Raw genomic sequence first — 55,798 nt, forward strand, 5'->3', positions numbered from 1 at the left:
GACAAGGTTGCCAAGTTCGAGCTGGTCGCAGAAGACGACGCAGGCGATCCGAAGCAAGGCACGGCCGTGGCGCAGAAGCTCGTGGACGAAAAGGTCAACGGCGTGGTCGGTCACCTGAACTCGGGCACCACCATCCCCGCCTCGAAGCTGTACAGCGACGCCGGCATTCCGCAGATCTCGCCTTCGGCTACCAACCCGAAGTACACGCGCCAGGGCTTCAAGACCACCTTCCGCGTGGTGGCTGACGACACGCAACTCGGCGGCACGCTGGGCAAGTACGCAGTCGAAACGCTCAAGGGCAAGAACATCGCCGTGATCGACGACCGTACCGCCTACGGCCAGGGCGTTGCCGAAGAGTTCGAGAAGTCGGCCAAGGCCGCTGGCGCCACCATCGTGGGCCACGAGTTCACCACCGACAAGTCGACCGACTTCAACGCCATCCTGACCAAGCTCAAGGCTGCCAAGCCTGACGTGCTGTTCTTCGGCGGCATGGACGCCGTCGGCGGCCCGATGCTCAAGCAGGTCAAGCAACTCGGCCTGAACGTCAAGTTCATGGGCGGCGACGGCCTGTGCACCGGCGAACTGCCGAAGCTGGCTGGCGATGCCATCGGCGAAGACATGGTGGTGTGCGCTGAAGCCGGCGGCGTGGACGGTGACTTCAAGCAGCCGCTGGAAGACTTCAAGGCCAAGTTCAAGACCAAGAACGGCGTCGAAGTGCAGATCTATGCACCGTACGTGTACGACGCGGTCAACGTGCTGGCCGAAGCCATGGTGAAGGCCGGCTCGTCCGACCCCGCCAAGTACCTGCCCGAAGTCGGCAAGGTGCAGTACAAGGGCGTGACCGGCCCGATCGCCTTCGACGAAAAGGGCGACATCAAGAACGGCGCCCTGACGCTCTACACCTACAAGGGTGGCGCGCGTACGCAGATCGCCGTGGTGCGCTGATTCGCTTCGGCAAGCCGGCGGATTCTGTCCGCAAGGGAGAAAAGGGCCTTCGGGCCCTTTTTTCATGTCTGCTTCAGAGGCGGAAGCGGCAGATCGTCAGAGCGGCGCAAGGCCCGAGGGGCGGTTTGCGTTGCAGTACTCGATGAAGGCATCGAGGTCGCGCGACTTGTCGAACACCGCATCGGCGCCGAGCGCGGTGCAGCGTGTCCGGATGTCCGCCGTCACGTAGTTGCTGAGCACCACCACGCGCTGGCCGGGCTTGCGGTTCCTGCAGCCGCCCAGTACACCAAGGCCGGAGCCTTCCTTCAGGAACAGGTCGACGATCAGGAGTTGCCAGCCGTCGGGATGCTCCGCGAGCCATGCAAGAGCATCGGTCTCGGTTTCGGCGTAGCCGACCACGCGGCCGTTGACCAGATCCTCGAGTGCCGGGACCAGGTTGTCCCTGATGGTCTTGTTGTCCTCGACGAGGAACGTGATGAGGGCCATGCGTGGTTTCGCTTTGAGAACGAATAGCGTAGCGTGCCTGACGCTGGCCTGGCGTAGGAGAAGGGATACGGACGGAGTACGGGCCCTGGTCAATCCGAGCCTTCGGCGCGGATCTTTGCCTTGAGCTTCTCGGCCAGGGCCTGACTTTCGTCGCGCTCCGCCGTCACCTCGAGGCGCTTCTCGATTTCCTCGCTCAGCGCGGCGTTGACCTCGGCCAGCTTCTCGGCGGACTTGGCCAGCTTTTCCTCGAGCTGGCTGGTGTGCTCGATGGCCTGTGCCACCTCGCCGACCTGAACCTCTTCGGGCAGCTCCTGTTCGAGCACCGTGTTCACCACGGCGAGGTTGTCCGATGCCCGCTGCACGTCGGCCGCGACCTGCTCGCTCTTTTCCAGGGTGCGATCCAGCGGCGTCGTGCCGCGCGACGGGTTTTGCGGTTTTCCGGCCATCGGGGTTCCTTTGCAGGCTTGAAAGTAAGACCTTTGGATCGTAGCGCCAGACGGAAGAGCCCGGTTGCCCATGTCCCGGTTGTTGCAAAGCAACGCATTGCCTTTCAAGCGGGGCGGATCAAACGACAAAAAAGCCCAGGCGCTTGTGGCGACTGGGCTTCCTGTGTCATTCGAATGTTCGTGAACGGTTCCGAACAATCAATCTCTGGCGGAGCAGGCGGGATTCGAACCCGCGGAGGGCTATTAACCCTCACACGCTTTCCAGGCGTGCGACTTAAACCGCTCATCCACCGCTCCTGAGCCCACGATTGTAGCAGTCAGTTCAGCCCTGATTTCCCTGACCTTGTGCCGAAGACTTGCCGGCCTGCACCATCCGCATCGCCGATGCGATGAGGGTGGCGGTTTCGGTCATGTTGCTCGGCACGATCAGCGTCGTCTTGGAGTCTGCCGCGACCTTGCCGTAGGCGTCGACGGCGCGCTCGGCAACCTTGAGCTGCACAGCCTGCTCGCCGCCAGGCTGGCGGATGGCCGCCGCCACCCGCTCGATGGCGTCCGCCGTTGCCGTTGCAACCGCCGTGATGGCGGCGGCTTCACCCTGGGCATTGTTGATCTGCGCCTGCTTCTCGCCCTCTGAGCGGGCGATGAAGGCCTCGCGCTCGCCGGTGGCGATGTTGATCTGTTCCTGGCGGCGGCCTTCGGAAGCGGCGATCAGGGCGCGCTTCTCGCGCTCGGCGGTGATCTGGCGCTGCATCGCCTGCAGGATTTCCTTCGGCGGCGTCAGGTCCTTGATTTCGTAGCGCAGCACCTTCACGCCCCAGTTGAGCGCCGCCTCGTCGATCGCCGCCACCACCTGGGCATTGATGACGTCGCGCTCCTCGAAGGTCTTGTCAAGTTCCAGCTTGCCGATCACGCTGCGCAGCGAGGTTTGCGCGAGTTGCGTCACGGCCACGATGTAGTTCGACGAGCCGTAGCTCGCGCGCATCGGGTCGGTCACCTGGAAGTACAGGATGCCGTCGACCTGCAGCTGCGTGTTGTCGCGCGTGATGCAGATCTGGCTGGGCACGTCGAGCGGGATTTCCTTCAGGCTGTGCTTGTAGGCCACCCGGTCGATGAACGGGATCAGGAAATTGGGGCCGGGCGTCATCGTGCCGTGGTACTTGCCCAAACGCTCGCGGATCCAGGCGTTCTGTTGCGGCACGAACTTGACCGACTGGCTGATGAAGATGATCGCGATGACCAGGATGATGAGAGGTACCGAGAATTCCATGGTGCGCTTCCTTTTTGCGATTTCTAAGTTGTGACTGACTAGACCTTGTCGACCACCAGCCGGCTGCCGACCACCTCGACCACGCGGTGCTCGCCGGTCGAGGGCGTGCGGCCCGCGCGCTGGATCACCGTCCATTGCGCTCCCCGGTAGCGCACGGTTGCCGTGCCGTCAGCGTTCCAGGCATCGACCTGCACGCTTTCGCCGATGTCGAGGTTCACGTCGCGATTGGCTTCGGTGGGGGGAGCAGGAGGGCGCTTGCGCTGGATCGAATACCACACCAGTACGGCGCCCACGCCGATGACGGAGGCCACGATCAGCTGGGTGACGGTGCCGAAGCCCAGGTGCGCCGCGATCGCCGCGGCCGCGAAACCGGCTGCCAGCAGCAGAAGGTAGACGGTGCCCGAGAGCAGCTCGACCACGATGGCCGCCCCCGCAATCAGCCACCAGACAGTGGAATTCGCCATGTCGACTCCTCTTTTGTGCTTGTTCGATGCGCGCCATTCTGATGCATCCGCTCCAAGCGCTTGCCGTGCGTAGGGGTACTGCGCGAGGCAGAAAAAGGGAGGCATGCCGGACTGCCGCGGACGGCTTGCGCCAAGCTGACCGGACCCGTCATCCGAATTCCGTACACTTCGCGCCTCGCCACATTGCTGTCTGTCTGCCTGTCCGGAGCCCCGCTCATGAAATTCCGCTTTCCCATCGTCATCATCGACGAGGACTTCCGCTCCGAAAACACTTCGGGTCTCGGCATCCGCGCGCTCGCGCAGGCCATCGAGACGGAGGGGTTCGAGGTGCTGGGCGTCACCAGCTACGGCGACCTGAGCCAGTTCGCCCAGCAGCAAAGCCGCGCCAGTGCCTTCATCCTGTCGATCGACGACGAGGAGTTCACCATCGGCCCCGACCTCGATCCGGCCGTGCTGAACCTGCGCAACTTCATCGGTGAAGTGCGACGCAAGAACGCCGATGTGCCGATCTACATCTACGGCGAGACCAAGACCTCGCGCCATCTGCCCAACGACATCCTGCGCGAGCTGCACGGCTTCATCCACATGTTCGAGGACACGCCCGAATTCGTGGCGCGCCACATCATCCGCGAGGCCAAGAGCTATCTCGAGAGCGTGCAGCCGCCGTTCTTCAAGGCGCTGATCGACTATGCGGAAGACGGCTCCTACTCGTGGCACTGCCCGGGCCACTCGGGCGGCGTGGCGTTCCTGAAGAGCCCCGTGGGCCAGATGTTCCACCAGTTCTTCGGCGAGAACATGCTGCGCGCCGACGTCTGCAACGCGGTGGAAGAACTGGGGCAGCTGCTCGACCACACCGGCCCGGTGGCGGCCAGCGAGCGCAATGCGGCGCGCATCTTCAACGCCGACCACTGCTTCTTCGTGACCAACGGCACCAGCACCAGCAACAAGATGGTGTGGCACCACACGGTGGCGCCGGGCGACGTGGTGGTGGTCGACCGCAACTGCCACAAGTCGATCCTGCACGCGATCATCATGACCGGCGCCATTCCTGTGTTCATGAAGCCCACGCGCAACCACTTCGGCATCATCGGCCCCATTCCGAAGAGCGAATTCGAGCAGAGCGCCATCAAGGCCAAGATCAAGGCCAACCCGCTGCTGGCCGACGTGGACGCCGACAAGGTCAAGCCGCGCGTGATGACGCTCACGCAGTCGACCTACGACGGCGTGATCTACAACACCGAGACCATCAAGAACATGCTCGACGGCTACGTCGACACGCTGCACTTCGACGAGGCATGGCTGCCGCACGCGGCCTTCCACCCGTTCTACGGCGCCTACCACGCGATGGGCAAACGCCGCGTGCGGCCGAAGGAGTCGCTGGTGTTCGCCACGCAATCCACCCACAAGCTGCTGGCCGGCATCAGTCAGGCCAGCCACGTGCTGGTGCAGGATTCGCAGAACCGCCAGCTCGACCGCGACCTCTTCAACGAGGCCTACCTGATGCACTCGTCGACCAGCCCGCAATACGCGATCATCGCGAGCTGCGACGTGGCCGCCGCCATGATGGAGCCGCCCGGCGGCACCGCGCTGGTGGAGGAGAGCATCCTCGAGGCGCTGGACTTCCGCCGCGCCATGCGCAAGGTAGAGGAAGAGTTCGGCAAGGACGAGTGGTGGTTCAAGGTCTGGGGCCCCGAGAAGCTCGTCGACGAAGGCATCGGCCGTGCCGACGACTGGATCATGCACGGCGAGAAGAACGGCCAGCCCAAAGGCAAGAGCAAGGGCAAGAATTCGCCGCGCAACTGGCACGGCTTCGGCGAGCTGGCCGATGGCTTCAACATGCTCGACCCGATCAAGTCGACCATCGTCACACCGGGCCTCGACCTCGAAGGCAACTTCGCCGAGACCGGCATTCCGGCCAGCGTGGTGACCAAGTTCCTCGCGGAGCACGGCGTGATCGTGGAGAAGACGGGCCTGTACAGCTTCTTCATCATGTTCACCATCGGCATCACCAAGGGCCGCTGGAACACGCTGCTCACGGCGCTGCAGCAGTTCAAGGACGACTACGCGCGCAACCAGCCGATGTGGCGCATCCTGCCGGAGTTCTGCCAGCAGCACCCCGGCTACGAGCGCCTGGGCTTGCGCGACCTGTGCCAGCACATCCACCAGCTGTACGCGCGCTACGACGTGGCCCGCCTCACGACCGAGATGTACCTGAGCGACCTGACGCCGGCCATGAAGCCCAGCGACGCCTTCGCCCACATCGCGCACCGCAAGACCGAGCGCGTGGAAATCGACGACCTCGAGGGCCGCATCACCACCAGCCTGATCACGCCGTACCCGCCGGGCATTCCGCTGCTGATTCCGGGCGAGGTGTTCAACAAGAAGATCGTCGACTACCTCAAGTTTTCGCGCGAGTTCAACACGCAGTGCCCCGGCTTCGAGACCGACATCCACGGTCTGGTTGCGCGCGTCGACGAGACGGGCAAGAAGCGCTACTACGCGGACTGTGTCAGGGAAGCGAAGTAAGCCAGGTTGGCCTGCCGAGAGGGCCGGCTAGCCTTCGCGCATCCGCATGAAGCGCGCGAAGCGCGGCAGGCCCTTGGCGGTGAGGCCGTTGTAGCGGTAGGTCACCCAGCTGCCGATGGCGGGTGGGTTCTCGCGCTCGGTGTCGGTGAAGCCGGTGCCGAGCCTGAAGCGCTTGCCGTCGGGCGTTTCGACAATCAGCGCTCCCAGCCGGGAGCCGTGCCTGCCCTTGCCGGTCACGTGCTCGATCACCCGCGCCTCGGCATCTTCGTAGGGCTTGACCTTCAGCAGGTCGTTGTTGCGCTCGCCGCGGTATAGCGAGGCGCCGCGGTGGAGCATCAAGCCTTCGCCGCCCATCTTCACCGTCTTGTCCAACAGCGCCTGCAGTGCCTCGTGCGTGGTCGCGCGCTCCTGCGGCACCGGTACCACCCACGGCGCGTCGGTGATGGGAAGCAGCTTGCGCAAGGTGGTCAGCCGCGTGGTGAAGTCGCCTGGCTGGGTGGGCAGGTCGAACACCATGAAGCGCATCTCGTGCCACGCGATGTCGTTGGGCGTCTGGCTGCGCGCTGTCGATACCGCGTGCGAGAACCGGCCCCGGCCTGCCCAGAGTTCGCCATCGAGCGGTTGCTTCGGCAGCGGGGCGGTGAACCACACCGGGGCAATGATCCGCTCGCCGCCGCGCGTCCAGAACTGCTGGCCATCCCAGTAGGCGCGCGCGCCGTCGTACTTCTCGCTGACCCAGTAGCCCGCCAGCGACATGCCTGGGCGGTACGTCTCGGCCAGCATCAGCGATGGCGCGGATTCGCGCGCGAGCGCCGCTGGCGCGATGGCTAGGCCGAAGGCGGCGAGCAGCAGGGAGCGGCGATTCAGCACGATGCTATGAAATAAGTAGCGGAAAAAGGCCGCTTTGCGGCCGTATCGAAGCGGGTGTCGGCGGGGTTACTCGGCCATCCCGCCGACGACATTGCTGAAGCCGCCGTCCACATAGGTGATCTCGGCGGTCACGCCGCTGGCCAGGTCGCTCAGAAGGAAGGCGGCGACGTTGCCGACTTCCTCGATGGTCACGTTGCGGCGGATCGGCGATGCGTCGGCCACGGCGGCCAGCATCTTGCCGAAGCCCTTGATGCCGCTGGCCGCCAGCGTCTTGATCGGGCCGGCGCTGATGCCGTTCACGCGCATGCCCTTCGGGCCGAGCGAGGCGGCCGTGTAGCGCACAGAGGCTTCGAGCGAGGCCTTGGCCAGGCCCATGGTGTTGTAGTTGGGCAGCGCGCGCTCGGCGCCCAGGTAGGTCAGCGTGAGCAGGGCCGACTTGTCGTTGAGGTAGGGCAGGGCCGACTTGGCCATTGCCGGGAAGCTGTAGGCACTGATGTCGTGCGCGACCTTGAAGCCCTCGCGCGAGAGTCCGTCGAGGAAGTCGCCCGCGATGGCCTCGCGCGGCGCGAAGCCGATGCTGTGCACGAAGCCGTCGAACCTGGGCCAGGCCTGCGAGAGATCGGCGAAGAGCTTGTCGATCTGCGCATCGTCGCTCACGTCGCAATCGAAAATGAGCTTCGAGCCGAAGTCTGCGGCATATTCGGTGATACGGTCCTTGAATCGCTCGCCGACGTAGCTGAAGGCGAGTTCCGCGCCCTGGTCGTGACAGGCCTTGGCAATGCCATAAGCAATGGAGCGATTGCTCAGTACACCGGTGATCAGCAGTTTCTTGCCCGAAAGAAAGCCCATGAGGTTGCCTTGTGAAAATCTTGGGCAGAATTCTCGCATGCGTCTTCTCGGAGTCTGGTGGTTGATGGTGTGCGCGGTTCCTGCCTGGGCCGCGCATGGATATGCACTCTGGGACGACCTGAAATACGCCCCCGGCTTCAAGGCCTTCGACTATGTGAACGCCGATGCGCCCAAGGGCGGCGAGCTGCGGCTGGTGAGCAACCTGCGCGTTTCCACCTTCGACAAATACAACCCCTTCACCATCAAGGGCACGGCGCCGGCCTACCTCGACAGCCTGATGTTCGACACGCTGTTGACCGGCGCGATGGACGAGACCGGCTCCGGCTACGGCCTGCTCGCAGAGGACGTCACCGTGGCCCCCGACCGCCGCAGCGTCACTTTCCGTCTTAGGCCCGAGGCGAAATTCCACAACGGCATGCCGGTCGAGGCGGCCGACGTGAAGCACAGCTACGACACGCTCATCGGCCCCTTCACCTCGCCGGGCTACAAGACGCTGCTGCAGGAGGTCGACGGGGCCGACGTGATCAATGCGCGCACCATTCGCTTCCGCTTCAAGACGGTGAATCGCGAGCTGCCGCTGATCGTGGGGAGCCTGCCGGTTTTCAGTCGTGCATGGGGCGTGGAGAACGGCAAGGCCAAGCCCTTCGACCAGGTGGTGATGGACATCCCCATCGGCAGCGGTGCGTACAAGATCGGCCCGGTGCGCTTCGGCAAGGACATCACCTATGTGCGCGACCCCAGCTATTGGGGACGTGACTTGCCGGTGAACCGCGGTTCGCACAACTTCGACCGCATCACCGTCAAGATCTACAAGGACAACACGGCCCGGCTCGAGGCGCTCAAGGCCGGCGAGTTCGACATGATGAGCTTCTACTCGGCCGGCGACTGGGCGCGGCGGGTGAACGGCAAACGCTTCACCACGGGTGAGCTCGTCAAGCACGAGTTCCCGCACAAGAAGCCTGCGGGCTTCCAGAGCTTCGTGCTCAATTCCCGGCGCGACAGGCTCAGCGACCCACGTGTTCGCGAGGCCCTGGGCCTGGCGCTCGACTACGAGTGGATGAACCGGCAGATGTTCTACAACGGCTATCCGCGCGTGAAGGACCTGTTCGGGAACACCGACTGTGAGGCGCAGGGCCTGCCTTCGGCCGAGGAAAAGGCATTGCTCGAACCCTGGCGCGGCAAGATCCCCGATGCGAGCTTCGGCCCGATGTACACCCCGCCCACCACCGAGGGCGAAGGCCATTCGTTGCGCAACAACCTGCGCCGCGCTCGCGACCTGCTCAAGCAGGCCGGCTGGGAATACCGCGATGGCGCGCTTCGCAACGCCAAGGGCGAGGTGATGAGGCTGGAGTATCTCGACAGCAAGGAGGGCGGCGTGCGCACCGTGTCGCCCTGGATCCGAAACCTCGAGAAGCTCGGCATCACGCTGAACTTTGCAACCGTCGACTTCGCGCTTTACCAGGAGCGACTCGATCGCTTCGATTTCGACATCACGACCATCAACTTCCAGGGCACCAACAACCCCGGGCAGCAGTTGCTCGAGATATTCGGCAGCAAGGCGGCCAAGACGGAAAGCTCCGGCAACTACATGGGCGTGTCGACGCCGGCGGTCGATGCACTTCTCAAGGACATCGTCAACGCCGACACCAAGGCCGAGCTGATGCCCGCCTGCCGTGCGCTCGACCGGGTGATCATGTTCAGCCACTACCTCATCCCCCAGTGGACGTTGAACTCGCACCGTATCGTCTATGACGACTGGCGGCTCGTGTTCAAGGCGCCGATGCCGCCGTACGCCAATGGCGAAGACTGGGTCATGGGTACCTGGTGGGCCAAGCCGTCTCGCAAGTCGGCGGAGTCGGCTCCCTAGCGCAGACAGAAAAAGAAGGTAACCGGTCGTGCTCTCCTATGTCCTCAAGCGCCTGCTGCTGTTCATCCCGACGCTGCTCGGCGTGCTGCTGGTGACTTTCCTGGTGATCCAGTTCGTACCCGGCGGGCCGGTGGAGCAGTACCTCGCCGAAGCCAAGACGGCGGGGCGGGGCGGTGGCGGCTTCGAGTCTGGTGGCGGCAGCTATCGCGGCAACCAGGGCGTCGACCCAAAGCGGCTCGAACAGATCAAGGCGCTCTACGGCTTCGACAAGCCGCCGCATGAGCGGCTGTTCCAGATGCTCGGTCAGTTTGCGCGCTTCGACCTGGGCAAGAGCTTCTTCCAGAACAAGGACGTCTGGACGCTGATCCTGGAAAAGCTGCCGGTGTCGATCAGCCTTGGTCTCTGGACCTTCTTCATCAGCTACGGCGTGGCGGTGCCGCTGGGCGTTGCAAAGGCAGTGAGGGCGGGGACGCGCTTCGACCTGATCAGTACGCTGATCGTGCTGATCGGCTATGCAATTCCGGGGTTCGTGCTCGGTGTCGCGTTGCTGGTGGTCTTCGGTGGCCAGTTGCAGTGGTTCCCGTTGCGGGGGCTGACCTCCGCCAATTGGGATGACCTGAGCTGGGGGGCGCGCATCGTCGATTACCTGTGGCACATCACCTTGCCGGTCACCGCCATGGTGCTTGGCAGTTTCGCGATGACGGCCATGCTGACCAAGAACGCTTTTCTCGAGGAGATCCGAAAGCAATACGTGCTGACGGCGCGCGCCAAGGGTTTGGGCGAAGGGCAGGTGCTCTGGAAGCATGTGTTCCGCAATGCACTGATCCCGATCATCACGGGACTGCCCTCGGCCTTCATCGGCGCATTCTTCGCGGGCTCGCTGCTGATCGAGACGCTGTTCTCGCTCGACGGCCTGGGCCTGCTGGGCTACGAAAGCGTCATTCGCCGCGACTACCCGGTGGTGCTGGGCACCCTGTACCTCTTCACGCTGATCGGCCTGGTGACCAAGCTGATTTCCGATCTCTGCTACGTATGGGTGGACCCGCGTGTCAAATTCGATTGAACCCGGGGTAGCCGTTTCCGGTGTGGACGATGCAGTGCAGGGGCGCAATGGCGCCGACAGAGAGAGTGCATCCAGGGTGAGTGCTCGTGTCCACAATTCGCCTGGTCGCCGCGCGTGGCAGCGCTTCAAGCGCAACCGGCTTGGTTTCTGGAGCCTGGTGCTCTTCTCGTGCATGGTGCTGCTGAGCCTTTTCGCAGAGGTGCTTTCTACCGACAAGCCGCTGGTGCTCCGCTACGAGGGAAAGACCTATTTCCCGGTGCTGCGCGACTACTCAGAGAAGACCTTCGGTGGCGACTTCGAGACGCCAGCGGACTATCTCGACCCGTTCATTCGCGAGCGCATCACGCAGGGCGACAACTGGGCGATCTACGCGCTCAATCCCTACGGGCCCAAGACGCTGAACTACTTCGCCAAATCGCCGAGCCCTGCCGCGCCGACGAGCGACAACCTGCTCGGGACCGACGACCGGGGGCGCGACCTGCTTGCACAGCTGATCTACGGCTTTCGCGTGAGCGTGCTGTTCGGGCTTGCGCTCACCGCCATCGGCACGGTGCTGGGCGTGGCCGCAGGGGCGGTGCAGGGCTATTTCGCGGGCAAGGTCGACCTTGCGTTCCAGCGCTTCATCGAGATCTGGAGCTCGATGCCCGAGCTCTACCTGCTCATCATCTTCAGCGCGATCTTCGCGCCCAGCGTGGCGCTGCTGCTCATCCTGCTGAGCCTGTTCGGCTGGATGGGGTTGGCCGACTACGTGCGCGCCGAGTTCCTGCGCAATCGCCAGATGGACTACGTGCGCGCGGCGCGTGCGCTCGGCGTGGGCAATCTGCAGATCATGTGGCGCCACATCCTGCCCAACAGCATGGTGCCGGTCGTCACCTTCCTTCCGTTCCGGATGAGTGCGGCCATCCTCGCGCTGACCTCGCTCGACTTTCTCGGGCTGGGCGTGCCGCCGGGCACGCCGTCGCTCGGCGAACTGCTGAGCCAGGGCAAGGCGAACATCGACGCGTGGTGGATCTCGATCTCCACCTTCGGCGTGCTGGTCGTCACGCTGATGCTGCTGACCTTCATGGGCGACGCGCTACGCGATGCGCTCGATCCGCGGAAGGCCGACAAGTGACGAGCAACGCACAACCCAATCAACCCTTGCTCGACGTCAAGGGCCTGCGCATCGCCTTCGGCGGCAAGGAGGTCGTGCACGGCATCGACTTCCAGATGGCCGCCGGCGAAAAGCTCGCGCTCGTCGGCGAATCGGGCTCGGGCAAGACTGTCACCGCACTGTCGCTGCTGCGGCTGGTGCAGAACGCCGACCTGGTCGGTACGGCACGGCTGTTCGGCGGCGAGCGTGCGCAGGGCTCGCGCGACCTGCTGTCGATTCCCGAGCGCGAGTTGCGCGGCATCAGGGGCAAGGAGATCGCGATGATCTTCCAGGAGCCGATGACCGCCCTGAACGCGCTCTACACCGTGGGCGACCAGATCGCCGAGGTGCTCGAACTGCACGAGGGGCTGTCGGCCCGCGCTGCGCAGGCGGCTGCTATTCAGTTGCTGGCCGACACCGGCATTCCGGAGCCGGTGCGGCGGGCGAGGGCGTTTCCGCACCAGCTCTCCGGCGGCCAGCGCCAGCGCGCGATGATCGCCATGGCGCTCGCCTGCAAGCCGCGCCTGCTGCTTGCCGACGAGCCGACCACCGCGCTCGACGTGACGGTGCGCGCGCAGATCCTCGAATTGCTGGCCGACCTGCAGCGCAAGCACGGCATGGCCGTGCTGCTCATCACGCATGACCTGAACCTGGTGCGGCGTTTCGCCGATCGCGTGGTGGTCATGGAGAACGGCCACATCGTCGAGCACGGCGCGGTCGCGCCCGTATTCGACGCGCCGCAGCACCCCTATACGCGCAAGTTGATCGACAGCCATCCCGAGCGCAACGTGGCGCCCGTCGCGAGCGGCTCAGGCACGGCTCCGCTGATCGAGGCCAAGACCTTGCGCGTGGTCTATCCCGTGCCGAGGCCGGGCATCGCCGGCTGGTTCCGAAAGGGCGAATTCGTGGCGGTGCAGGGTGCGGATTTCCGCATCTCGCCCGGTGAAACGCTGGGCGTGGTCGGCGAATCGGGCTCGGGCAAGTCGACGCTCGCGCTGGCAGCGCTGGGGCTGCTGAAGCACCAGGGAGCGCTGCAGGTTGCCGGCAAGGGGTGGGCGGTAGACCGTGCCTCCGATCTTGCCTTGCGCCGCACGATGCAGGTGGTGTTCCAGGACCCGTTCTCGTCGCTTTCGCCGCGCATGACTGTGGAGCAGATCGTGGGCGAGGGCCTGCGCGTGCACGCGCCGGAGCTTGGCGTCGAAGCGCGCCGGACGCGCGCGCTTGCCGCGCTGGCGGATGTCGGGCTGACGGAGGCGCAGTTCCCGTCGCTGCTCGAACGCTATCCGCACGAATTCTCGGGCGGGCAACGGCAGCGCCTGGCGATTGCCCGTGCTCTGATCGTCGATCCCCGGTTGCTGGTGCTCGACGAGCCGACCAGCGCGCTCGACGTGACGATCCAGAAGCAGGTGCTGGGCTTGCTGCAGCGCCTGCAGCGCGAGCGGGGGCTGAGTTACCTGCTGATCACGCACGACGTCGAGGTGATTCGCGCGATGGCGCACCACGTCATCGTGATGAAGGACGGAGCCATTCTCGAAACCGGGCCGGTCGAGCGTGTGCTCGATGCGCCCGGGCACCCCTATACGAAGAAACTGGTGGCTGCCGCGCTGCTGGAATAAGACAACGGAGACTGCAAGAAATGTCGGAAACCGGACGCGACCGGCGCGGAGCCTGGCGCGCGGCGCTGGCCTGCATGGTCACCCTTGCGGTGGCGATGGGCCTGGGGCGTTTTGCCTTCACGCCCATGCTGCCCATCATGCTGCACGAGGGGAAGCTGGAGCTTGCCGCGGGCGGGGTGCTGGCGTCGCTCAACTATCTGGGCTATTTCCTGGGCGCGGTGAGCTGCGCGGCCATCGGCGTCAAGGCGTCGAGCATGGTGCGGGGCGGGCTGCTGGCCACGGCAGCCTTGCTGGTCGGCATGGGCGTGCTGAACAGCTTCACGAGCTGGGGCGTGCTTCGCACGGCAGCGGGCGTGATGAGCGCCTGGGTCTTCGTTTTCGCCTCGGGCTGGGGACTGCGGCGGCTGGCCGAGACCAACGCGCCGACGCTGGCTGGAGTGATCTACACCGGGCCGGGGATCGGCATCGCCATGACCGGGCTGCTCGGCGGCGCGCTCGGGCGCTGGGGTTCGGAGGCGGGCTGGATCGGGCTGGGCATTCTTGCGGTGGTGCTGATCGCCGTGATCTGGCGGGTGTTCGATGATGGAGAACGCGTTCACGCCGCTGGTGGTGGGGCCCCGGCACCTGCCACCGCAGCCCGCGTGGCCGCGCCGGCCGACCGCAGCGACGCGATCTGGCTGGTCGCGCTATATGGGCTGGCGGGCTTCGGCTACATCATCACCGCTACTTTCCTGCCGGTGATCGCCCGTCAGGCGCTGCCAGGGTCGTCCTGGCCGGATTTCTTCTGGCCGCTGTTCGGGCTGGCGATCATTCCGGGAGCGCTGATCGGCGCGCGCGCGCCGACGCACTGGGATAACCGGCTGCTGCTGGCCTGCGCCTACGCGCTCCAGGCGCTGGGCGTCGTGCTGTCCGTGGCATGGCCGAGCATTGCCGGCTTTGCGCTCGGCAGCCTGCTGCTGGGCATGCCGTTCACCGCCATCACTCTTTTCGCGATGCGGGATGCGCGACGACTGCGCGGCAATGCGGCAGCAGGGCTGATCGGCTATGCGACGGCCTCCTATGGGGTGGGGCAGATCGTGGGGCCGCTGTTTGCCGCGCCGCTGGCCCAGCGGACCGGGTCGTTCCAGCTGCCGCTGCTGGTCGCCGCCGCGGCATTGGCGCTCGGCGCCGTCCTGTTCGCGGTGGTCTGGTTCAAATCGCGCAGCGCGGCCGTGCAATAGCCGGTTGGACGTTCAAAGGCCCTTCATTAATTGCACAAATAGCATATAATTCGAGGCTCACGACCAAACGGGCGGGTACCAACCGCCCGTTTTTTTTGGTCTATGCATTCCAGGCATTCATGGCGATCTGGCATCCGTGGCGGGCGGATGGCAGCGCCCAGTATTTAAAAGGCACTTTCGAACACGTGGCATTGCAGCAAATAGTGGAACAAACCGTGGCCGGTCTCGGCTATGACCTGGTCGAGATCGAACGCTCGGCCGGGGGATTGCTGCGCGTGACGATTGATTTGCATTGGACGGCCCCCACCTCGGAAGCTGCGGCTGCCGGCGTTCCGGAGCCTTTCGTGACGGTCGAAGACTGCGAGAAGGTGACGCGCCAGTTGCAATTTGCGCTCGAGGTCGACGGTGTCGATTACAAGCGGCTCGAGGTGTCCTCGCCGGGTATTGACCGTCCGCTGCGCAATGAGCAGGATTTCGAGCGTTTCGTGGGCGAGGTGATCGACATCACGCTCAAGGCGCCAATGGGCGCCGCAGCGGCTGGCCAGGTGGCGGCCAACCGCAAGAAATTTCGCGGCACGCTGGAGCGGGCCGCACAGGTTGAAGGCGCCGCCGATGGCGCCCGGGGCTGGCAAATCGTCTGGAGCGATGCGCCGGAGCCCAAGCCGGGCCAAAAAGTGAGCAAGAAGCGCGCGCCCGCAACGCTGCAGGCGTTGGGCTTCGTGCTGGACGAGCTGCGCGAGGCGCGGCTCGCGCCAATTGTGGATTTCAAGGGCCGCAAGGCCAGAACCCAACCGGGTTTTTCGGATATTGACGACGGAACGCAGGTTCCGGACTGACCAGAGGAGTGGTGGCATGAATCGCGAAATGTTGATGTTGGTGGATGCGATCTCGCGCGAGAAGAACGTCGAGCGCGACGTGGTCTTCGGCGCGGTCGAGTCCGCGCTGGCGCAGGCCACCAAGAAACTTCATCAGGGCGACGTGGACATCCGCGTCTCGGTCGATCGCGACAGCGGCGACTACGAAACCTTCCGTCGCTGGCACGTCGTGCCCGACGAAGCCGGCCTGCAGCTGCCCGACCAGGAAATCCTGCTCTTCGAAGCCAAGGAAGAAATGGCGGACATCGAAGTCGGCGAGTACATCGAAGAGGCTGTCGACTCCGTGCCCATCGGCCGCATCGGCGCCATGGCTGCCAAGCAGGTCATCCTGCAGAAGATCCGCGACGCCGAGCGCGAGATGCTGCTCAACGACTTCATGTCGCGCGGCGACAAGATCTTCGTGGGCACCGTCAAGCGCCTTGACAAGGGCGACATCATCGTCGAGGCCGGCCGCGTCGAAGGCCGCCTGCGCCGCAGCGAGATGATCGCCAAGGAAAACCTGCGCAACGGCGACCGCGTGCGGGCCATGATCATGGAAGTCGACCTGACGCTGCGCGGCGCGCCAATCATCCTGTCGCGCTCGGCGCCCGAATTCATGATCGAGCTGTTCCGCCAGGAAGTGCCCGAGATCGAACAGGGCCTGCTCGAAATCAAGAGCTGCGCCCGCGACCCCGGGTCGCGCGCCAAGATCGCGGTGCTGTCGCACGACAAGCGCGTCGATCCGATCGGCACCTGCGTCGGCGTGCGCGGCACCCGCGTCAACGCCGTGACCAACGAGCTGGCCGGCGAGCGCGTGGACATCGTCCTATGGAGCGAAGACCCCGCCCAGTTCGTGATCGGTGCGCTGGCACCGGCCAACGTGTCGTCGATCGTGGTCGATGAAGAAAAGCACGCCATGGACGTGGTGGTCGACGAGGAGAACCTCGCCATCGCCATCGGCCGCGGCGGCCAGAACGTGCGCCTGGCTTCCGACCTCACCGGCTGGAAGATCAACATCATGGACGCCAACGAGTCGGCCCAGAAGCAGGCGACCGAGACCGATGCCAGCCGCAAGCTGTTCATGGAAAAGCTCGACGTCGACGAGGAAATCGCCGACATCCTCATTTCGGAAGGCTTCAACAGCCTCGAGGAAGTGGCCTATGTGCCGATCTCCGAAATGCTGGAAATCGAAGCCTTCGACGAAGACACCATCAACGAGCTGCGCGCCCGTGCCAAGGATGCGCTGCTGACCATGGAAATTGCCAAGGAAGAGGGCGTCGAGACGCAGTCGGCGGTGTCGCAGGACCTGCGCGACCTCGAAGGCCTGGACCCCGAGCTGATTCCCAAGCTGCACGAAGCGGGCGTGAACACCCGTGACGACCTTGCCGACCTCGCGGTCGATGAACTCACCGAGATCACCGGCCAGAGCGCCGATGACGCCAAAGCCCTCATCTTGAAAGCCCGCGAACACTGGTTCGCCGGCCAAGAGTGACGGTCATGGAGGCACGAAACCAATATGTCCAGTACCACTGTCGCCGAGTTCGCGAACGAGCTCAAGAAGACTCCCGAAACCTTGCTTGACCAGCTCAAGAGCGCAGGCGTGCCCAAGGCGGCCGTCACCGATGCGCTCACCGAGGCCGACAAGCAGCGCCTGCTCGGCCACCTGAAGGCCAGCCATGGCACCGTCGAGCCCGAGCGCAAGAAGATCACGCTGACCAAGAAGTCGACCAGCGAGATCAAGCAGGCCGACGCCACCGGTCGTGCCCGCACCATCCAGGTCGAGGTGCGCAAGAAGCGCACCTTCATCCAGCGCGACGACGGCCACCTGGCTGCGTCCGAGCCTGCGCAGCACGTTGCCGAAGCCCCCGCGGCAGCTCCCGCCGCGCCCCGTATCGACGAGGCCGAACTGGCTCGCCGCGAGGAAGAGGCGCGTCGCCAGGCCGAACTGATCCGCCGCCAGGAAGAAGAACTGGCAGAGAAGCGCCGCCAGCGCGAAGAAACCGAAGCCCGCGAGCGCGAGCAGGCCGAGAAAGCTGAAAAGGCCGAGCAGGAAGCCGCTCGCGCCGCTGCTGAAGCCGCCGAGAAGAAGGCCGCCGCCGCGGCAGCCGCTGCTGCCGCGAAACCGGCAGTCGCCGCCGCTCCCGCGCCCGCGGTGACCGCCGCTGCCGAACAGAAGGCCGCTGAACAGAAGGCTGCCGACAACAGCAAGCTCGCTGCCCAAGCCGCCGCGACGCAGGCCAAGGAAGACGCGAAGGCCAAGGCCGCCGCCGAATCGAAGGCCCGGGCCGACGAGGAAGCCGCTCGCGCCAAGGACCTCGACGAGCGTCGCCGCAAGGCCCTCGCCGAAGCCGAAGCCATCCGCGCCATGATGAACGCGCCGGCCCGCGTGCTGGTGCCGCACAAGGCACCCGAGAAGCCGCAGCCCGAGAAGGCCGCGGTCAAGGGCACGCTGCACAAGCCAACCGCTCCCGCAGCACGTGCAGGCGCACCTGCCGCGCCGGGCGCCGCAGCAGCACCCGGCGCCGCCGGTGCAGCAGGCAAGGAAGTCAAGTCCGCGAAGCTCTCGTCGAGCTGGGCTGGCGATCCTGCCAAGAAGAAGGAAATCAAGACCCGCGGCGATGCCAGCGGCGGCGTCGGTCGCGGCAACTGGCGCGGAGGCCCGCGCGGTCGCCGTGGCAACGATCGTGGCGGCCACGACGAGCAACACGTGCCGGCAGCTCCGGTCGAGGCGCGCATTCTCGAAGTGCACGTGCCCGAGACCATCACGGTGGCCGAACTGGCGCACAAGATGGCCGTCAAGGCACAAGAGGTCATCAAGCAACTGATGAAGCTCGGCCAGATGGCGACCATCAACCAGTCGCTCGACCAGGACACCGCAATGATCCTGGTGGAGGAAATGGGCCACAACGCGGTGGTTGCCGCGCTGGACGACCCGGAAGCCTTCACCGACGAGGACGTGTCGGCGCAGATCGCCGAGGCGCTGCCGCGTGCTCCGGTCGTGACCGTCATGGGTCACGTCGACCACGGCAAGACCTCGCTGCTGGACTACATCCGTCGCGCCAAGGTCGCGGCGGGCGAAGCCGGCGGCATCACGCAGCACATCGGTGCCTATCACGTGGAAACCGAGCGCGGCATGGTGTCGTTCCTCGACACCCCGGGTCACGAGGCCTTCACGGCCATGCGTGCCCGCGGTGCGCAGGCCACCGACATCGTGATCCTGGTGGTGGCGGCCGACGACGGCGTCATGCCCCAGACCAAGGAAGCCATCAAGCACGCGAAGGCGGCCGGTGTGCCGATCGTGGTCGCGATCAACAAGATCGACAAGCCCGATGCCAACCTGGACCGCGTGAAGCAGGAACTGGTGGCCGAGGAAGTCGTGCCCGAAGAGTACGGCGGCGACGTTCCGTTTGTCGGCGTGTCGGCCAAGACGGGCCAGGGCATCGACGACCTGCTCGAGCAGGTGCTGCTGCAGGCCGAAGTGCTGGAACTCAAGGCGCCGGTGGATGCCGCCGCCAAGGGCCTGGTCATCGAAGCCCAGCTTGACAAGGGCCGCGGCCCGGTCGCTACCGTGCTGGTGCAGTCCGGCACGCTCAAGACCGGCGACGTGGTGCTGGCCGGCTCGACCTATGGTCGCGTGCGCGCCATGCTGGACGAGGACGGCAAGCCGACCAAGTCCGCGGGTCCGTCGATCCCGGTGGAAATCCAGGGTCTGACCGAGGTGCCGCAGGCGGGCGACGAGTTCATGGTCATGGGCGACGAGCGCCGTGCGCGCGAAATCGCGACCTACCGTGCCGGCAAGTTCCGCAACACCAAGCTGGCGAAGGCCCAGGCCGCGAACCTGCAGAACATGTTCACCGACCTGTCGGCGGGCGAAGTGCAGACGCTGCGCATCATCATCAAGGCCGACGTTCAGGGCTCGCAGGAAGCGCTGGCGCAATCGCTGCTCAAGCTGGCGACGGACGAGGTCAAGGTGCAGGTGGTGTACGCCGGCGTTGGTGGTATCAGCGAAAGCGACATCAACCTCGCCATCGCCTCGAAGGCGGTCGTGATCGGCTTCAACGTGCGTGCCGATGCCGGCGCGCGCAAGCTGGCCGAAGGCAACGGCGTGCAGCTGAACTACTACAGCATCATTTACGACGCCGTGGACGAGATCAAGGTCGCGATGTCGGGCATGCTGGCGCCGGAGCGCCGCGAGGAAGTCATCGGCTCGGCCGAGATCCGCACGGTGTTCGTGGCCTCGAAGATCGGTACGGTCGCGGGTTCGTACATCACCTCGGGTTCGGTCAACCGCAGCGCGCATTTCCGCCTGCTGCGCGACAACGTGGTGATCTACACCGGCGAGATCGACTCGCTCAAGCGTCTGAAGGACGATGTGCGCGAAGTTCGCGAAGGTTTCGAGTGCGGTATCAAGCTCAAGAACTTCAACGACATCAAAGAGGGCGATCAGCTCGAGTTCTTCGAAATCAAGGAGATCGCGCGTACGCTGTAAGGCGCGCCACGATATCGGACTCATTGCCGCGTTGCAGCCGTCTTGCCGTACTGAAGTACTGTCTGCGACGGCGCGCCTTGCACTGAGCCCGATCTCGCGACGCTAGTGATTGATCAAATGCCCAAGAAAAAAGCAGCTACTCCCAACCGCGCCTTCAAGGTCGCCGATCAGATCCAGCGTGATCTGACGGAGTTGATCGCGCGCGAGTTGAAGGACCCGCGCGTGGGCATGGTCACGATCCAGGCCGTCGAGGTCACGCCCGACTATGCGCACGCGAAGGTCTTCTTCAGCCTGCTCACGGGCGACGTGGCCGAGACCACCGAGGCGCTGAACCAGGCCGCAGGCTTCCTGCGCAACGGCCTGTTCAAGCGCCTGCACATTCACACCGTGCCCACGCTGCACTTCATGTTCGACCGCACCACCGAGCGTGCGGCCGACATGAACGCGCTCATCGCACAAGCCGTCGCTTCGCGCTCGAAAGACGACTAGCCATGAACGCGCCACGCACACGGGTGCAGCGGCGCCCTGTGCATGGGGTGTTGCTGCTCGACAAACCGCTGGGGCTCTCCAGCAACCAGGCCTTGCAGAAGGCCAAGTGGTTGCTGCGTGCCGAGAAGGCGGGCCATACCGGCACGCTCGATCCGCTCGCCACCGGCGTCCTGCCCCTGTGTTTCGGCGCGGCCACCAAGTTCAGCCAGCTGCACCTGGATGCCGACAAGACCTACGAAGCCACGGCCCGCCTGGGTGTGAAGACCTCCACCGGCGATGCCGAGGGTGAGGTGATCGCCGAGCGGCCGGTGCATGTCACGCCTGAAGACCTGGCGCGCGTCGAGGCGCAGTTCACCGGCCCGATCCGCCAGGTGCCGCCGATGCACAGCGCGCTCAAGAAGGACGGCAAGGCGCTCTACGAGTACGCCCGCGAAGGCGTGGAAGTCGAACGGGCGCCGCGCGACGTGGTGATCCACAAGCTCGAAATCCGCGCCGTCGGGGCCGATACCATCCGCATCCTGGCCTCCGTGAGCAAGGGCACCTATATCCGCACCCTGGGCGAAGACATCGGCGAGGCGCTGGGTTGCGGCGCGCACCTGACCTCGCTGCGCCGCACCGCTACGGGCGGTTTCGTCGAAGCCCGGTGCATCACGCTCGAAGCGCTCGAAGCCATGGACGAGGAAGGGCGCCTGGCGCAGCTCCTGCCGGCCGAAGCCCTGGTCGACGGCCACAGCCGCGTCACGCTGGGCACGGAAGATGCAGCACGCTTTCTTTCCGGCCTGCGCCGCCGCGGAGCCTGGGCCGATGCGGGCGAGGTTGCCGTCTTCGGTGCCGAGCCGCCCGCTTTCCTCGGCACGGCCCACGTCGCTGCCGGCGAACTGATTCCGGGGCGCTTGCTGAACCCCATCGAAATCCAGCAAATTCTTTTGAACGCACAACAGACCGAAGCGACACCATGAGTACCAAGCAAATCCGCAATATCGCCATCATTGCCCACGTTGACCATGGCAAGACCACGATGGTCGACCAATTGCTGCGCCAGTCGGGCACCTTCGCCGAGCACGAGAAAGTGGTCGACACGGTGATGGACAACAACGCGATCGAAAAAGAGCGCGGCATCACCATCCTGGCCAAGAACTGCGCCGTGAGCTGGAAGGGCACGCACATCAACATCGTCGACACCCCCGGCCACGCGGACTTCGGCGGTGAAGTGGAGCGTGCGCTGTCGATGGTCGACGGCGTGCTGCTGCTGATCGACGCGCAGGAAGGCCCGATGCCGCAGACGCGCTTCGTGACCAAGAAGGCGCTGGCGCTGGGCCTGAAGCCCATCGTCGTGGTGAACAAGGTCGACAAGCCGGGCGCAAACCCCGACAAGGTGGTCAATGCCGCCTTCGACCTGTTCGACAAGCTCGGCGCGACCGACGAACAGCTCGACTTCCCCGTGGTGTACGCCTCGGGCATCAACGGCTGGTCGTCGATGGAAGAAGGTGCCCAGGGCGAGCAGTGGGGCCCCGACATGTCGGCCCTATTCGACACCATCCTGAAGCACGTGCCGTCGCAGAAGGGTGACCCCGCCGCGCCGCTGCAGCTGCAGATTTCCGCGCTCGACTTCTCGACCTTCGTCGGTCGAATCGGCGTGGGCCGCATCAGCCAGGGCACGCTGAAGCCCATGATGGACGTGGTCGTCATGGAAGGTCCGGACGGCAAGTCCATCAAGGGCCGCGTCAACCAGGTGCTGACCTTCCAGGGCCTGGACCGCGTGCAGGCCACCGAAGCCGGCCCGGGCGAGATCGTGCTGATCAACGGCATTGCCGACGTCGGCATCGGCGTCACCATCACCGACCCGGCCAACCCGGCGCCGCTGCCGATGCTGAAGGTCGATGAGCCGACGCTGACGATGAATTTCTGCGTCAACACCAGCCCGCTGGCCGGCCGCGAAGGCAAGTTCGTCACCAGCCGCCAGATCTGGGACCGCCTGCAGAAAGAGCTGCAGCACAACGTCGCGCTGCGCGTGAACGAGACCGACGAGGAAGGCGTGTTCGAAGTGATGGGCCGCGGTGAACTGCACCTGACCATCCTGCTGGAAAACATGCGCCGCGAAGGCTACGAAATGGCCGTGTCGAAGCCGCGCGTGGTGTTCCGCGAGATCGACGGCGTGCGCAACGAGCCCATCGAGCTGGTGACGGCCGACATCGAGGAAAACCACCAGGGCGGCGTGATGCAGGCACTGGGCGAGCGCAAGGGCGAACTCGTCAACATGGAACCGGACGGCCGTGGCCGCGTGCGCCTCGAATACCGCATTCCGGCGCGTGGCCTGATCGGCTTCACGAACGAGTTCCTGAACCTGACGCGCGGCTCGGGCCTCATCAGCAACATCTTCGACAGCTACGAGCCGCACAAGGGCGACATCGGCGGCCGCAAGAACGGCGTGCTGATCTCCATGGACGACGGTGAAATCTTCACCTACGCCCTGGGCAAGCTGGACGACCGCGGCCGCATGTTCGTGAAGGCGAACGATCCGGTGTACGAAGGCATGATCGTCGGCATCCACAGCCGCGACAACGATCTGGTGGTGAACGCCACGCGTACCAAGCAGCTGACCAACTTCCGCGTCTCGGGCAAGGAAGACGCGATCAAGATCACGCCCCCGATCGAACTCACGCTCGAATACGGCGTGGAATTCATCGAGGACGACGAACTGGTCGAGATCACGCCCAAGAGCGTGCGCCTGCGCAAGCGTTTCCTGAAGGAACACGAGCGCAAGCGCGCCAGCCGCGACCCGATGCAGCAAAGCTGATCGCTTCCGCTTTCCTGCTTTTTCCATGCGCCTGACGCACGGCGTCGCCGTCTGGCTGATGGTCGTCGTGACCCTGATGTGGGGCACGGCGGGCGTCGTCACACGGCACCTCGAGCAGGCGCACAGCTTCGAGATCACCTTCTGGCGCAGCCTCTTCACGACGCTGGCGCTGCTGGTGATCTTGCCGCTCTGGCGGGGGCGCGCGGTGTTTTCCCAATTGCGCACCGGCGGGCGTGAACTCTGGATCTCGGGCGTCTGCTGGGCCGTGATGTTCACGGCCTTCATGGTCGCGCTCACGCTGGCTTCGACGGCCAGCGTGCTCGTCACGATGTCGCTCGGGCCGTTGTTCACGGCGCTCGCGGCGCGTTTCTTCATCGGGCACAGGCTGCCTGCGCGCACCTGGCTGGCGATCGTGGTTGCGGGTGCGGGCATCGGCTGGATGTACGGCACGCAGCTGATGCAGGGCGGAGGCGGTTCGCTGGCCGGCACGCTGCTGGCGCTGTGCGTGCCGTTGGCCGGCGCGGCCAACTGGACCGTCGTGCAGCACGCCCAGGCGAAGGGTCACAAGGTGGACCTGGTGCCCGCAGTGCTCATCGGCGCGGTGCTCACTGCGCTCTTCACTCTGCCTTTTGCCTGGCCGTTCCGCGCGAGCGCGAGCGACCTTGGGCTGCTGGCTTTCCTGGGCGTGTTCCAGCTCGCCATTCCCTGCGTTCTCTCGGTGCTGTGCGCCCAGGTGCTGAAGGCGCCTGAAGTCGCGCTACTGGCCTTGCTGGAGGTGATCTTCGGCATCGCGCTGGCCTGGATCGGCGCGGGCGAGCAGCCTGCGCCGAGCGTGCTCACCGGCGGGACGCTGGTCATCGGGGCGCTGGTCTTCAACGAACTGCTGGCACTGCGCGGGCGACGCACCACGGTCGCCGATACCGCGGTGCCGGGCGCACACTGAAGCCCCTCTCGACCGGTTGACCGGCGCGTGTCCTATTGCGGCAAGGCCGCGTCGGTGACGCCCATGCTGCTCAGGCGGGCTTCGAGCACCCTGCGAACGAAGGTCTTCGGAAAGTCGTCGCTGACGCGCCAGCTGCCGTTGTCTTCCACGAAGGTGAATTCGCCGGTCACCGGCAGCGAGGTGTCACCACCCGTGAGGGCGCCCAGCAGGTTGTCGTTGTATTCGATGACCAGCGGGCAGGCATGGCCCGCGCCGTCGTCCAGCTTGCGGCAGGGGCCCGTGGGCTCGATTTCTGCGATCTCGCGCGAACGGTTCGGGTCCTTGCGCACCAGGCCCGAGTCGTTGCGAGGACGCGTGCGCATGGAAGGGGCGGCAGTCAGCGGCGCTGCGCCTTCGCGGAAGGCTTTCTCCATCGCCTCGCGGCCAATGGGCTCGGCGTTGTAGAGCGGTCTGCCGTCGGCGTCGAGGTGCCCGAATCGGGCCTCGACGATGGCGATGTCCGCGCCGCGCACCACCATCTCGTCGCTCTTCGGCTCGGTGGGGCCGATGGTGTAGGCCATCGATTCCCTGCTGTCGCCTCGCGTCATCACTGCCACGCAGCCGCGCACGCGTTCCGGCTTGCGATAGCCGACCTCGCGCATGCTGCCGACGGAGGGCGTCTCGATCACGGCGCCGCCGTTCGGGTCGAGATGGCGCATTCGCACGTCCATGGCCACGCGGCGCATGAGGCTGTCGAGCGTCTTGCGCGTGGAAGCGGCGTCGCAAGCAGGCACGCTGGCAGGGGCGAACGCGTACCAGCCGAGCCCGCCGCCGATCACGGCCACGGCGACGATGAACTTCCACGCGCCGATGCGGCGGCTGCGCTGGGCGCTGGCCTGCCATGCCTTGACGGCCTGCTCGTCGGCTTCGATCAGGGCTTGCGCCTCGGCCACGATGCGTGCGCGCTCGGCCGCCATGGCAAAGGCCGGCTCGGCGGCGACCTGGGCGCGCAGGGCATCGAAGCGTTCCCTTTCGAGCGGACCCTCGGTCGCAAGCCAGGCCAGCGTGGCCACCGGTGCGGCAGCCACGGTGCCTGCGACGGGCGTTTCGACCAGGGCCATGTCGCGCGTTTCGGCGTCGATGAGGCCGTCGTTGAAGAGCGCCTCGATGGCCTCGTGCGTGATGCCTTGTTGGGCCAGCTCGACCAGATCGTCGGCATCGATCGCGGTATCGGCCGCGTCGTCCGCGTGAGGCGCGTCATCGGCGATCCTGTCGAGCGCCGCGTTCTGCTCGTCTTCCGTGACCAGGCCGCGCACGCGCATCCACGCGAGTGCGTGGGCTGGGCCCGGGAGCGGGGGAAGGGCGGCTGCCTCGGGATGGGCACGCGCGGCGTCGTGCTGCGCCTCGCTGATCAGGCCCTGGGTCAGCAGCGCGAGGAACGCGTCCGGATTGGCGTCAGAGGTCATGCGGGGATTCTGCCGTGGGTGGTGCCGGCCCCGCAGCGGGAAAACCGGCAAGAAAAAACGCCGGCGGGTGCCGGCGTTTCGGTGTCAGGTCCGCAAGGGATCAGGGACGGGCGACTTTCCAGGCGCCGTTCGCCACGCCGTCGCCGGTCTTGTCGCCGGGCTTGGCGTCCTTGGCCCAGTAGTACAGCGGCCAGCCCTTGTAGGCCCATTGGCGCTTGCCGTCTTCGCGAATGATGATGGTGTAGGCGCCGATGGGCTTGGCGGCATCGGCCACGCCGAGTGCGGGCCAGTTGGCGGCGCACTGGGCGTTGCAGGCGGAGGTGCCGGCTCCGGCGGTGTCCTTGTTGAAGGTGTACAGCGTCATCCCGGCCGGTCCGACCAGCACGCCGTCGGCGGTGCGGGTGGGGGTGTCGGGCGCGCTGGCGGTCTTGTTGGACATGCTGCCGCAGCCGGCAAGCAGAGCCGCCGCGAGGATCGAGGCGCTGAGCAATTTCATGCAGTTTCTCCTTCAGTTGAAAAATCGCGAAAACAAGCCGGGCGACGAGAGTCCGGGCAGGATGATTGCGCGAGCCGGCAGTTTATGCGGTCATCAAGACAGATCGCGGTAGGCCAGCGTCGCAAGTTTGAGCAAAAGGTCGCGCGGCAGCTTGCCGGCTATGGCGTAGCCGAAGCCCTGGTCCACCCAGTAGAAGCTGGGCACGGGGCCTTCGGAAGCGAAGCGGAAGGCGGTTTCGCTGGCGGCGGGTGCATTCGCGCCGGCAGTCCGGGCGTCGAGGGTGCCGATGTAGAGCGTCACGCGCTCGCCCGCGGCGTCCTCGAACATGAACTGGGCGCGTGCGCCGGTTTCTCCCGGCAGCAGGCGGCCACCGACAAGGGTGTAGCCCTGGCTGGAGAGGTCAGGCACCTTCAGCGGCCGATCGAGACGCCTGGAGAGCCATTGCACGAGATGCTGCTGCTCGGATGCGGCCACTTCGACGGGATGCCTCTTCTCCGGTGCGTAGACGGCGTGTGCCATCGACGCGTCGTGCACGAACTCGCGCACGGCTGGCGTACGAGCCAGCTGCGCGCCACCGGGTGGCGCAGCCCCCCGGGTCCATTGCGCATTTCCGAGCCATCCGGTGGCGAAGGCGATCAGCAGGCCGGCCGCCATGCCTCCCCAGCGCAGCCAAGACACTCGCCGCGCCGTTCGCGGCAGGCCGCGATCGAGCGCGCCCATCAGGGCGGCGGGAACCGGTTCGGAGAGCAACCCGCCGTGCAGCCGCCGCAGGGCGTCGCGCTGCGTATGCCAGGCCGCCACCCTGGCCGCAACGGCGGGATCGTTGGCGATGGCCTCCTCGACCGCGCCGTGGCGGTCCGCGGGCAGCTGGCCATCGATCCAGGCGTGCAGCTCGTCATCGGTGGGGGGCGGGGTGGGGCGGTTCATGATGCTGCGGATTTCATTTGAGGCGGCGCAGGCCGGGGCGCACGGGAGCTGACGCGCCATCCAGCAGCTCCTGCAGCCGGACGCGGGCGCGTGACAGGCGCGACATCACCGTGCCGACGGGAACACCGAGCACCTTGGCGACTTCCGCGTACGACAGGTCCTCGAGCGTCACGAGCAGCAGCACGGCACGCTGTTCGTCAGGCAACTGCATCAGGCAGCGCTGCAGGTCGAGGCTGGTGCCCTGATCGCGGCCGGGGTCGGCGACGCCCTGTACCTCGTGCGCCACCTCGTCGATCGGCACCACGGCATGCGGCGGCGGCGTACGCCGCACCTGGCTCGCGAAGATGTTGTGCATGACGGTGAAGAGCCATGCGCGCAGGTCGCTGCCCACCACCCACAGACGCCACTTGCTGCAGGCGCGCTCCAGCGTGTCCTGCACCAGGTCGTCTGCCGCCCAGGCATTGCCCGTGAGTGCCCGCGCGTAGCGGCGCAGGCTCGGGATGTGCTCGACCAGCAGGCGGGCGTCCATGGGGCTTGGCGGGCCGGTCGATCAGGGCTTTGCGGTCTTCCAGGTGCCGTTGACGCCGTCGCCGGTCTTGTCTCCGGGCTTGGCGTCCTTGGCCCAGTAGTACAGCGGCCAGCCCTTGGAGGCCCACTGCTTCTTGCCGTCGTCGCGGGTGACGATGCTGAAGTCGCCGCTCGGCTTGTCGCCGTCGGCAGCCATGAAGGGCGGCCAGTTGGTGGCGCAGCCACCGTTGCAGACCGACTTGCCGTTGCCTGCCGTGTCCTTGTCGAATGTGTAGAGCGTCATGCCGTTGGGGCCGACGAGCGCGCCGTCGGCGGGCTTGGGCTGGGCGAAGGCAGGGAGCGCGAGAACGGCGCTCAGCAGGACGGCGGAAGATGCGCGGAAAGGCGACATGGAAAAACTCCTTGTTGGTGGCGACACCGGTGCTCCGGTGACAACCGCACAAACGCCCGCGGCGCGGCTTTTATTCCATCGTCCGCAAAAAAGATTCTTCAGCGGTTGCGGCTCTTCATCGCGCGTTCGACCTCGCGCTTGCCTTCGCGGTCCTTGATGGTGTCGCGCTTGTCGTGCTCGGCCTTGCCCTTGGCGAGCGCGATCTCGCACTTCACCTTGCCGGCTTTCCAGTGCAGGTTGAGCGGCACCAGCGTGTAGCCCTTCTGCTCGACTTTGCCGATCAGGCGGCGGATTTCGTCCTTCTTCAGCAGCAGCTTCTTGGTGCGGATCGAGTCGGGGTTGACGTGGGTGGACGCGCTCTTGAGCGGGTTGATCTGGCAGCCCAGCACGAAGAGTTCACCGTTGCGGATCACCACGTAGCCGTCGGTGAGCTGCACCTTGCCTTCGCGCAGCGACTTGACTTCCCAGCCTTCCAGGACCATGCCGGCCTCGAAGCGCTCTTCGAAGAAATAGTTGTACGCGGCCTTCTTGTTGTCGGCGATGCGGGAGGAGGTATCTTGTTTCTTGGTGGCCATGACTCGGAGATATGGGGGCTGCATGGCTTCAATACAATCCGTCGCGCACGCTGTGCCGATTCTATGAAAACAGTCAACAAGTCCGTCCTCATCTGGTACAGCGCCGAAGAGATGTATGCGCTCGTCACCGATGTGGCCAAGTATCCGCAGTTTCTTCCGTGGTGCGACAAGTCCCGCGTCATCGAGGAGGACGAGGCCGGCATGACGGCCGAAGTCGGCCTGGCATTCGCCGGCCTGCACCAGAGCTTCACCACCCGCAACACCCACGTTCCGGGGCGCGAGGTGCAGCTGAAGCTGGTCGACGGGCCCTTCTCCAACCTCGACGGCAAGTGGAAGTTCACGCCCGTGGGAGAAGAGGGCGAACGCGCCTGCCGCGTCGAGCTGCACCTGAGCTACGGCTTCACCAACTTCGCCCTGCAGGCGCTCGTGGGTCCCGTGTTCGACACCATCGCCTCGAGCCTGGTCGAGGCCTTCGTCAAGCGCGCCGAGCAGGTCTACGGTTCACCCTGATGACCATCGAGGTCACGCTGAGCTGCTCGCCCGCGGCGCGCGAGGTGTTCGAGCAGGTGCTGCGCCTCCCGCCCGATTCCACGCTGGTCGATGCGGTTCGTGCCAGCGACCTTTCGCAGCGATTTCCGGATCTGGATTGGCGCCACGCCATGACGCCGGGCATCTGGGGCAAGGCTGTCGAATGGGATCAGGCCCTGAAGGACGGCGACCGCATCGAGCTGTGCCGCCCCCTCGCGGTGGACCCCAAGGTGGCGCGCCGGGAGCGCTTCCAGCGCCAGGGCTCGAAGGGAACCGGCCTGTTCGCGAACCGCCGCAAAGGCGGCAAGGCCGGCTACTGACCGCTACTTGCAGTCGCTGTCGATGACGCCCTGAATGCGCTTCTGCTCGGCGGCACGGGCAGCGTCGTCCATGATCTCGCGCTCGCCCTTGGCATTGACCTTCGCGATGCGGATGCCGCTGTCGACCGTGGCCTTGCTCTGACGGGCGAGGGCGCAGTTGTCGGCCTTGGCCTTCGCGATTTTGGCCTCTTCCGCAGCCTGCTTGGCCTTCTGTTCGGCTTCGGCCTTCTTGGTCTTTTCCTCGAGTTCCTTGTCGACACCGGTCGGCTTGGGCGCTGCTCCTGCGGTCTTGGCCGGTGCGGCTGCCTCGGCCGGCGTGCCTTCCGCGGGCGGTGCGTCGACGTTCGGGTTCGCGGTCGATCGCGCGGCTGGCGGCGGGCCTACGCGGCGCAGGATGTTCTTCTCGGGCACATCGGGCGGCGGCGCCTGATCGCTGAAGACCTTCTTGCCGTTCTTGTCGAGCCATTGCCATTGGGCGCTCGCCGAGAGCGGCAGCGCAACGACACATCCCATTACCAGCCAGTGCACGAATTTCATCCCCGAAGTTTAGCCGGGCCTTACTTTTTGCAACATCCGGGTTGGGTGGTTTTGCAACGTCCGGAAATGGCCCTGGGCCGGCAAACCGGCCGGAGGCCTCGTTACAATCCGTCTTTTGGAGCTTCACCCATGCGCCTTCTCGGCAAAGCGCTCACCTTCGACGACGTGTTGTTGGTGCCAGCGTTCTCCCAGGTCCTGCCCAAGGACACCTCCCTCGCCACCAAATTCTCCCGCAACATCACGCTGAACCTGCCGCTCGTCTCTGCGGCCATGGACACCGTGACCGAAGCCCGCCTCGCGATCGCCATCGCGCAGGAAGGCGGCATCGGGATCGTGCACAAGAACCTCACCGCGCAGCAGCAGGCCGCCGAAGTGGCCCGCGTGAAGCGCTACGAGTCGGGCGTGCTGCGCGATCCGGTGGTGATCACGCCGACGCACTCGGTGCGGCAGGTGATGGCCCTGTCGGACCAGCTCGGCATCTCGGGCTTCCCGGTGGTCGACGCCGGCAAGGTGGTCGGCATCGTCACGGGGCGCGACCTGCGCTTCGAGAACCGCTACGACGTGCCAGTGAGCGAAATCATGACGCGGCGCGAAAAGCTCATCACCGTGCCCGACGGCACCACGCTGGCCGAGGCCAAGGCGCTGCTGAACAAGCACAAGCTCGAACGCCTGCTCGTCATCAACGGCGACTGGGAGCTCAAGGGCCTCATCACCGTCAAGGACATCACCAAGCAGACCAGCTTCCCCAACGCCGCACGCGACGCCAACGGCCGCCTGCGCGTGGGCGCCGCCGTCGGCGTGGGTGACGGCACCGAGGAGCGCGTCGAGGCGCTGGTGAAGGCCGGCGTCGACGCCATCGTGGTCGACACCGCCCACGGCCACAGCGCCGGCGTGATCGAGCGCGTGCGCTGGGTCAAGAAGAACTATCCGCAGGTCGACGTGATCGGCGGCAACATCGCCACCGGCGACGCGGCGCGCGCACTGGCCGACGCCGGCGCCGACGCGGTCAAGGTCGGTATCGGCCCTGGCTCCATCTGCACCACCCGCATCGTGGCTGGCGTGGGCGTGCCGCAGATCATGGCGGTCGACAGCGTCGCCACCGCGCTGCAGGGCACGGGCGTTCCGCTGATTTCCGACGGCGGCGTGCGTTACTCGGGCGACATCGCCAAGGCCATCGCGGCCGGCGCCAGCACCGTCATGATGGGCAGCATGTTCGCCGGCACCGAAGAGGCGCCGGGTGAAATCGTGCTGTACCAGGGCCGCAGCTACAAGAGCTACCGCGGCATGGGCTCCATCGGCGCGATGCAGCAGGGCAGTGCCGACCGGTACTTCCAGGAATCGACCACCGGCAACCCCAACACCGACAAGCTCGTGCCCGAGGGCATCGAGGGCCGCGTGCCCTACAAGGGCTCGATCGTCTCCATCGTCTACCAGATGGCCGGCGGCGTGCGTGCCAGCATGGGCTACTGCGGCTGCGCGACCATCGAGGACATGCAGAACCGGGCCGAGTTCGTCGAGATCACCACGGCCGGTATCCGCGAGAGCCACGTCCACGACGTGCAGATCACCAAGGAAGCGCCGAACTACCGTGCCGAATAAGCCCAATCTGGCCAGACCTTGAAAGTCAGGCCAGACTGGGTTTAGAATTTGGGCCAGATTCAAAATTTCTGGCCCAAATGCAATCCATCGGCATCGCTGAAGCCAAGAACAACTTCTCGGCCCTGATCGACCTCGTCGAAAAGGGCGAGGAGGTTCGCATCACCCGCCACGGCAAGGAAGTCGTGCGCATGCTGCCGGTGCGCCGCAAGCCGGTCATCACCGACGAGCAGATCGAGCGCGAACTGGGCCAGATCGAAGCGCTGCACGCCACCATCCAGCCGGGCCAGCCCGTGCGCGCATTGCTCGACGAAGGGCGCCAATCGTGACAGCCTTCGTCATGGACGCTTCCGTCACCGCCGCCTGGCTGCTGCCCGACATGGCCAGCGAACACACGCGCAAGCTCTACGCCGCCATCCGCCGCGACGAGGTGGAGCCGCAGGCGCCCAACGCCTGGCAGTGGGAGTGCGCCAACATCCTCGCCAACGGCGTGCGCAGCGGCCGCATTCCCTCGTCCGCAGTCGAAGGGCTGTGGAGCGTGCTCGATGCAATCCGCCATCGCGTCGAGCTGCACGAGCTCGCACCGGCCCAGCACAAGGCCGTGCTTGCCGTCGCCATCGACGCCGGTGTGTCTCTCTACGACGCGGGCTATCTCTGGCTCGCCAAGTCGCTCAATCTCCCGCTCGCCACCTTCGACGAGCAACTCATCAAGGCGGCGCCGCAAGCAGGCGTCAAGCTGTTCGACATTTCAACGCTCTGAGTCCTTTCGCCATGCAACACGACAAGATCCTCATCCTCGACTTCGGCTCGCAAGTCACGCAGCTCATCGCACGCCGCGTGCGCGAAGCCCACGTGCTGAGCGAAGTGCATCCCTGCGACGTCACCGACGAATGGGTGCGCGAATACGCCGCCGACGGCCACCTCAAGGGCGTGATCCTCTCCGGCAGCCACGCCAGCGTGTATGAGGAAACCACCGACAAGGCCCCGCAGGCCGTGTTCGACCTGGGCGTGCCCGTGCTCGGCATCTGCTACGGCATGCAGACCATGGCCCACCAGCTCGGCGGCAAGGTCGAGGGCGGCCACAAGCGCGAGTTCGGCTTCGCGGCCGTGCGTGCCCATGGGCACACCGCGCTGCTGAAGGACATCGCCGACTTCACCACGCCCGAAGGTCACGGCATGCTCAACGTGTGGATGAGCCACGGCGACAAGGTCACCGAGCTGCCGCCGGGCTTCAAGCTCATGGCCAGCACCGACAGCTGCCCCATCGCCGGCATGGCCGACGAGGCGCGCCGCTACTACGCGGTGCAGTTCCACCCTGAAGTCACGCACACCGTGCAGGGCAAGGCAATCCTCGAGCGCTTCGTGCTCGGCATCTGCGGCGCGAAGCCCGACTGGGTCATGCGCGACCACATCGCGGAAGCCGTCGAGAAGATCCGCGAACAGGTGGGCGACGAGGAAGTCATCCTCGGCCTTTCGGGCGGTGTCGATTCGAGCGTGGCCGCCGCGCTCATCCACCGCGCCATCGGCGACCAGCTGACCTGCGTGTTCGTCGACCACGGCCTGCTGCGCCTGAACGAGGGCGACATGGTCATGGAGATGTTCGAGGGCAAGCTGCACGCGAAGGTGATCCGCGTCGATGCCAGCGAGCTGTTCCTCGGCAAGCTCGCCGGCGTGAGCGACCCGGAAGCCAAGCGCAAGATCATCGGCGGCGAGTTCGTCACCGTGTTCAAGCAGGAAGCCGCGAAGCTCAAGGCCGGCGACGGCGGCCACAAGGGCGCGACCTTCCTGGCGCAGGGCACCATCTACCCCGACGTCATCGAGTCGGGTGGTGCCAAGAGCAAGAAGGCCGTCACCATCAAGAGCCACCACAACGTGGGTGGCCTGCCCGAACAGCTGGGCTTGAAGCTGCTCGAGCCGCTGCGCGACCTGTTCAAGGACGAAGTGCGCGAACTCGGCGTGGCGCTCGGCCTGCCGCCCGAGATGGTGTATCGCCACCCGTTCCCCGGCCCGGGCCTGGGCGTGCGCATCCTCGGCGAGGTGAAGAAGGAATACGCCGACCTGCTGCGCCGCGCCGATGCGATCTTCATCGAGGAGCTGCGCAACTTCACCGACGAGGCCACGGGCAAGACCTGGTACGACCTCACGAGCCAGGCCTTCACCGTGTTCCTGCCGGTGAAGAGCGTGGGTGTGATGGGCGATGGCCGCACCTACGACTACGTGGTGGCACTGCGCGCCGTGCAGACCAGCGACTTCATGACCGCCGACTGGGCAGAGCTACCGTATGCGCTGCTGAAGAAGGTGTCGGGCCGCATCATCAACGAAGTGCGCGGTATCAACCGCGTGACCTACGACGTGTCGAGCAAGCCGCCGGCGACGATCGAGTGGGAGTGATGAACGACGCAACGCGTCCCGCATGAGCGGGACGCGTTGCCGTGGCGTCAGAAGGCAGTGATCAGAAGCTCGCCTTCAAGCCCACCGTCACCATCCCGCCCTTCGCCTGCTTCGACAGCTTGCCGAAGTAGTCGTAGTCCGCGGTGATCGACAGGTTCTGGGTCATGCGGTACTCGGCACCGAAGCCCACCATCATGCCCGTCGAGCTGCCCGAGATGCGCTGGTTGGGTGCCAGCCAGTTGCTGTCGCCGGAGATGCGTCCGCGCGCCACGCCGAGGCGGCCGTTGAGGGCGAAGGATTCGCCCAGCGGCAGGCGGGCGGTGGCCGCCGCGTAGAAGACCTGGCCGGTGCCGGCCTGCAGGCGCGAGTAGGCACCGTTCGAGCTCCATTGGCTCACGCGGCCGAGGCGTGCATAGCCGGCTTCCACGCCGAAGGTTTCCGTGAAGCGATAGCCGCCGTACAGCTTGTAGGCCGTGCCGCTCTTGCTGCTCTTCTCGCCGCCCCACGGCACGGGCACGCGGTTGGACGAAGAGAGGCTGTAGCTCGAACGGCCGATGGCGCCGCCCACGTAGATTCCGGAGTCCTGGTTGGGGCCGGCGGCGCTGGCTGCGGTGGAGATGGCGCCGAGCAAAAGGGCTGCTGCAAGGACGGTGCAGGCTTGCGTTTTCTTCAAGATGATTTCCTGGTTGGATGGTTGAGATCGATCCGTCAGGTGGCTGCGTATTGCAGTACCACCAGCGTGAGACGATTCTCGAAAGCCAGCCTGAAGGTCAGCTTGGTGCTTGCTGAAGAGCAGATGAAGAGCCCTGCCCATGGGCGATGATCGAGGCATGTCAGAACAGCTTCTTCTTCCAGGTATCGAGCCTCCGCCGAGACCTCTGCCACGTCCAAGGGGCAAGGCGCGTCGTGTGACGCCAGTGCCCGAACACTCTCTCTTCTTCGCCATCGTTCCCGGTTCGCATGACGCAGCTTCGATTGCCGCGCTTGGCGAGCGCATGAATTCGCAGCACGCATTGAAAGGGACACTGGTCGGCGCGCATCGCCTTCATGTCACGCTGTTCGATCTGGGCGACTACCCGGCAAGCGTGCCGGCCGACAGGATCGCGCTGGCCTCGAAAGCCGCTGCATCGTTGGCGGCTCCTGCATTCGACGTCGTCTTCGAGAAGGCCATGAGCTACACGAAGGGAGCGCTCGTGTTGTGCGCCGACGATGACGAGGGCGTTTCGGCGCTCAAGGTTTTCAGGCAGCGCCTGGGTGAGGCACTTGCCGATGCCGGCCTGAAACCTCCGCGTTCGTTCACGCCGCACATGACCGTGGCCTATGCGCGGCGCAAGCTGGAGAAGCATGCGCTCGAAGCGCCGGTCCGGTGGTCGGCGGCTTCGCTGGTGCTGATCGACAGCCACCTGGGCGAGGGCGTCCATGAAGTGTTGGGCCGCTGGCCCGATGTCGCATCGGATCTTTCGACGGCCTGAACTGTTCTGCCTCGTATCGGCGCCTTCTGTATCTGTTTCGATGCGGAACAGCTGATGACAATGCCTTTCTCTTTCACGGAAACGACATGACGACAGCAGAAAAGACCCGGGACCAGATCGCCGACCAGATTGCAGCAGAGCTCGGCCACAGCTTCGACGGCGAGATCGTCGCCGGCGGCCACTACGCGTCGCTGGTGCGCGACGGCCGCACCATCTATCTCAGCGGCCAGGTGCCGCGCGTGGGCACGACGGTGATGGTCACCGGCCGCGTGGGCGACGCGGTGTCGCTCGACAAGGCACGCGAGGGCGCGCAGATCTGCGCACTGCGCAGCCTCACGTTGCTGCGGCGCGCGCTCGGTTCGCTCGATGCCGTCGAGAAGGTTCTGCGCGTGGGAGTGTTCGTGCAGTGCACGGCCGATTTCACACAGCAAAGCGAAGTGGCCGATGCCGCATCCGACCTGCTGCACCGCGTGTTCGGCGAGGCCGGCGTGCACGTGCGCACGGCAGTCGGCGTCTATGCGCTGCCGAAGAATGCGACGGTCGAGGTCGAGATGACCGTCGCCGCCAAGCAGAACATCGGCTAGCGCGACGCGAGGCCCACCAGGTCCCGCGCCAGCTGCGCAATGGTCAGCGGCGCGCATCCCTCTGCGTTGTTGCTCACGGTGACGAAGGCGTTCTGGCCCGCCCGGGTGGTGCCTGCGATCACCTTGGCGAGCGCAGCGCGCGTCTCGGGATCGGGATCGACGATCTTGTCGAAGGGGCCGTAGAGCTTCTCCGCGTCTTCGTAGCCGAAGCGGCCGTGGCGCCGGTGCAGGTTCCAGCGGCACACCAGCGGCCCCGGCCACAGCGCGCGCAGCATCGGCAACTGGTCTTCGATGGGCGGCATCTTGGCGTGCAGGCCCATGCAGAAGGTGGCGCCCACGCTGCGCAGCATTTCGGCGAAGGCGGGGTTCAGCAACTGCGGGTCGCGCACCTCGACGGCGATCACCGCGTCGGGCGCAACCGATGCGAGGTCGGGCAGCGATTCCAGCATTGCCGCAATGCGCGCGAGCAGGGCGGGCTGGTCGGCCAGGATGTGCCCGGGGATCGGGCTCAGCTGGAACACCAGCACGCCGATGCGATGGCCCAGCCCCTCGATCGCGGGCAGCACGAACTCCTGCCGTGCGATCTCGCTGCTAAGGAACACGGGATTGGCCTGCATGCCCCGGCCGCTTTCGTCGCGCACCGTGGCGTCGGTCACCAGGCTCGGCGCCTTCACGATGAAGCGGAAGTCGTCGGGCACCATGGCCGCGTAGCGCGCGTACTGGCTGGCGGTGAGGGCGCGATAGAAGTTGCGGTCCACGCTCACGGTGCGGAACAGCGGGTGTCTGGCGAGCGCGGCGAGTCCGTTCTTCGACAGCACGCTCTCGGCGTACTCGCCGTCCCACACCAGATTGGCCCAGCCTGGGTAGCTCCACGACGAAGTGCCGAGCCGCAGGTTGGGTGGCAACGCCGAGGCCAGTTCGACCAGCTCCGGATCGGTGGGCGCGGGCTCGACCGTGCCGGTGCGCGATTTCCTTTTCGCAGGCGGCTCGGCCGGCGCCTTCAGAGTAGACGGTGTGGCCGCGCTTCCGCCATCGGGCGGCGGCAGATCGGGGAAAAGAGAGTCCTGTACTTCAGCCATGTCTGGGCCCGCATTCTCGGCCAACGCCGGACGGGCTCGCCGCGGCGGGCACAATCCGCGCCATGAAACAGTGGTTGCGAGCTCAAGGTGGTTGGTGGCTGGCATGGCTGGCGCTCACCGCCGTGGGCGCGGTCTGGATCGCGCGCGCGGAGCTGGCGCAGATGCACCAGGACTTCGAGACCGACGTGCGCATCGCGCACCGCCTCATGAGCCAGCAGATGGTGCAGTACGACGCGGTGCTGGCCACGCTCGCGCTGCTGGAGCCCAGCACGGGCGCGGACCATCCCGAGCAGCGCCTGCCCTCGGTCTATTCGTCGATCCTGCGCGTGCAGCGGCGCGAACGCGACGAGCCATGGGCAGACGGCGCCCAGGCCGGCGTACTGGCCGCGGCCGAGGCACGCTCGCGCAGCCTGCAGCGCGCGGAACTGGCCACGCTCGACCTGGCCCACGGCCGCTACGTGCTTGTGATCGGCGCCACGCCGTTCAGCTACGCGCTCGACATCGACCTGGCCGGCTCCGTTCCGTGGCGCGACTGGCCGATGAACCCGCAGCGCAGCCCGGTGCGGCTGAGCCTGCAGCGCGACGGGCAGCAACTGGTGCTGCAACCTGGCACGCTGGCCGCGAGCGCCAATGGCTGGCGCTTCGGGCTGACAAAGGCGCTGGCATCGCCGAGCCAACCCTTCGATCTCGTGGCCGAGCGGCAGGTGGGCTGGGGCGAACTGCCGTGGCGTGGCATCGCAGGCTGGGCAGCGGCAATGGCGGTGCTGATGGCGGGCCTGTGGGCCGCGCAGCGGCAACGCGTCGCGCGGCGGCGGGCCGAAGAATTGCTGCGGCTCGGACAGGTCGCGCGGCTCAACGCACTGGGCGAACTCTCGGCCGGCCTCGCGCACGAACTCAACCAGCCGCTCACGGCGGTGCTGGCCAACACGCAGGCAGCGCGCCGCCTGCTCGACGACGAGCCGCCCGACCTCGCCACGGCGCGTGAAGCGATGGGGCATGCGGCCGAGCAGGCGCGCTGCGCGGCCGGCGTGGTGGGGCGACTGCGCCGCGTGATCGAGCGGCCGGAATCGGGCAGCGACACGAAGCCGCTGGTGCTGCAGGAAGTGGTGCGCAGCGCCATGCACCTGCTGGCGCCGGAGTTTGCGAAGCACGCGATCAACGCGCAGTTCGACGCCGCCGCGCAGGCGCCGGTTCGCGTGCAGGCTGAGGCGGTGGCGCTCGAGCAGATCGTGCACAACCTGCTGATGAACGCGCTGCAGGCGCTCGACCTCGTGCCGGCTGCCGAGCGGCGCCTCGTCGTGTCGGTCGGCCGCAACGGGCAGGAAGGCGTGCTGACCGTGACCGACAACGGACGCGGCATCGCCCCCGAAGCGCTGCCGCGTCTCTTCGAGCCTTTCTTCAGCACGCGCGAAGGCGGCCTGGGCCTCGGCCTGAGCCTCAGCGAAACGCTGGCCGGCGGCATGGGCGGCAGCCTGAGCGCGGCCAATGCCTCGCCGCGCGGCGCACGCTTTACCTTGCTGCTGCCTCTCGTCGCATCGTCTTCATGAGCATTCCGAACACCCATCAGCCGCAATCGCCGCTGATTCACCTGATCGACGACGACCAGGCGGTGCGCGACAGCCTTTCGCTGCTGATCGGCACGGTCGGCCTGCGCGTGCAGGCCTGGGCCGATCCGCAAGCTTTCATCGACGGCTTCGACCGCGCGAGCGTCGGCGCCATCGTGCTCGACGTGCGCATGCCCGGCATCAGCGGGCTCACGGTGCTCGACCGGCTGATGGCGCAGGGCGTCGACCAGCCGGTGATCATGCTGACGGGCCATGGCACGGTCGAGATGTGCCGCCGCGCCTTCAAGGCCGGCGCGGCCGAGTTCCTCGAGAAGCCGGTGGACGACGAGCAGCTGCTCGAAGCGCTGCAGCAGGCCGTGCGCCAGCACGTGCGTTCGCGCGAGCGCTCGCAGGCCGACAACGCCGCGCGCGAGCGGGTGGCGCAGCTGTCGGAGCGCGAGCGCGAGGTGCTGGCCTTCATCGTCCAGGGGCTCACCAACAAGGAGATCGCGCGCACGCTGGCGCTGTCGCCGCGCACGGTCGAGACGCACCGCGCCAACCTGTTCGCCAAGCTCGACTGCGATTCGCTCGCGCAGCTGATCCGGCGCTACGCCGTGCTGATGGACGGCAGCGCTCCGTAGAACTACGGAGCGGCGCGCGTAGCCGTACGAATGGCCGTCGCGGGCTGTGTTTTCTACAGTGGCGCAGCCGTCGGCAAGGGCCGGCGCAACAACCTTCATCCACTGGAGAGAACCAACAATGCAATCCACCCTTCGCCTCGGCGCCATCGCCGTTCTGCTCGCAGCCTCCGCAGCCCATGCCCAGACGTCCGCATCCGCGGTGCGCACCGAAAAGAACATGTCGCTCGCGCTGGCCAACCAGATCGCGGCCGAAGCCGTGGCGGCCTGCGCGACCAACGGCTACAACGTGGCGGCCACCGTGGTCGACCGCGCCGGCACCGTGCGTGCCGTGCAGCGCGCCGACAACGCCGGCCCCCACACGCTGGCATCGAGCGAGCGCAAGGCCTGGACTTCGGCTTCGGCCAAGAGCCCCACGCAGGCCATGATGGAAGGCGCGCAGAAGAACCCGGGCGCGGCGAACCTGGTGTACCTGCCGGGCTTCCTGCTGCTGGGCGGCGGCGTGCCGGTCAAGTCGGGCAATGAAGTGATCGGCGCGGTGGGCGTGGGCGGCGCGCCCGGCGGCCACCTAGACGAGCAGTGCGCCAACGCGGCGCTCGAGAAGGTCAAGGGCCTGCTCTGATGATGGCGCGCGGTATCTGGTCGGGTGTGCTGGCGGTCGCGCTCGGGTTGGGCGTGCCGGTCGGTGCGCTTGCCCAGGTGCCGCCGCTGGCGGCCGAGGTGCTTGCCTTCGAAGGGCTGCACCAGGCCGCCTGGCATGGCGACCTGCAGAAGCTGAAGGCGCTGATCGCTTCAGGAGCGAACCTCGATGCACGCGACGCGCGAGGTCGCACGCCGCTGCACGTTGCCACATTCGCAAGGCAGCGCGAGGCGATCAAGCTGCTGGCCAAGGCTGGCGCCAACCTCGACCTGCTCGAGGACGACCGCTATGACGCCGTCACCATCGCTTCGGTGGCCGACGACGCCGCGACGCTTTCGGTGCTGCTCTCGCTCGGCGCCAAGGCCGGGCAGACCACGAGCCGCTACGACGGCACCGCGCTCATCGCGGCTGCGCACCTCGGGCACGACGAGGTCGTGCGCAGGCTGATCGCCGCCGGTGCGCCGCTCGATCACGTCAACAACCTGCACTGGACGGCGGTGATCGAATCCATCGTGCTCGGCGACGGCGGTCCGCGCCACCAGCGCACGCTGGCGGCGTTGATCGACGCGGGAGCCAGTCTCAAGCTGGCCGACCGCCAGGGCAACACGCCGCTGCAGCTTGCGAAGGCACGCGGCTACACCGCCATGGTCAAGCTGATCGAGGCAGCGCGCGCAAAGTAGGCTGCTCGGGGAGAATGGGGCCTCGCCACGAGGTTCCACGAGGAAGAAGCCCCATGTACATGCCCCCGCAGTTCAATGCCAAGGACCCAGCCATCGCGCTGGAACTGATGCGCTCGCACCCGTTCGCGAGCCTGATATCGAACGACGACGACGGACTGCCGTACGTCACGCATCTTCCGCTGGTGGCTGAACAGCACCCGGGCGGCGAACTGGTGCTTTGGGGACATTGCGCCAAGCCCAATCCGCACTGGCGCTATCTGCAGGCCAGGCCCCGGGCGGCGGTCACCTTTCTCGGACCGCATTCGTACCTGTCGCCCTCGGTCTATCCCGACCTGGCCCGCGTGCCGACCTGGAACTACCTGGCGGTGCACTGCACCGTCGAGGCCCGGCTGATCGAGGAGCCGTCGGACAAGGACGTGCTGCTCAAGAAGCTCATCGAAGACCACGAGCCGGCCTACGCGCAGCAGTGGCGCGACTTGGGCGAGGAATTCCAGCTCAAGATGCTGGCAGGCATCGTGGGCTTCGAGCTGCGCGTGACGGCGCTGCAGTGCAAGATCAAGCTCAACCAGCACCGGCGCGAATCGCATGCCGCGATGCATGCGGTCTACAGCGAGGGCACGCCGGACGAGCAGGCGCTCGCCGCATGGATGGACCGCTTGGGCATGACCGCCGAGGCTCCCGTGGCGGAGGGCCGCTGAGATGCGAGGGCTTGGCCTGATCGGCCTCGTGCTGGCGCTGGTGATCGTCGGGCTGCTCGTGAAGAAGCAGATGACGGGCATGGCTTCTTCCGCGCGGCCGGCCGTGGCCGCACCGGCCGCCGGCGATGCGCCGGTGAATGTGCGCGACCAGGCGCAGCAGGTTCAGCAGCAGGTCAAGGAGGCGCTGGACGCAGCCGCGAAGACGCGGCAGATGCCCGATGACAACTGAGCCGAATCCGTCGCCCGTGACGCACGACGATGCGCACTGGATGACGCTCGCGCTCGCCGAGGCGCGGCTCGCGGCCGACGCTGGCGAGGTGCCGGTGGGCGCGGTGCTGGTCAAGGACGGCCGGCTGATCGCGACGGGCCGCAACACGCCGGTCGCACAGCACGATCCGAGCGCGCATGCGGAAATCAATGCGTTGCGCGCCGGTGCTGCGGCGCTCGGCAACTACCGGCTCGACGGCTGCGAGCTGTTCGTCACGCTCGAACCGTGCGCGATGTGCTCCGGGGCGATGCTGCATTCGCGCCTGGCGCGCGTGGTGTACGGCGCCGCCGATCCGAAGACCGGCGCGGCCGGCTCGGTGCTCGACCTTTTCGCCGAGCCGCGGCTGAACCACCGCACGCAGGTGCAGGGCGGGGTGCTGGCGCAGGAGTGCGCCGCGGTGCTGCAGGCTTTCTTCCAGCAACGGCGAAGCGCCGCACGCGCGCAGGCCGAGCCCTTGCGCGACGACGCGTTGCGCACGCCACCCGAGCGTTTCGACGCGCTGTCCGGCTACGACTTCACGCCGCGCTACGTGCAGGACCTGCCGAGCCAGCAGGGCTGGCGCATGCACTACGTCGATGAAGGCGATGACGCCGCCTGCTGCCTCTGCCTGCATGGGCCCGGCGAGTGGGGCTACTTCTTCCGGCATCTCGTGGGCCTGCCCGGTGTGCGCACGCTGGTGCCCGACCTGATCGGCCTCGGAAAGAGCGACAAGCCCAAGCGCGAAGCGCCGCATCGGCTCGAATGGCATCGCGACGTGCTGCTCGAATGGCTGGACCGCGTGCAAACCGATCCGACGCCGATGGTGCTCGTGCACAGTGCGGCTGGCGCGGACCTGGCCGCGTTGCTGGTGGCCGCCGCGCCCGGACGTTTCGTGACGACGCTCGTCGCGCCCGAGGGGCAGGAGCGAATCGCGGATGCGTGGCGCGCACCATTCCCCGACCGGGGCTACGAAGCAGCGCTGCGCGCGCTCGGACCTGTCGCCACTTCCTCGGGACCGACGCCCGGGCAGGCCCGAACATTCGTGCTGCAAGTGAGAAACGCAATGGGATACTCGACCGCGTGACCAAACACATCTACATCTACTCTCCCTCCAGCGCGGTCCGCGACAAGGCCGCTTTCCGGCGCGGCGTGAAGCGGCTCAAGGCTCTGGGTCATGAAGTCGAAGTCGACGACGCGGCGCTCTCGGCGCATCAGCGCTTTGCGGGTGACGACGCCACGCGGCTCGCCGCGATCTCGCGCGCTGCCGCGAGCGGCGCGGACGTGGCGCTCATTGCACGCGGTGGCTATGGCCTCACGCGCATCCTCGATGCCATTCCGTACAAGGCCCTGGCCAAGGCGATCGAGAAGGGCACCGAGTTCGTCGGCTGCAGCGACTTCACCGCGCTGCAGAACGCACTGCTGGTCAAGACCGGTGTCGTGACCTGGTCGGGCCCAGCCGTCGGTGAAGACTTCGGCGCCGAAGGCGGCCCCGACGACATCATGGAAGCCTGCTTCGACGACCTCCTGACAGGGCAGGGCGAAGGCACCGGCTGGCGCATGCCGGCGCGCGACGCCGACCTGAAGTTCAAGCCGGTGCAAGACGCGGTACTGTGGGGCGGCAACCTCTGCGTGCTCGCCAGCTTGCTCGGCACGCCGTACTTTCCGTCAGTGGACAAGGGCGTGCTCTTCATCGAGGACGTCAACGAGCACCCGTACCGCATCGAACGCATGCTCGACCAGTTGAAGATGGCCGGCGTGCTGGCGCGTCAGCGCGCCATCGTGTTCGGGCAGTTCACGGGCATACGCAAGGTGCCGGGCTATGACCGCGGTTTCGGCTTGAACTCGGTGATCGACCGGCTGCGTTCATCGCTCAAGGTGCCCGTGCTTGCGGGTCTGCCGTTCGGCCATGTGCATACGAAGGTGTTACTGCCCGTGGGTGCGAAGGTATCGATGGCAGCTGAAGGGCGTGATATTTTTCTCGTTTGGGGCCATCGACATGCGTCCGCTCATGACGACCATCATGGACATGACCATCATCACGTCCATTGATTCGGGACACAAAGAGAATTAAACGTTAAATATGAAAAACGGCCCCTGGGGCCGTCGTTGTTTCATTTGCTTTGGGTAAAGCGCTGGTGCGCCCGAGGCCCCATCGAACCAGGCAATCCACCTTTGAACATGCTGTTGATGGCTTTCATTTGCCGGCGTGCGGCGGTCTCGCCGTCGATGGCGCTCAGGGCCATCATCACGTCCTGCCGGAGGTACCAGAGTGCTTCTACGTCTGCCGCGAAACGCACGCGCTGACTGATACGCTGGACCGAATGACCGCCGTGACCCTGGAGCACCGACAGCATCGCGGTACGAATGCGACCGAGTTGGCTCTCCGTCGCCTGACGGGATCCGAAGCCGGTTACGTTCAGCAGACGAAGGATGCGGCGGAAGAGCATGGGACTGAAAGCGTATTGCCGGAAGCGAGAACGGCCGCTACCTTAAGCCTCAGTTAACCATTCCACAAGATCCGAAACGATGTTTCTTGTTTGCAAACAACAGGCTTTGCTCATCGTTTGTACTAGTAATTGAATTTTGTTTTCCAAAGTACTACAAATTAATGGCTGAGTCTTTGCATCTGCTCATTCGCCGGCGCTGCATGCATACCGCTGCGGCGGCGGATATCGGAGATGAAAGGTGAGCAGGTCGTTTCTCTCGAGTGCGAACGGACGCGTACAAGGGGAACCGTCTGCGTGGAAATGCAGGGAGCCCCAGGGCATTTACAACCAGCGGTAGAAATCGAGAATCACAACAGTATGGGTGTCAATTCCACAGTCGTATTCGCGGATTTGACGGGGAGCACCAGGGTCTTCGAGGCCATGGGGAATGCGCGTGCCACCGAGACCGTGACCCGGTTGACGCAGTGGATCGGCGGCGTCTGCCAGGCGCACGGCGGCCGGGTGGTGAAGTCGCTCGGTGATGGCGTGTTCGCCATCTTCACCAGCGGCGCGGCGGCCACGCATGCGGTTGTCGAGTTGCAGCGCTATCACCAGAAGAGACTGCTTGCATGGCCGGCTCCGTTGCGCATGGCGTTGCAGATCGGCGTGGCCAGCGGAGAGGTGGTCGAGGTCGAGGGCGACTGCTATGGCGATGCCGTCAACCTCGCCTCGCGGCTGAGCGACCTGGCCGGCCCGGGCCAGATCTGGGTGACCGCCGCTGTCATCTCGCAGTTGCGCGAAGGCGCTGTGCAGCATCGCGACCTGGGTCTCATCAACATCCGTGGGCGCAGCGAGATGTCGGTCGTGCACCGGATCGACTGGCAGGAAGACGTGACCACATTCCTCACGGTGCCCGCTGCGCTGGCTCCCTTGCGCATGCCCGACTCCTCGTTCGGCCAGATCGAACTGGCCTGGCTCGATGTGCGGTCGATGTTCCGTACCGAAGAACTGCCGATCCACCTGGGGCGCGTCGACGATGCGCAGTTCGTGGTCAACGACCCCCGCGTCTCGCGGCTGCACGCGCGCATCGAATTGCGGCAGGGCAGTTGCGTGCTGATCGATGTCAGTACCTATGGCACCTGGGTGCGCTTCCACGGCAATGACGGGCCGAGCACCGAGATTGCCCTGCGGCGCGAGGAATGCGTGCTGCATGGCCGCGGCGAGATTGGCCTGGGCGCACCGCTGAGCGACTACAGCGCGCCGACCATCGCCTTCAACACGACCACCGGCGACGTGATGCTGTCGCGCCGCGAAATCGCGCGCTGAACACGGCAAAGGCACTGCCCACGGCGGTGACGTTTGGCTACCATGCCGCATGCCATCGGGTGCACCGTGAAGATGCATCGGGCGTTGCGTATCCACCTGGGCGTTGTCCGCCCTTGGCCCTGGAGCCACCGTGAACCTCAAACCTCAATCTTCTGTTTTCAAGTGGGCAACCATCGGTGCCGTCGTCGCCGGTGCGCTGCTGGCGGCAGGTGCCGCAAATGCGCGCGGAAGCTGGTCGGTGCAGATCGGCACCCCCGGCTATGTAGCCGGCGGCTACCCGGCACCGTACTACGCACCCCCGCCGGTCTACAGCTATCCGGCTCCCATCTATTACGAACCGCCGCCGCCGGTCTACTACCGGCCGCCGCCACCGGTGTATTACCGCCCGGCGCCCATCTACGTCCCGCCGCCCGGACGCATCTACTACGGCCCCGGCTATCCCTACCGTCCGCCGAACAGTTGGGACGACGAGCGCGATTGACACTGTCACCTGAATGTTTTCTGAAGCATTGGCATGCCCTCTGGCATGCCAATTTTGTTTCAAGGAGTGACTAAAAAGTCACATTGGCACACATTTTTGTGGTGACCTGACCAGTCTTGGGCACCGGTTCCATGGCTTTTCTGCAGGGCATGCCGCTTGCCTTGATCGCTCCAACAGGCGTCGATACGCAACAGGAGCGAGGATCATGCTGGAACAACTGGAGGCCGGGCGCGCAAGACCGGCCGACGAGGCGGTGTACGTCGCGGAGACGGCGGCCATCGAAGACAAGGCGGCCCCGGACGGCTCGCGCCCCCTGAAGGCCGCGGCCGTGTTTTCCATCGCCGCGGCATTGGCCGCATGCGGTGGAGGCGGCGGGAGCGGAGGCGGCGCCGGCGGCTTCGGTTTTCCGGTCGGCGGCGGTCCCGGCGCCAACCCGGATCCAGGGGCGACGCCGGACACAGGTCCCTATCACTATCCCCAGGCACAGAACGACGCGGAGGCCGCGCGCTTCCTGCTGCAGGCCCAGTTCTCCGCCTCGGACGCCGAGATCGCCGCCGTGCGCGCCAAGGGCTACATGCCATGGCTCAGCGAGCAACTCGGCGCGGCGCGGCAGCCTTCGGCCTGGGAGTGGGTCAACAGCAAGGGGTACGAGAAAGTCGATACCGACGCCATGATCTGGCGCCAGCTCATGACCGCGGCCGACCCATTGCGCAAGCGCATGGCATTGGCGCTCAGCGAGATCTTCGTGGTCTCGGGCACCGAGATCGGCTCGAGCTGGCCTACGGCCATGATGGCCCAGTACTGGGACATGCTCGCCAACGGCGTCACGAGCAACTTCCGCCAGCTGCTGGAAGACGTGACGCTGAACCCGGCGATGGGCTTCTACCTCAACACCCGCGACAACCGGAAGGAAGACGCCTCCGGCCGCCAGCCCGACGAGAACTACGCGCGCGAGGTCATGCAGCTCATGACCATCGGCCTGTACCAGCTCGAGAACGACGGCACGGTGAAGACCGGCGCCGATGGTCATCCCATCGAGACTTACGTGCAGAACGACGTGACCAATCTCGCGCGCGTCTTCACCGGCTACGACCTCGACATCCGTTCGGCGGAGCGCAATGCCTTCACTCCACCCGGAGCCAGCTACACGATCGAGACCAACGCCTGGACCACGCGCCCCATGGCCTACAAGGCCTCCAACCACTCGATGCTGGAGGCGCGCTTCCTCGGCGCCAGCGTGCCCGCCGGCACGCCCGGCCCGGCGGCGCTGAAGATCGCGCTCGACACGCTCTTCAACCACCCGAACGTCGGCACGTTCATCGGCCGGCAGCTGATCCAGCGGCTGGTCACCAGCAACCCCAGCCCCGCCTACGTGAAGCGCGTGGCCGGCGTCTTCGCCAACAACGGCGCTGGCGTGCGCGGCGACATGAAGAGCGTGTTCGCGGCGGTGCTGCTCGACGACGAGGCGCGTGGCCCCGCCGGTCTTTCCGACCCGAACTTCGGCCACCTGCGCGAGCCCATGCTGCGGCTCGTGCAATGGGGCCGCACCTTCGGCATCGGCTCGACGCTGGACACATGGGGCATCGGCAACACATCCGACCCCAGCCAGTACCTCGGCCAGTGCCCGCTGCGTTCGCCCTCGGTGTTCAACTTCTTCAGGCCCGGCTACGTGCCCCCCTCGACCGTCATCGCCAGCAACAAGATGGTGGCGCCCGAATTCCAGCTGGTGAACGAGACCAGCGTGGGCGGGTACCTCAACTTCCTGCAGGGCATCCTGCAGAACGGCTTCAACAGCAAGGACGTGATTGCGAGCTACACGGCGGAGAAGACGCTGGTGACGGACCCCGCCGCGCTGGTGCGCCGACTCAACCTGCTGCTCACGGGCAACCAGCTTTCGGCAGCTACCGTGGCGCTGATCACCGACGCATTGAGCAAGGCACCGCTGGTGAACCCGACCACCGATGCGCGCAGGCTCGACCTCATCTGCGCCGGCGTGCTGCTGGTGATGGGTTCGCCCGAGTACCTCGTCCAGAAATAGAGAAGAAAAGAAGCCGGAGCGAACCGACCATGTACCTGATCAACCCTGCCGCTCACACACGCCGCGCCTTCCTGCGCCGCTCGGGCCAGCTCGCGATGGCCGGCACCGCGCTGCCGTTCGCACTCAACCTCGCCGCCATGGGCGAGGCCGCCGCGCAGGCCGCGCCGGGCGACGACTACAAGGCGCTGGTCTGCGTCTTCCTCTTCGGCGGCAACGACTACGCCAACACGCTCGTCAACTTCGACGCCGACAGCTACACGAAGTACAGCACCATCCGCGGCGCCATCGCGCTGCCGTCCGACGCGGCCCTTGCCGCCACCGAACTCAAGCCCGCCGTCTCGCTCGCCAATGGCCGCAAGTACGCGCTGAACCCGGCCATGACCAGGCTCACGACGCTGTTCGACGAAGGCAAGATGGCCGTGCAGCTCAACGTTGGCCCGCTCATCAAGCCGCTCACGCGCGCGCAGTTCAACGGCACGAACCGCAAGGACTTCCCGATTCCGCCCAAGCTGTTCTCGCACAACGACCAACAGTCGATCTGGCAGTCGTCCTCGCCCGAGGGCTCCACCATCGGCTGGGGCGGCAACCTCGGCGATCTGATGCTCAGCGGGCAGCGCAATGCATCGCTCTTCACCTGCATCTCTGTGGCGGGCAACGCGGTGTTTCTCTCGGGCGACGAGGCGCTGCAGTACCAGGTCGGCACGCGCGGGGCGGTGCGCATCAACAGCGTGAGCAGCGCTACCGGCAACGTCTACGGTTCGTCGGCGGTCAAGGCTGCCATGCAGCAGCTGGCGCAGCAGGCGCGCGGGCACACGCTGGAGAACGAATACAACAAGGTCACGCTGCGCGCGGTGGAAGCCGAAGGCAAGATCACCACCGCGATCCTGCCCGACGACCTGAACGGCAACTTCCCGACCAGCAATAACCTGGCCGACCAGCTCAAGATGGTGGCGCGGCTGATCCGCGGGCGCACCTCGCTGGGCGTGAGGCGGCAGGTGTTCTTCGTCTCCATGGGGGGCTACGACCTGCACGACGACCTCGACACCAAGCAGGGCCCCCTGATGCAGCGGCTGTCCGAGGCCATGTTCGCCTTCCAGAGGCAGATGGAAGCCCTCGGCATCGCCGACAAAGTGACGGCCTTCACCGCCTCCGACTTCGGCCGCACGCTCTCGAGCAACGGCAACGGCTCCGACCATGGATGGGGCAGCCATCACTTCGTGGTCGGCGGTGCCGGTGCTGGCACCGGCGCCGTGAAGGGCAAGGCCTTCTACGGCACGCCGCCGCCGGTGAGCGTGGGCAACACGGCCGCCGACGACGACCAGTGGCACGTCGGCCAGGGCCGGCTGCTGCCGACCACATCGGTCGACCAGTACGCAGCCACCTTGGCCAAGTGGTTCGGCGTGCCCGACGCCGACTTGAACAGCATCCTGCCCAACCTGAAGAATTTCAACAACATCACCGCGCCCAGTGGCATCAGCTACCCGCGCGACCTGGGGTTCATGGCATGAACGCAATGACTGAAATGAGCGCGATGAGCGCGATGAGCTCGATCGGTGGCCTCAACGGCATGGAGGGCGGTGCCAGCATCGACTTCGGCCCGGACGAGCCCCTGGATGCCCCGGCGCTCGCGCGCAGCAAGTCGGTGACGCACGTGCGCCCCTTCACCACCGTCGAGGCGGCCATAGCGGCGGTGGAGTCGCTGGACCGCGAGCTCAAGAAGTTCGAGCTTGCGGTGGCCGACAGCCTGCAGGACTACCTGGGCGTGCAGATGGCGCAGATCACCGACTGCGCGCTTGCACGCGGCTGGGAGCCGCTGAGCTTCATCCAGAAGAACGGGTTCCGCGTGTATCGCTACGAGGCGATACGCTCGGCGCCGCGCGGGCTGTCCACGGCCGAACTGGCCGCGAAACTGGAGCGACGCAGCCGCTCCCGCGCTGCGCGATGAGCGCTTTCTTCGACCCCGACAAGAAACGAATGAATCTGAAACACACAGCTACCGCCACGAGCGTTCTTGCCACACTGCTGCTTGCATCGTGCGGCGGCGGTGGAGGAGGAGGGGGCGGCGGTGGTGGAGTGCCGCTCGGCCTGGGCTTGCCATCCGCGCCTGCACCAGCCCCCGCGCCGGCACCGGCATCTGCCCCTGCGGCCTCTCCGGCGCCGGCTCCCGCATCAAGTCCCACCGCCCTCGAAAGCTGTGGCCTGCCGGACTTCGTGCAGGACACGATCACCCGCGTCAATCAGTTCCGCAGCGAAGCCCGCACCTGCGGAACGACCCAGTTCCCGGCCGCCGCAGCTCTCTCGTGGAACACGAAGCTCGACGCGGCGGCCGCGCGCCAGTCGCGCGACATGGTCGCGAAGAATTTCTTCGACCACACCGGCTCGGACGGCAGCACCGTGGGCGTGCGCGTCACCGACGCGGGCTACGCGTGGTCGGGTGTCGCCGAGAACATCGCGGCAGGCCAGACCAGCGTGGCTTCCGCCATGAACTCCTGGCAGCTGAGCGAAGGCCATTGCCGCAACCTGATGGGCGCGAGCTACAAGAACGTGGCGCTGGCTTGCGTGCGCGGCACCTCGTCCAATGCGTACCCGTTCTACTGGACGATGGTGCTCGCCACGCCCTGACCTACAGACTCACACCGCCCTGAGCGTCGCGACAACGCCGCGCTCTTCCAGCATCGCAAGATTCTGGGCCACCGCGTAGACGAAGGCGGGCACGCCACCGAGCTCGCCGAACACCGGGGCAAAGCCAGTGAAGAAGGCAACCCGCTCGTGCACCGGGGACTCCGCCGTGCCGGCTTGCGCAAGGCGTTCGGTCAGCGCGACGGCCAGCGGGTCCTGGATGTCGTGCGAGGCGCCGGTTTCGTCCGCGCCGTGCAGGTAGTGAATCCATGCAGCCACGGCCAGCGCGAGGCGGTCGATAGGCTTGCCCGCCGCGAGCCGGTCGCGCACCGTGCCCAGCAGTCGCTGCGGCAGCTTCTGCGAGCCGTCCATCGCGATCTGCTTCGTCTGGTGCTGCAGCGCGGGGTTCGAGAAGCGCTGCAACAGCCGGGTGCGGTAGACGTCGAGATCCAGCCCCTGCATCGACGGCAGCGTGGGTGCGATTTCCTCGCGCATCAGCGCGTCGATGTAGTTGCGCAGTTCGGGAACGGCCATCGCGCGGTCCACGGTGCGCAGCCCGGCCATCGCGCCAAGGTAGGCCAGCGCCGAATGGCTGCCGTTGACCATGCGCAGCTTCAGCCGCTCGAAGGGATCTGCATGCTCCACGAAGCGCGCGCCGCCTGCGGTCCAGTCGGGCCGGCTGTTGGCGAAGCGGTCTTCCACCACCCATTCGAGAAAAGGCTCGCCGACCACAGGCCAGGCGTCTTCCATGCCCAGCCGGGCCGAGATGCGCTCGCGGTCGGCGTCGGTGGTGCGCGGCACGATGCGGTCGACCATCGAATTCGGGAAGGTGCAGCGTTCGGCGATCCAGTCGTGCAGTGCGCCGTCGACCTGCCGGGCGAAGGCCAGCACGATGCCGCGCAGCGTGTCGCCGTTCGCGGGCAGGTTGTCGCACGACAGCAGCGTGACCGGCGGCAGCCCGCGCTGGCGGCGCAGGTTCAATGCATGCGCCACGAAGCCGGGCATGGTGCGCGGCGCTTGAGGGTGCGCCAGGTCGTGCGCGATGCCCGCGTCATCGAGCCGCAGTGCGCCGGTGGCCGGGTCGTGGTGATAGCCCTTCTCGGTGATCGTGAGGCCGACGATGCGCGTGTCCGGATGCGCGATGCGTTCGAGCACGGCCTGCGGGTCTTCGGGTGCGACGAGCACACCGAGCAGATTGCCCACCACCTGCAGCGTCTCGCGCGGACTTCCGTCATCGGCCGCGTCGCGCAGGGCCAGCGTGTAGAGCCCGCCCTGCGGCTGCAGCGCGTCGCGTGTATCGGCCGCGCGCAACGAGACACCGATCGTGCCCCAGTGCAGGTCGCCGCTCGCGTGCAACGCCGCCTCGTTGACGACAGCGAGATGCGCACGATGAAAGGCACCCACGCCGAGATGGACGATGCCGGCACGCAGCTCGCCGCGCGCGTAGCGCGGCTGCGCGATGTCCGCGGGCAGATGGGGCAGGGCGTCGGGATGCAGGCGCTTCATGGCTTTCGTGTCTCCGCTCACCAGTTCCAGAGCGTGCCGTCGTGCTGCTGCCGGTTCACAGGCAGGTAGGCGCGCTTGTACGGGTATTTGGCCGCGAGCTTCTCGTCGATGTCCACGCCATGGCCCGGCGCCTCGCCCGGATGCAGCATGCCGTCGGCAAAGCTGTAGGCGTGCGGGAACACCGCGTCGGTCTCGTCCGTGTGTCGCATGTACTCCTGGATGCCGAAGTTGGGCACCCACATGTCGAAGTGCAGCGCCGCACCCATGCAGGCCGGCGACAGGTCGGTCGCACCGTGGCAGCCGGTGCGCACCTGGTAGAGCGAGGCCAGGTCGGCAATGCGGCGCAGCTGCGTGATGCCGCCTGCGTGGACCACGGTGGTGCGGATGTAGTCGATCAGCTGGTTCTCGATCAGGTCCTTGCAATCCCAGATGCTGTTGAAGATCTCGCCCACGGCCAGCGGCGTGGTCGTGTGCTGGCGGATCAGCCTGAAGGATTCCTGGTTCTCGGCCGGGGTGGCGTCTTCCATCCAGAACAGGTTGAAAGGCTCCAGCGCCTTGCCCAGCCGCCCGGCCTCGATGGGCGTCAGGCGATGGTGCACGTCGTGCAGCAGGTGGATGTCGGGCCCGACCGCGCTGCGCACCGCGTCGAAGAGCTTCGGCGTGTGCTCCAGGTACTTGGCGGTCGACCAGTCGTGCTCGCTGGGCAGGTCGGAGTCGGCCGGCTCGTAGAACATGGTGCCGCGCCCCACGCCGTAGACCTTCTCCAGGCCCGGCACGCCGCTCTGCGCGCGGATCGCCAGATAGCCTTCTTCCTTGTAGCGCAGCACCTCGTCCACGGTCTGCTCGATGTCGCGGCCGTTGGCGTGGCCGTACACCATCACGCCGGTGCGGCTCTTGCCGCCGAGCAGCTGGTACAGCGGCAGGTTGGCGGCCTTGGCCTTGATGTCCCACAGCGCGGTGTCGACCGCGGCGATGGCGGTCATGGTCACCGGGCCGCGGCGCCAGTAGGCGCCCTTGTAGAGGTACTGCCAGATGTCCTCGATCTGGTGCGCGTCGCGGCCGATCAGGCAGGGGATGACGTGTTCCGTGAGGTAGGCGGCCACGGAGAGTTCGCGTCCGTTCAGCGTGGCGTCGCCGATGCCGGTGAGGCCCTCGTCGGTCTCGATCTTCAGGGTGACGAAGTTGCGCCCGGGGCTGCAGACGATGACGCGTGCGTTGGTGATTTTCATTGCGTGCCTGTTGTGCGTGTGTCTTGTTTGGGGGGAAGAAGAGTGCTCAGCCATTCCAGCCGAGATGGCCGAGGAAGTCGCGCGTGCGCTCCACGGTCGGGTTTTCGAAGATCTGCTGCGGCGGGCCCTGTTCGATGATGGCGCCGGCCTCGAACACCACCACCCAGTCGGCCACGCGCTTCGCGAAGCCCATCTCGTGGGTCACGACGATCATGGTCATGCCCTCCTGCGCGAGCTTCTGCATCACGCTGAGCACCTCGCCGACGGTCTCGGGGTCGAGCGCGGAGGTGGGTTCGTCGAACAGCATCACCTCGGGCTCCATCGCCAGCGCGCGGGCTATCGCCACGCGCTGCTGCTGGCCGCCCGAGAGGTTGGCCGGAAAGTTGCCGGCCTTGTTCGCAAGGCCCACCTTCTCCAGCAGCACCATCGCGCGGGCACGGGCCTTGTCCTCGGACATGCCCAGCACGGTGACCGGGCCCATGGCCACGTTGTCCAGCGCCGTCTTGTGCGGAAACAGCTCGAAGCTCTGGAACACCATGCCCATGCGCTGGCGAACCTTGCGCACCTGCGATTCCTGAACGGGCAGCGGCACGCCGTCGACCAGCACGCGACCGCCGTCGATGCTCTCCAGCGCGTTCGTGCAGCGCAGCAGGGTGGACTTGCCCGAGCCCGAGGGGCCGATGAGGCACATCACCTCGCCCTTGTGCACCTGCAGCGACACGCCGCGCAGCGCCACGAAGTCTCCGTACAGCTTGCGCACGTTCTCGTACACCAGCACCGGCGGCTGGTCGGCGTTCTTGCGCGCAGGCGAAAGTGATGCGATGGGGGCGGTTGCGTTCATTCCTTGACTCCGTACTTGCGGTGAATCCAGTCCACCAGCTTTGCCTGGGGATAGCCCATGAGCCAGTAGATGGCGGCCATGGCGGTGAGCATTTCCAGCACGCGGAAGGTCTGCGCGCGGATCTGCATCGAGGTGTAGGCCAGCTCGCCCACGGCGATGACCGAGACCAGCGAGGTGTCCTTGAACAGCGAGATCCAGGTGCTCGCGATCACCGGCAGGATGCGGCGTGCCGCCTGCGGGATCACCACCTTGAACATCGCCTGCCGCCGCGACATGCCCATGGCGAGCGCGGCCTCCATCTGCCCCTTGCGGATCGAGTTGATGCCGGCGCGGAAGGTCTCGGCGTTGTAGGCCGCGATGTTCAGCACCAGCGCAACCAGCGCCGTGGTGATCGGCGAGAACTGCACGTCGAAGGCCATGGGCATCACGTAGAAGGCCCAATAGATGACCAGGATCAGCGGCAGGTTGCGGAAGAACTCCACGAACGCGAGCGAGACCGACTGCAGCAGCTTGTTGGACGACAGGCGCATCAGGGCGAGCACGATGCCGCCCGGCACCGCCAGCAGCATGGTGACGACCGTCAGGCCCACAGTGAGCGCGGCGCCTTCGAGCAGCGCGGTGCGGTGCGTCCAGATCACGGACCAATCGAAATTCATGTCTGGCTCTTTCCTAGGAGCGGCCGAGGTGCGCGAAGCGGCGGTAGAGCCGGTCCACGCCCCGCGTCACGGGGAACAGGATGCAGAAGTACGCGACCATCACGGCCGTGAACACCTCCACCGGCCGGTAGCTCTGCCCGGCCACGGTCTCGGCGCGGTGCATCAGCTCGGGCACCGCGATCACGGTGGCGATGGCCGTGTCCTTGATGGCGATCGTGAGGATCGAGCCGAAGGCCGGCAGCATCCGCACGATGGCCTGCGGCAGCAGCACCTTGCGCAGGATCTGCGCGCGCGACATGCCCAGCGCCAGCGCGGCGCGCGTCTGGCCCGGGCGGATCGACTCGATGCCGGCGCGGATCACTTCCGCCGCGTAGGCCGCGATGTGCAGCGTGAGCGCGACCAGCGCCGCCCAGAAGGGCGGGAAGGTCACGTTCGCGATGATCGGGAACGCGAAGTAGATCCAGATCAGCACCACCAGCACCGGTATGGCGCGCATCGAGTCGATGTAGAACACCAGCAGCGGCCGCAGCCAGCGCGGGCCGTACAGCCGCAGCAGCGCGATCGCCAGGCCGGCCAGCAGGCTGGTGACCGCGCTGACGATGCTCAGCAGCACCGTCATGCCGAGGCCGCTGGCGAAGAAGCGCCAGTTGTCCACGATGGGGGAGAAATCGAAGTCCATGCGAGGAAGCTCCGTCAGTTGGAAGAGAAGGGCGCGGCCATCGTCAGAACGTGACCATCACCTTCATCGCGCGCTGCCGGTCGGCCGCCAGCGCGAAGGCTTCGTGCACGCGGGCCACGGGCACGGCGTCGGTGAGCAGCGGCGACACGTCGATCGCGCCACGGCTCAGGTAGTCCACTGCCCATGCGTATTCGTCGACGAAGCGGAAGCTGCCCACGAAGGACAGGCTCTTCACCATGATCTGGTTGAAGGGGCAGGCTTCGCTGTTTCCGTTCAGCGTGCCCACCTGCACGATGGTGCCGCGCGGGCGCGTGAGGCGGATGCAGTTGGCCAGCCCGGCGTAGTTGCCTGAGACCTC

58 protein-coding genes and 1 tRNA gene (2 of these 59 only partly in view) are annotated in these 55,798 nt (G+C 66.3%); 36 read left to right on the forward strand and 23 right to left on the reverse strand.

Annotated elements, in window-relative coordinates:
- Positions 1–945 carry the 3' portion of a branched-chain amino acid ABC transporter substrate-binding protein gene (locus EJO71_RS22220; RefSeq protein WP_125950829.1) on the forward strand. It extends 270 nt beyond the left edge of the window, so 945 of the gene's 1,215 nt are visible here — the last part of the coding sequence; the start codon falls outside the window, past its left edge; the stop codon is at positions 943–945.
- Positions 946–1,041: 96 nt separating this feature from the next.
- Here the strand turns inward: EJO71_RS22220 and EJO71_RS22225 are convergent, their stop codons facing one another.
- The 5 genes from EJO71_RS22225 to EJO71_RS22245 form a co-directional block, all read right to left on the reverse strand.
- Positions 1,042–1,431: a response regulator gene (locus EJO71_RS22225; RefSeq protein WP_125950830.1), complete on the reverse strand. Its 390-nt coding sequence runs from the start codon at positions 1,429–1,431 to the stop codon at positions 1,042–1,044.
- Positions 1,432–1,520: 89 nt separating this feature from the next.
- On the reverse strand, positions 1,521–1,877 hold the full coding sequence (locus EJO71_RS22230) for a hypothetical protein (protein WP_125950831.1): 357 nt from the start codon (positions 1,875–1,877) through the stop codon (positions 1,521–1,523).
- Between the two features lie 206 nt (positions 1,878–2,083).
- Positions 2,084–2,174: transfer RNA gene (locus EJO71_RS22235), tRNA-Ser, on the reverse strand.
- A gap of 25 nt (positions 2,175–2,199) precedes the next feature.
- Positions 2,200–3,144 (reverse strand): stomatin-like protein, encoded by a 945-nt coding sequence (locus EJO71_RS22240; RefSeq protein ID WP_125950832.1) that lies wholly within the window; start codon positions 3,142–3,144, stop codon positions 2,200–2,202.
- Between the two features lie 38 nt (positions 3,145–3,182).
- Positions 3,183–3,608, reverse strand: a complete 426-nt coding sequence (locus EJO71_RS22245) for an NfeD family protein (protein WP_125950833.1) — start codon at positions 3,606–3,608, stop codon at positions 3,183–3,185.
- Between the two features lie 216 nt (positions 3,609–3,824).
- Here EJO71_RS22245 and EJO71_RS22250 point away from each other — a divergent pair, with 216 nt between their 5' ends.
- Positions 3,825–6,134, forward strand: coding sequence for an arginine/lysine/ornithine decarboxylase (locus EJO71_RS22250; protein WP_125950834.1), 2,310 nt, complete (start codon positions 3,825–3,827; stop codon positions 6,132–6,134).
- Between the two features lie 27 nt (positions 6,135–6,161).
- On the opposite strand, the gene EJO71_RS22255 is transcribed toward EJO71_RS22250, so the two are convergent.
- Both EJO71_RS22255 and fabI read right to left on the reverse strand, forming a co-directional pair.
- Complete coding sequence (locus tag EJO71_RS22255; RefSeq protein ID WP_125950835.1) at positions 6,162–7,004, reverse strand: DNA ligase; 843 nt, start codon at positions 7,002–7,004, stop codon at positions 6,162–6,164.
- A gap of 66 nt (positions 7,005–7,070) precedes the next feature.
- Positions 7,071–7,853, reverse strand: coding sequence for an enoyl-ACP reductase FabI (fabI, locus tag EJO71_RS22260; RefSeq protein WP_125950836.1), 783 nt, complete (start codon positions 7,851–7,853; stop codon positions 7,071–7,073).
- A 37-nt stretch (positions 7,854–7,890) separates the two neighbouring features.
- Here fabI and EJO71_RS22265 point away from each other — a divergent pair, with 37 nt between their 5' ends.
- The 12 genes from EJO71_RS22265 to EJO71_RS22320 all read left to right on the forward strand — a co-directional run bounded on the left by EJO71_RS22265 (position 7,891) and on the right by EJO71_RS22320 (position 24,323).
- Positions 7,891–9,720: an extracellular solute-binding protein gene (locus tag EJO71_RS22265; protein WP_125950837.1), complete on the forward strand. Its 1,830-nt coding sequence runs from the start codon at positions 7,891–7,893 to the stop codon at positions 9,718–9,720.
- Between the two features lie 28 nt (positions 9,721–9,748).
- Positions 9,749–10,783, forward strand: coding sequence for an ABC transporter permease subunit (locus EJO71_RS22270; protein ID WP_125950838.1), 1,035 nt, complete (start codon positions 9,749–9,751; stop codon positions 10,781–10,783).
- A 76-nt stretch (positions 10,784–10,859) separates the two neighbouring features.
- The gene (locus EJO71_RS22275) at positions 10,860–11,897 is read left to right on the forward strand and encodes an ABC transporter permease (RefSeq protein WP_125950839.1); all 1,038 of its coding nucleotides are present in this window, start codon (positions 10,860–10,862) and stop codon (positions 11,895–11,897) included.
- A complete protein-coding gene (locus EJO71_RS22280; RefSeq protein WP_125950840.1) occupies positions 11,894–13,531 on the forward strand; it encodes a dipeptide ABC transporter ATP-binding protein in 1,638 nt (545 codons plus the stop codon). The genes EJO71_RS22275 and EJO71_RS22280 overlap by 4 nt, the downstream gene beginning before the upstream one ends.
- Before the next feature lie 20 nt (positions 13,532–13,551).
- The gene (locus tag EJO71_RS22285) at positions 13,552–14,751 is read left to right on the forward strand and encodes a YbfB/YjiJ family MFS transporter (protein ID WP_125950841.1); all 1,200 of its coding nucleotides are present in this window, start codon (positions 13,552–13,554) and stop codon (positions 14,749–14,751) included.
- A gap of 185 nt (positions 14,752–14,936) precedes the next feature.
- Entirely contained in the window at positions 14,937–15,587 is a 651-nt protein-coding gene (gene rimP, locus EJO71_RS22290) for a ribosome maturation factor RimP (RefSeq protein ID WP_125950983.1), read from the forward strand.
- Positions 15,588–15,603: 16 nt separating this feature from the next.
- On the forward strand, positions 15,604–17,097 hold the full coding sequence (gene nusA / locus EJO71_RS22295; protein ID WP_125950842.1) for a transcription termination factor NusA: 1,494 nt from the start codon (positions 15,604–15,606) through the stop codon (positions 17,095–17,097).
- Between the two features lie 24 nt (positions 17,098–17,121).
- Entirely contained in the window at positions 17,122–20,094 is a 2,973-nt protein-coding gene (infB, locus tag EJO71_RS22300; protein WP_125950843.1) for a translation initiation factor IF-2, read from the forward strand.
- Positions 20,095–20,211: 117 nt separating this feature from the next.
- Positions 20,212–20,583, forward strand: coding sequence for a 30S ribosome-binding factor RbfA (gene rbfA / locus EJO71_RS22305; RefSeq protein WP_125950844.1), 372 nt, complete (start codon positions 20,212–20,214; stop codon positions 20,581–20,583).
- Between the two features lie 2 nt (positions 20,584–20,585).
- Positions 20,586–21,542, forward strand: coding sequence for a tRNA pseudouridine(55) synthase TruB (gene truB / locus EJO71_RS22310; protein ID WP_125950845.1), 957 nt, complete (start codon positions 20,586–20,588; stop codon positions 21,540–21,542).
- Positions 21,539–23,380 carry a translational GTPase TypA gene (typA, locus tag EJO71_RS22315; protein ID WP_125950846.1) on the forward strand — a complete coding sequence of 614 codons (1,842 nt, stop codon included), beginning with the start codon at positions 21,539–21,541 and terminating at the stop codon, positions 23,378–23,380. Before truB ends, typA begins: the two co-directional genes overlap by 4 nt.
- 25 nt (positions 23,381–23,405) lie before the next feature.
- Entirely contained in the window at positions 23,406–24,323 is a 918-nt protein-coding gene (locus EJO71_RS22320) for a DMT family transporter (RefSeq protein WP_125950847.1), read from the forward strand.
- Positions 24,324–24,355: 32 nt separating this feature from the next.
- On the opposite strand, the gene EJO71_RS22325 is transcribed toward EJO71_RS22320, so the two are convergent.
- From EJO71_RS22325 to smpB, 6 genes are all read right to left on the reverse strand, one after another.
- Positions 24,356–25,768: a hypothetical protein gene (locus tag EJO71_RS22325; protein WP_125950848.1), complete on the reverse strand. Its 1,413-nt coding sequence runs from the start codon at positions 25,766–25,768 to the stop codon at positions 24,356–24,358.
- Between the two features lie 100 nt (positions 25,769–25,868).
- On the reverse strand, positions 25,869–26,264 hold the full coding sequence (locus EJO71_RS22330; RefSeq protein WP_125950849.1) for an ATP-binding protein: 396 nt from the start codon (positions 26,262–26,264) through the stop codon (positions 25,869–25,871).
- 93 nt (positions 26,265–26,357) lie between these two features.
- Positions 26,358–27,191, reverse strand: a complete 834-nt coding sequence (locus tag EJO71_RS22335; RefSeq protein ID WP_125950850.1) for an anti-sigma factor — start codon at positions 27,189–27,191, stop codon at positions 26,358–26,360.
- A 13-nt stretch (positions 27,192–27,204) separates the two neighbouring features.
- The gene (locus tag EJO71_RS22340; protein ID WP_125950851.1) at positions 27,205–27,720 is read right to left on the reverse strand and encodes an RNA polymerase sigma factor; all 516 of its coding nucleotides are present in this window, start codon (positions 27,718–27,720) and stop codon (positions 27,205–27,207) included.
- A 21-nt stretch (positions 27,721–27,741) separates the two neighbouring features.
- Positions 27,742–28,110, reverse strand: a complete 369-nt coding sequence (locus tag EJO71_RS22345; RefSeq protein ID WP_125950852.1) for a hypothetical protein — start codon at positions 28,108–28,110, stop codon at positions 27,742–27,744.
- A 98-nt stretch (positions 28,111–28,208) separates the two neighbouring features.
- A complete protein-coding gene (smpB, locus tag EJO71_RS22350) occupies positions 28,209–28,685 on the reverse strand; it encodes an SsrA-binding protein SmpB (protein WP_125950853.1) in 477 nt (158 codons plus the stop codon).
- A gap of 63 nt (positions 28,686–28,748) precedes the next feature.
- Here smpB and EJO71_RS22355 point away from each other — a divergent pair, with 63 nt between their 5' ends.
- Positions 28,749–29,195 (forward strand): type II toxin-antitoxin system RatA family toxin, encoded by a 447-nt coding sequence (locus EJO71_RS22355; RefSeq protein ID WP_125950854.1) that lies wholly within the window; start codon positions 28,749–28,751, stop codon positions 29,193–29,195.
- Positions 29,195–29,533, forward strand: a complete 339-nt coding sequence (locus EJO71_RS22360) for an RnfH family protein (protein WP_125950855.1) — start codon at positions 29,195–29,197, stop codon at positions 29,531–29,533. The genes EJO71_RS22355 and EJO71_RS22360 overlap by 1 nt, the downstream gene beginning before the upstream one ends.
- A 3-nt stretch (positions 29,534–29,536) precedes the next feature.
- Here EJO71_RS22360 and EJO71_RS22365 read toward each other — a convergent pair whose 3' ends face one another.
- Positions 29,537–30,070 carry a DUF4124 domain-containing protein gene (locus tag EJO71_RS22365; protein ID WP_125950856.1) on the reverse strand — a complete coding sequence of 178 codons (534 nt, stop codon included), beginning with the start codon at positions 30,068–30,070 and terminating at the stop codon, positions 29,537–29,539.
- 129 nt (positions 30,071–30,199) lie between these two features.
- Between EJO71_RS22365 and guaB the strand changes: the two genes are divergently transcribed.
- The 4 genes from guaB to guaA all read left to right on the forward strand — a co-directional run bounded on the left by guaB (position 30,200) and on the right by guaA (position 34,057).
- A complete protein-coding gene (gene guaB, locus EJO71_RS22370; RefSeq protein ID WP_125950857.1) occupies positions 30,200–31,669 on the forward strand; it encodes an IMP dehydrogenase in 1,470 nt (489 codons plus the stop codon).
- Between the two features lie 77 nt (positions 31,670–31,746).
- On the forward strand, positions 31,747–31,995 hold the full coding sequence (locus EJO71_RS22375; RefSeq protein WP_125950858.1) for a type II toxin-antitoxin system prevent-host-death family antitoxin: 249 nt from the start codon (positions 31,747–31,749) through the stop codon (positions 31,993–31,995).
- A gap of 11 nt (positions 31,996–32,006) precedes the next feature.
- Positions 32,007–32,426, forward strand: coding sequence for a type II toxin-antitoxin system VapC family toxin (locus EJO71_RS22380; RefSeq protein ID WP_125950984.1), 420 nt, complete (start codon positions 32,007–32,009; stop codon positions 32,424–32,426).
- Positions 32,427–32,437: 11 nt separating this feature from the next.
- A complete protein-coding gene (guaA, locus tag EJO71_RS22385; protein WP_125950859.1) occupies positions 32,438–34,057 on the forward strand; it encodes a glutamine-hydrolyzing GMP synthase in 1,620 nt (539 codons plus the stop codon).
- A 61-nt stretch (positions 34,058–34,118) separates the two neighbouring features.
- Here the strand turns inward: guaA and EJO71_RS22390 are convergent, their stop codons facing one another.
- Positions 34,119–34,730, reverse strand: a complete 612-nt coding sequence (locus EJO71_RS22390; protein WP_164546874.1) for a porin family protein — start codon at positions 34,728–34,730, stop codon at positions 34,119–34,121.
- A 157-nt stretch (positions 34,731–34,887) separates the two neighbouring features.
- Here EJO71_RS22390 and EJO71_RS22395 point away from each other — a divergent pair, with 157 nt between their 5' ends.
- A complete protein-coding gene (locus EJO71_RS22395) occupies positions 34,888–35,529 on the forward strand; it encodes a 2'-5' RNA ligase family protein (protein WP_125950861.1) in 642 nt (213 codons plus the stop codon).
- Between the two features lie 86 nt (positions 35,530–35,615).
- Positions 35,616–36,113 (forward strand): RidA family protein, encoded by a 498-nt coding sequence (locus tag EJO71_RS22400; RefSeq protein ID WP_125950862.1) that lies wholly within the window; start codon positions 35,616–35,618, stop codon positions 36,111–36,113.
- Here EJO71_RS22400 and EJO71_RS22405 read toward each other — a convergent pair.
- Positions 36,110–37,192: a DUF72 domain-containing protein gene (locus EJO71_RS22405; protein ID WP_125950863.1), complete on the reverse strand. Its 1,083-nt coding sequence runs from the start codon at positions 37,190–37,192 to the stop codon at positions 36,110–36,112. The two genes, EJO71_RS22400 and EJO71_RS22405, sit on opposite strands and share 4 nt — an antisense overlap.
- Positions 37,193–37,254: 62 nt before the next feature.
- On the opposite strand from EJO71_RS22405, the gene EJO71_RS22410 reads away from it, so the two are divergent.
- The 8 genes from EJO71_RS22410 (at position 37,255) to EJO71_RS22445 (ending at position 43,688) form a co-directional block, all read left to right on the forward strand.
- A complete protein-coding gene (locus EJO71_RS22410; protein WP_125950864.1) occupies positions 37,255–38,739 on the forward strand; it encodes an ATP-binding protein in 1,485 nt (494 codons plus the stop codon).
- Positions 38,736–39,377, forward strand: coding sequence for a response regulator (locus EJO71_RS22415; protein WP_125950865.1), 642 nt, complete (start codon positions 38,736–38,738; stop codon positions 39,375–39,377). The genes EJO71_RS22410 and EJO71_RS22415 overlap by 4 nt, the downstream gene beginning before the upstream one ends.
- A gap of 118 nt (positions 39,378–39,495) precedes the next feature.
- Positions 39,496–39,996: a heme-binding protein gene (locus EJO71_RS22420; protein WP_125950866.1), complete on the forward strand. Its 501-nt coding sequence runs from the start codon at positions 39,496–39,498 to the stop codon at positions 39,994–39,996.
- Positions 39,996–40,694: an ankyrin repeat domain-containing protein gene (locus tag EJO71_RS22425; protein ID WP_125950867.1), complete on the forward strand. Its 699-nt coding sequence runs from the start codon at positions 39,996–39,998 to the stop codon at positions 40,692–40,694. The genes EJO71_RS22420 and EJO71_RS22425 overlap by 1 nt, the downstream gene beginning before the upstream one ends.
- 53 nt (positions 40,695–40,747) lie before the next feature.
- Complete coding sequence (locus tag EJO71_RS22430) at positions 40,748–41,392, forward strand: FMN-binding negative transcriptional regulator (RefSeq protein ID WP_125950868.1); 645 nt, start codon at positions 40,748–40,750, stop codon at positions 41,390–41,392.
- Position 41,393: 1 nt separating this feature from the next.
- Positions 41,394–41,621 (forward strand): hypothetical protein, encoded by a 228-nt coding sequence (locus EJO71_RS22435; protein ID WP_125950869.1) that lies wholly within the window; start codon positions 41,394–41,396, stop codon positions 41,619–41,621.
- Complete coding sequence (gene tadA / locus EJO71_RS22440) at positions 41,611–42,723, forward strand: tRNA adenosine(34) deaminase TadA (RefSeq protein ID WP_125950870.1); 1,113 nt, start codon at positions 41,611–41,613, stop codon at positions 42,721–42,723. The genes EJO71_RS22435 and tadA overlap by 11 nt, the downstream gene beginning before the upstream one ends.
- Positions 42,720–43,688 carry an LD-carboxypeptidase gene (locus EJO71_RS22445; protein ID WP_125950871.1) on the forward strand — a complete coding sequence of 323 codons (969 nt, stop codon included), beginning with the start codon at positions 42,720–42,722 and terminating at the stop codon, positions 43,686–43,688. The genes tadA and EJO71_RS22445 overlap by 4 nt, the downstream gene beginning before the upstream one ends.
- A 62-nt stretch (positions 43,689–43,750) precedes the next feature.
- Here EJO71_RS22445 and EJO71_RS22450 read toward each other — a convergent pair whose 3' ends face one another.
- Positions 43,751–44,086, reverse strand: coding sequence for a hypothetical protein (locus EJO71_RS22450; RefSeq protein ID WP_125950872.1), 336 nt, complete (start codon positions 44,084–44,086; stop codon positions 43,751–43,753).
- Positions 44,087–44,443: 357 nt separating this feature from the next.
- Between EJO71_RS22450 and EJO71_RS22455 the strand changes: the two genes are divergently transcribed.
- The 6 genes from EJO71_RS22455 (at position 44,444) to EJO71_RS34790 (ending at position 50,532) form a co-directional block, all read left to right on the forward strand.
- Positions 44,444–45,391, forward strand: coding sequence for an adenylate/guanylate cyclase domain-containing protein (locus EJO71_RS22455; RefSeq protein WP_125950873.1), 948 nt, complete (start codon positions 44,444–44,446; stop codon positions 45,389–45,391).
- 130 nt (positions 45,392–45,521) lie between these two features.
- On the forward strand, positions 45,522–45,872 hold the full coding sequence (locus tag EJO71_RS22460) for a hypothetical protein (RefSeq protein WP_125950874.1): 351 nt from the start codon (positions 45,522–45,524) through the stop codon (positions 45,870–45,872).
- Between the two features lie 205 nt (positions 45,873–46,077).
- Entirely contained in the window at positions 46,078–47,910 is a 1,833-nt protein-coding gene (locus EJO71_RS22465; protein WP_125950875.1) for a DUF1800 domain-containing protein, read from the forward strand.
- A 29-nt stretch (positions 47,911–47,939) separates the two neighbouring features.
- Positions 47,940–49,418, forward strand: a complete 1,479-nt coding sequence (locus EJO71_RS22470) for a DUF1501 domain-containing protein (RefSeq protein WP_125950876.1) — start codon at positions 47,940–47,942, stop codon at positions 49,416–49,418.
- Between the two features lie 5 nt (positions 49,419–49,423).
- The gene (locus tag EJO71_RS22475; protein WP_240651479.1) at positions 49,424–49,855 is read left to right on the forward strand and encodes a hypothetical protein; all 432 of its coding nucleotides are present in this window, start codon (positions 49,424–49,426) and stop codon (positions 49,853–49,855) included.
- A 266-nt stretch (positions 49,856–50,121) separates the two neighbouring features.
- On the forward strand, positions 50,122–50,532 hold the full coding sequence (locus EJO71_RS34790) for a CAP domain-containing protein (protein ID WP_240651480.1): 411 nt from the start codon (positions 50,122–50,124) through the stop codon (positions 50,530–50,532).
- A 9-nt stretch (positions 50,533–50,541) separates the two neighbouring features.
- Here the strand turns inward: EJO71_RS34790 and EJO71_RS22485 are convergent, their stop codons facing one another.
- The 6 genes in view from EJO71_RS22485 to EJO71_RS22510 are tightly spaced (at most 46 nt apart) and all read right to left on the reverse strand, a layout consistent with a single transcriptional unit that may run on beyond the window.
- Positions 50,542–52,035, reverse strand: coding sequence for a mannitol dehydrogenase family protein (locus EJO71_RS22485; protein WP_125950877.1), 1,494 nt, complete (start codon positions 52,033–52,035; stop codon positions 50,542–50,544).
- Between the two features lie 17 nt (positions 52,036–52,052).
- On the reverse strand, positions 52,053–53,264 hold the full coding sequence (manD, locus tag EJO71_RS22490) for a D-mannonate dehydratase ManD (protein WP_125950878.1): 1,212 nt from the start codon (positions 53,262–53,264) through the stop codon (positions 52,053–52,055).
- 46 nt (positions 53,265–53,310) lie between these two features.
- Positions 53,311–54,105 (reverse strand): amino acid ABC transporter ATP-binding protein, encoded by a 795-nt coding sequence (locus EJO71_RS22495; RefSeq protein WP_125950879.1) that lies wholly within the window; start codon positions 54,103–54,105, stop codon positions 53,311–53,313.
- A complete protein-coding gene (locus EJO71_RS22500; protein ID WP_125950880.1) occupies positions 54,102–54,761 on the reverse strand; it encodes an amino acid ABC transporter permease in 660 nt (219 codons plus the stop codon). The genes EJO71_RS22495 and EJO71_RS22500 overlap by 4 nt, the downstream gene beginning before the upstream one ends.
- A 13-nt stretch (positions 54,762–54,774) precedes the next feature.
- Positions 54,775–55,440, reverse strand: a complete 666-nt coding sequence (locus EJO71_RS22505) for an amino acid ABC transporter permease (protein ID WP_093303117.1) — start codon at positions 55,438–55,440, stop codon at positions 54,775–54,777.
- A gap of 43 nt (positions 55,441–55,483) precedes the next feature.
- Positions 55,484–55,798 carry the 3' end of an L-idonate 5-dehydrogenase gene (locus EJO71_RS22510; RefSeq protein ID WP_125950881.1) on the reverse strand. 723 nt of this gene lie beyond the right edge of the window, so 315 of the gene's 1,038 nt are visible here — the last part of the coding sequence; its start codon lies beyond the right edge, outside the window; the stop codon is at positions 55,484–55,486.

It is taken from the genome of Variovorax sp. 679, assembly GCF_003952185.1.
In the GTDB taxonomy this organism is placed as follows: Bacteria; Pseudomonadota; Gammaproteobacteria; order Burkholderiales; family Burkholderiaceae_C; genus Variovorax.

Coding starts and splice junctions, on each gene's coding strand:
- EJO71_RS22225 (WP_125950830.1), bottom strand. CDS start 1,431: ATGGCCCTCATCACGTTCCTCGTCGAGGACAACAAGACCATCAGGGAC.
- EJO71_RS22230 (WP_125950831.1), bottom strand. CDS start 1,877: ATGGCCGGAAAACCGCAAAACCCGTCGCGCGGCACGACGCCGCTGGAT.
- EJO71_RS22240 (WP_125950832.1), bottom strand. CDS start 3,144: ATGGAATTCTCGGTACCTCTCATCATCCTGGTCATCGCGATCATCTTC.
- EJO71_RS22245 (WP_125950833.1), bottom strand. CDS start 3,608: ATGGCGAATTCCACTGTCTGGTGGCTGATTGCGGGGGCGGCCATCGTG.
- EJO71_RS22250 (WP_125950834.1), top strand. CDS start 3,825: ATGAAATTCCGCTTTCCCATCGTCATCATCGACGAGGACTTCCGCTCC.
- fabI (WP_125950836.1), bottom strand. CDS start 7,853: ATGGGCTTTCTTTCGGGCAAGAAACTGCTGATCACCGGTGTACTGAGC.
- EJO71_RS22265 (WP_125950837.1), top strand. CDS start 7,891: ATGCGTCTTCTCGGAGTCTGGTGGTTGATGGTGTGCGCGGTTCCTGCC.
- EJO71_RS22285 (WP_125950841.1), top strand. CDS start 13,552: ATGTCGGAAACCGGACGCGACCGGCGCGGAGCCTGGCGCGCGGCGCTG.
- nusA (WP_125950842.1), top strand. CDS start 15,604: ATGAATCGCGAAATGTTGATGTTGGTGGATGCGATCTCGCGCGAGAAG.
- infB (WP_125950843.1), top strand. CDS start 17,122: ATGTCCAGTACCACTGTCGCCGAGTTCGCGAACGAGCTCAAGAAGACT.
- rbfA (WP_125950844.1), top strand. CDS start 20,212: ATGCCCAAGAAAAAAGCAGCTACTCCCAACCGCGCCTTCAAGGTCGCC.
- truB (WP_125950845.1), top strand. CDS start 20,586: ATGAACGCGCCACGCACACGGGTGCAGCGGCGCCCTGTGCATGGGGTG.
- typA (WP_125950846.1), top strand. CDS start 21,539: ATGAGTACCAAGCAAATCCGCAATATCGCCATCATTGCCCACGTTGAC.
- EJO71_RS22320 (WP_125950847.1), top strand. CDS start 23,406: ATGCGCCTGACGCACGGCGTCGCCGTCTGGCTGATGGTCGTCGTGACC.
- EJO71_RS22325 (WP_125950848.1), bottom strand. CDS start 25,768: ATGACCTCTGACGCCAATCCGGACGCGTTCCTCGCGCTGCTGACCCAG.
- EJO71_RS22330 (WP_125950849.1), bottom strand. CDS start 26,264: ATGAAATTGCTCAGCGCCTCGATCCTCGCGGCGGCTCTGCTTGCCGGC.
- EJO71_RS22335 (WP_125950850.1), bottom strand. CDS start 27,191: ATGAACCGCCCCACCCCGCCCCCCACCGATGACGAGCTGCACGCCTGG.
- EJO71_RS22340 (WP_125950851.1), bottom strand. CDS start 27,720: ATGGACGCCCGCCTGCTGGTCGAGCACATCCCGAGCCTGCGCCGCTAC.
- EJO71_RS22345 (WP_125950852.1), bottom strand. CDS start 28,110: ATGTCGCCTTTCCGCGCATCTTCCGCCGTCCTGCTGAGCGCCGTTCTC.
- smpB (WP_125950853.1), bottom strand. CDS start 28,685: ATGGCCACCAAGAAACAAGATACCTCCTCCCGCATCGCCGACAACAAG.
- EJO71_RS22355 (WP_125950854.1), top strand. CDS start 28,749: ATGAAAACAGTCAACAAGTCCGTCCTCATCTGGTACAGCGCCGAAGAG.
- EJO71_RS22360 (WP_125950855.1), top strand. CDS start 29,195: ATGACCATCGAGGTCACGCTGAGCTGCTCGCCCGCGGCGCGCGAGGTG.
- EJO71_RS22365 (WP_125950856.1), bottom strand. CDS start 30,070: ATGAAATTCGTGCACTGGCTGGTAATGGGATGTGTCGTTGCGCTGCCG.
- guaB (WP_125950857.1), top strand. CDS start 30,200: ATGCGCCTTCTCGGCAAAGCGCTCACCTTCGACGACGTGTTGTTGGTG.
- EJO71_RS22375 (WP_125950858.1), top strand. CDS start 31,747: ATGCAATCCATCGGCATCGCTGAAGCCAAGAACAACTTCTCGGCCCTG.
- EJO71_RS22380 (WP_125950984.1), top strand. CDS start 32,007: ATGGACGCTTCCGTCACCGCCGCCTGGCTGCTGCCCGACATGGCCAGC.
- guaA (WP_125950859.1), top strand. CDS start 32,438: ATGCAACACGACAAGATCCTCATCCTCGACTTCGGCTCGCAAGTCACG.
- EJO71_RS22395 (WP_125950861.1), top strand. CDS start 34,888: ATGTCAGAACAGCTTCTTCTTCCAGGTATCGAGCCTCCGCCGAGACCT.
- EJO71_RS22400 (WP_125950862.1), top strand. CDS start 35,616: ATGACGACAGCAGAAAAGACCCGGGACCAGATCGCCGACCAGATTGCA.
- EJO71_RS22405 (WP_125950863.1), bottom strand. CDS start 37,192: ATGGCTGAAGTACAGGACTCTCTTTTCCCCGATCTGCCGCCGCCCGAT.
- EJO71_RS22410 (WP_125950864.1), top strand. CDS start 37,255: ATGAAACAGTGGTTGCGAGCTCAAGGTGGTTGGTGGCTGGCATGGCTG.
- EJO71_RS22415 (WP_125950865.1), top strand. CDS start 38,736: ATGAGCATTCCGAACACCCATCAGCCGCAATCGCCGCTGATTCACCTG.
- EJO71_RS22420 (WP_125950866.1), top strand. CDS start 39,496: ATGCAATCCACCCTTCGCCTCGGCGCCATCGCCGTTCTGCTCGCAGCC.
- EJO71_RS22425 (WP_125950867.1), top strand. CDS start 39,996: ATGATGGCGCGCGGTATCTGGTCGGGTGTGCTGGCGGTCGCGCTCGGG.
- EJO71_RS22430 (WP_125950868.1), top strand. CDS start 40,748: ATGTACATGCCCCCGCAGTTCAATGCCAAGGACCCAGCCATCGCGCTG.
- EJO71_RS22435 (WP_125950869.1), top strand. CDS start 41,394: ATGCGAGGGCTTGGCCTGATCGGCCTCGTGCTGGCGCTGGTGATCGTC.
- tadA (WP_125950870.1), top strand. CDS start 41,611: ATGACAACTGAGCCGAATCCGTCGCCCGTGACGCACGACGATGCGCAC.
- EJO71_RS22450 (WP_125950872.1), bottom strand. CDS start 44,086: ATGCTCTTCCGCCGCATCCTTCGTCTGCTGAACGTAACCGGCTTCGGA.
- EJO71_RS22455 (WP_125950873.1), top strand. CDS start 44,444: ATGGGTGTCAATTCCACAGTCGTATTCGCGGATTTGACGGGGAGCACC.
- EJO71_RS22465 (WP_125950875.1), top strand. CDS start 46,078: ATGCTGGAACAACTGGAGGCCGGGCGCGCAAGACCGGCCGACGAGGCG.
- EJO71_RS22470 (WP_125950876.1), top strand. CDS start 47,940: ATGTACCTGATCAACCCTGCCGCTCACACACGCCGCGCCTTCCTGCGC.
- EJO71_RS22475 (WP_240651479.1), top strand. CDS start 49,424: ATGACTGAAATGAGCGCGATGAGCGCGATGAGCTCGATCGGTGGCCTC.
- EJO71_RS22485 (WP_125950877.1), bottom strand. CDS start 52,035: ATGAAGCGCCTGCATCCCGACGCCCTGCCCCATCTGCCCGCGGACATC.
- manD (WP_125950878.1), bottom strand. CDS start 53,264: ATGAAAATCACCAACGCACGCGTCATCGTCTGCAGCCCCGGGCGCAAC.
- EJO71_RS22495 (WP_125950879.1), bottom strand. CDS start 54,105: ATGAACGCAACCGCCCCCATCGCATCACTTTCGCCTGCGCGCAAGAAC.
- EJO71_RS22500 (WP_125950880.1), bottom strand. CDS start 54,761: ATGAATTTCGATTGGTCCGTGATCTGGACGCACCGCACCGCGCTGCTC.
- EJO71_RS22505 (WP_093303117.1), bottom strand. CDS start 55,440: ATGGACTTCGATTTCTCCCCCATCGTGGACAACTGGCGCTTCTTCGCC.